This window comes from Pseudomonas sp. LARHCG127, assembly GCF_052871455.1.
This window is the reverse complement of the sequence record NZ_JBIXJT010000004.1, coordinates 302,067-343,168: the sequence shown is the minus strand read 5'-3', so window position 1 is coordinate 343,168 and position 41,102 is coordinate 302,067. Positions and strand designations below refer to the sequence as shown.

At 61.0% G+C, this 41,102-nt stretch carries 37 protein-coding genes and 1 pseudogene (1 of these 38 only partly in view); 22 read left to right on the top strand and 16 right to left on the bottom strand.

Features of this window, described 5'->3' with window-relative positions; genetic code table 11:
* Nucleotides 1-165: 165 nt before the first annotated feature.
* The 4 genes from ACIPQ1_RS09825 to plsB form a co-directional block, all read right to left on the bottom strand.
* Nucleotides 166-855 carry a DUF4197 domain-containing protein gene (locus tag ACIPQ1_RS09825; RefSeq protein WP_446534020.1) on the bottom strand — a complete coding sequence of 230 codons (690 nt, stop codon included), beginning with the start codon at nucleotides 853-855 and terminating at the stop codon, nucleotides 166-168.
* Between the two features lie 30 nt (nucleotides 856-885).
* Nucleotides 886-1,290 carry a YbaY family lipoprotein gene (locus tag ACIPQ1_RS09820; protein ID WP_411386597.1) on the bottom strand — a complete coding sequence of 135 codons (405 nt, stop codon included), beginning with the start codon at nucleotides 1,288-1,290 and terminating at the stop codon, nucleotides 886-888.
* A gap of 170 nt (nucleotides 1,291-1,460) precedes the next feature.
* Nucleotides 1,461-1,763, bottom strand: a complete 303-nt coding sequence (locus ACIPQ1_RS09815) for a hypothetical protein (RefSeq protein WP_446534019.1) — start codon at nucleotides 1,761-1,763, stop codon at nucleotides 1,461-1,463.
* A 188-nt stretch (nucleotides 1,764-1,951) separates the two neighbouring features.
* Nucleotides 1,952-4,450 carry a glycerol-3-phosphate 1-O-acyltransferase PlsB gene (plsB, locus tag ACIPQ1_RS09810; protein WP_446534018.1) on the bottom strand — a complete coding sequence of 833 codons (2,499 nt, stop codon included), beginning with the start codon at nucleotides 4,448-4,450 and terminating at the stop codon, nucleotides 1,952-1,954.
* A 250-nt stretch (nucleotides 4,451-4,700) separates the two neighbouring features.
* Between plsB and ACIPQ1_RS09805 the strand changes: the two genes are divergently transcribed.
* Nucleotides 4,701-4,910, top strand: coding sequence for a cold shock domain-containing protein (locus ACIPQ1_RS09805; RefSeq protein ID WP_207965472.1), 210 nt, complete (start codon nucleotides 4,701-4,703; stop codon nucleotides 4,908-4,910).
* A gap of 215 nt (nucleotides 4,911-5,125) precedes the next feature.
* Here the strand turns inward: ACIPQ1_RS09805 and ACIPQ1_RS09800 are convergent, their stop codons facing one another.
* From ACIPQ1_RS09800 to dapE, 3 genes are all read right to left on the bottom strand, one after another.
* Nucleotides 5,126-5,503, bottom strand: a complete 378-nt coding sequence (locus ACIPQ1_RS09800; protein WP_250963596.1) for a hypothetical protein — start codon at nucleotides 5,501-5,503, stop codon at nucleotides 5,126-5,128.
* A gap of 79 nt (nucleotides 5,504-5,582) precedes the next feature.
* Nucleotides 5,583-6,392: a putative RNA methyltransferase gene (locus ACIPQ1_RS09795; RefSeq protein WP_250963595.1), complete on the bottom strand. Its 810-nt coding sequence runs from the start codon at nucleotides 6,390-6,392 to the stop codon at nucleotides 5,583-5,585.
* On the bottom strand, nucleotides 6,392-7,543 hold the full coding sequence (gene dapE / locus ACIPQ1_RS09790) for a succinyl-diaminopimelate desuccinylase (RefSeq protein WP_411386600.1): 1,152 nt from the start codon (nucleotides 7,541-7,543) through the stop codon (nucleotides 6,392-6,394). The genes ACIPQ1_RS09795 and dapE overlap by 1 nt, the downstream gene beginning before the upstream one ends.
* A 394-nt stretch (nucleotides 7,544-7,937) precedes the next feature.
* Here dapE and tcdA point away from each other — a divergent pair, with 394 nt between their 5' ends.
* On the top strand, nucleotides 7,938-8,756 hold the full coding sequence (gene tcdA / locus ACIPQ1_RS09785) for a tRNA cyclic N6-threonylcarbamoyladenosine(37) synthase TcdA (protein WP_030139502.1): 819 nt from the start codon (nucleotides 7,938-7,940) through the stop codon (nucleotides 8,754-8,756).
* Nucleotides 8,757-8,882: 126 nt separating this feature from the next.
* Here the strand turns inward: tcdA and ACIPQ1_RS09780 are convergent, their stop codons facing one another.
* From ACIPQ1_RS09780 to ACIPQ1_RS09760, 5 genes are all read right to left on the bottom strand, one after another.
* Nucleotides 8,883-9,287: a SufE family protein gene (locus tag ACIPQ1_RS09780; protein ID WP_446534017.1), complete on the bottom strand. Its 405-nt coding sequence runs from the start codon at nucleotides 9,285-9,287 to the stop codon at nucleotides 8,883-8,885.
* The gene (locus ACIPQ1_RS09775; protein ID WP_446534016.1) at nucleotides 9,284-10,489 is read right to left on the bottom strand and encodes an aminotransferase class V-fold PLP-dependent enzyme; all 1,206 of its coding nucleotides are present in this window, start codon (nucleotides 10,487-10,489) and stop codon (nucleotides 9,284-9,286) included. The genes ACIPQ1_RS09780 and ACIPQ1_RS09775 overlap by 4 nt, the downstream gene beginning before the upstream one ends.
* Nucleotides 10,490-10,601: 112 nt before the next feature.
* Nucleotides 10,602-11,636, bottom strand: coding sequence for a 2,3,4,5-tetrahydropyridine-2,6-dicarboxylate N-succinyltransferase (gene dapD / locus ACIPQ1_RS09770; protein ID WP_186705492.1), 1,035 nt, complete (start codon nucleotides 11,634-11,636; stop codon nucleotides 10,602-10,604).
* Nucleotides 11,637-11,668: 32 nt separating this feature from the next.
* Nucleotides 11,669-12,031: an ArsC family reductase gene (locus ACIPQ1_RS09765; RefSeq protein WP_284739268.1), complete on the bottom strand. Its 363-nt coding sequence runs from the start codon at nucleotides 12,029-12,031 to the stop codon at nucleotides 11,669-11,671.
* A gap of 356 nt (nucleotides 12,032-12,387) precedes the next feature.
* Nucleotides 12,388-12,783, bottom strand: coding sequence for a type II toxin-antitoxin system PemK/MazF family toxin (locus ACIPQ1_RS09760; protein ID WP_250965968.1), 396 nt, complete (start codon nucleotides 12,781-12,783; stop codon nucleotides 12,388-12,390).
* A 483-nt stretch (nucleotides 12,784-13,266) separates the two neighbouring features.
* On the opposite strand from ACIPQ1_RS09760, the gene ACIPQ1_RS09755 reads away from it, so the two are divergent.
* Nucleotides 13,267-13,626, top strand: coding sequence for a DUF6124 family protein (locus tag ACIPQ1_RS09755; RefSeq protein WP_250965969.1), 360 nt, complete (start codon nucleotides 13,267-13,269; stop codon nucleotides 13,624-13,626).
* 375 nt (nucleotides 13,627-14,001) lie between these two features.
* On the opposite strand, the pseudogene ACIPQ1_RS09750 reads toward ACIPQ1_RS09755, so the two are convergent.
* From ACIPQ1_RS09750 to map, 4 genes and pseudogenes are all read right to left on the bottom strand, one after another.
* Nucleotides 14,002-14,305, bottom strand: a pseudogene (locus tag ACIPQ1_RS09750) (Fis family transcriptional regulator).
* A gap of 93 nt (nucleotides 14,306-14,398) precedes the next feature.
* Nucleotides 14,399-15,598 carry a succinyldiaminopimelate transaminase gene (gene dapC, locus ACIPQ1_RS09745; RefSeq protein ID WP_198796343.1) on the bottom strand — a complete coding sequence of 400 codons (1,200 nt, stop codon included), beginning with the start codon at nucleotides 15,596-15,598 and terminating at the stop codon, nucleotides 14,399-14,401.
* Nucleotides 15,599-15,734: 136 nt separating this feature from the next.
* On the bottom strand, nucleotides 15,735-18,437 hold the full coding sequence (locus tag ACIPQ1_RS09740) for a [protein-PII] uridylyltransferase (RefSeq protein ID WP_411386605.1): 2,703 nt from the start codon (nucleotides 18,435-18,437) through the stop codon (nucleotides 15,735-15,737).
* Nucleotides 18,438-18,489: 52 nt separating this feature from the next.
* Entirely contained in the window at nucleotides 18,490-19,272 is a 783-nt protein-coding gene (gene map, locus ACIPQ1_RS09735; protein ID WP_053118843.1) for a type I methionyl aminopeptidase, read from the bottom strand.
* 374 nt (nucleotides 19,273-19,646) lie between these two features.
* On the opposite strand from map, the gene rpsB reads away from it, so the two are divergent.
* The 19 genes from rpsB to ACIPQ1_RS09640 form a co-directional block, all read left to right on the top strand.
* Nucleotides 19,647-20,384: a 30S ribosomal protein S2 gene (gene rpsB, locus ACIPQ1_RS09730; RefSeq protein WP_003198231.1), complete on the top strand. Its 738-nt coding sequence runs from the start codon at nucleotides 19,647-19,649 to the stop codon at nucleotides 20,382-20,384.
* A 195-nt stretch (nucleotides 20,385-20,579) separates the two neighbouring features.
* Entirely contained in the window at nucleotides 20,580-21,443 is an 864-nt protein-coding gene (gene tsf / locus ACIPQ1_RS09725) for a translation elongation factor Ts (protein WP_024619613.1), read from the top strand.
* 212 nt (nucleotides 21,444-21,655) lie between these two features.
* Entirely contained in the window at nucleotides 21,656-22,399 is a 744-nt protein-coding gene (gene pyrH, locus ACIPQ1_RS09720) for a UMP kinase (protein WP_186705496.1), read from the top strand.
* Complete coding sequence (gene frr, locus ACIPQ1_RS09715) at nucleotides 22,396-22,953, top strand: ribosome recycling factor (RefSeq protein WP_060739001.1); 558 nt, start codon at nucleotides 22,396-22,398, stop codon at nucleotides 22,951-22,953. The genes pyrH and frr overlap by 4 nt, the downstream gene beginning before the upstream one ends.
* A gap of 13 nt (nucleotides 22,954-22,966) precedes the next feature.
* Nucleotides 22,967-23,722: a polyprenyl diphosphate synthase gene (gene uppS, locus ACIPQ1_RS09710; protein ID WP_186705497.1), complete on the top strand. Its 756-nt coding sequence runs from the start codon at nucleotides 22,967-22,969 to the stop codon at nucleotides 23,720-23,722.
* Nucleotides 23,722-24,528 carry a phosphatidate cytidylyltransferase gene (locus tag ACIPQ1_RS09705; protein WP_446534015.1) on the top strand — a complete coding sequence of 269 codons (807 nt, stop codon included), beginning with the start codon at nucleotides 23,722-23,724 and terminating at the stop codon, nucleotides 24,526-24,528. Before uppS ends, ACIPQ1_RS09705 begins: the two co-directional genes overlap by 1 nt.
* Nucleotides 24,525-25,715: a 1-deoxy-D-xylulose-5-phosphate reductoisomerase gene (gene ispC / locus ACIPQ1_RS09700; protein ID WP_411386606.1), complete on the top strand. Its 1,191-nt coding sequence runs from the start codon at nucleotides 24,525-24,527 to the stop codon at nucleotides 25,713-25,715. Before ACIPQ1_RS09705 ends, ispC begins: the two co-directional genes overlap by 4 nt.
* A gap of 52 nt (nucleotides 25,716-25,767) precedes the next feature.
* Entirely contained in the window at nucleotides 25,768-27,120 is a 1,353-nt protein-coding gene (rseP, locus tag ACIPQ1_RS09695) for a sigma E protease regulator RseP (RefSeq protein WP_446534014.1), read from the top strand.
* Nucleotides 27,121-27,194: 74 nt separating this feature from the next.
* On the top strand, nucleotides 27,195-29,582 hold the full coding sequence (gene bamA, locus ACIPQ1_RS09690; RefSeq protein WP_446534013.1) for an outer membrane protein assembly factor BamA: 2,388 nt from the start codon (nucleotides 27,195-27,197) through the stop codon (nucleotides 29,580-29,582).
* 45 nt (nucleotides 29,583-29,627) lie between these two features.
* Nucleotides 29,628-30,131 (top strand): OmpH family outer membrane protein, encoded by a 504-nt coding sequence (locus ACIPQ1_RS09685; RefSeq protein WP_003184901.1) that lies wholly within the window; start codon nucleotides 29,628-29,630, stop codon nucleotides 30,129-30,131.
* A gap of 3 nt (nucleotides 30,132-30,134) precedes the next feature.
* The gene (lpxD, locus tag ACIPQ1_RS09680; RefSeq protein ID WP_186705502.1) at nucleotides 30,135-31,190 is read left to right on the top strand and encodes a UDP-3-O-(3-hydroxymyristoyl)glucosamine N-acyltransferase; all 1,056 of its coding nucleotides are present in this window, start codon (nucleotides 30,135-30,137) and stop codon (nucleotides 31,188-31,190) included.
* Between the two features lie 105 nt (nucleotides 31,191-31,295).
* Nucleotides 31,296-31,736 carry a 3-hydroxyacyl-ACP dehydratase FabZ gene (gene fabZ, locus ACIPQ1_RS09675; protein ID WP_003184897.1) on the top strand — a complete coding sequence of 147 codons (441 nt, stop codon included), beginning with the start codon at nucleotides 31,296-31,298 and terminating at the stop codon, nucleotides 31,734-31,736.
* Entirely contained in the window at nucleotides 31,733-32,509 is a 777-nt protein-coding gene (gene lpxA, locus ACIPQ1_RS09670; RefSeq protein WP_186705503.1) for an acyl-ACP--UDP-N-acetylglucosamine O-acyltransferase, read from the top strand. Before fabZ ends, lpxA begins: the two co-directional genes overlap by 4 nt.
* Nucleotides 32,510-32,511: 2 nt before the next feature.
* Nucleotides 32,512-33,642, top strand: a complete 1,131-nt coding sequence (gene lpxB / locus ACIPQ1_RS09665; protein ID WP_411386609.1) for a lipid-A-disaccharide synthase — start codon at nucleotides 32,512-32,514, stop codon at nucleotides 33,640-33,642.
* On the top strand, nucleotides 33,639-34,292 hold the full coding sequence (gene rnhB / locus ACIPQ1_RS09660; RefSeq protein ID WP_250965423.1) for a ribonuclease HII: 654 nt from the start codon (nucleotides 33,639-33,641) through the stop codon (nucleotides 34,290-34,292). The genes lpxB and rnhB overlap by 4 nt, the downstream gene beginning before the upstream one ends.
* Nucleotides 34,293-34,484: 192 nt before the next feature.
* Nucleotides 34,485-38,006, top strand: coding sequence for a DNA polymerase III subunit alpha (dnaE, locus tag ACIPQ1_RS09655; protein WP_250965426.1), 3,522 nt, complete (start codon nucleotides 34,485-34,487; stop codon nucleotides 38,004-38,006).
* 149 nt (nucleotides 38,007-38,155) lie between these two features.
* Nucleotides 38,156-39,103: an acetyl-CoA carboxylase carboxyltransferase subunit alpha gene (locus ACIPQ1_RS09650; RefSeq protein ID WP_053182408.1), complete on the top strand. Its 948-nt coding sequence runs from the start codon at nucleotides 38,156-38,158 to the stop codon at nucleotides 39,101-39,103.
* Nucleotides 39,104-39,235: 132 nt separating this feature from the next.
* Entirely contained in the window at nucleotides 39,236-40,561 is a 1,326-nt protein-coding gene (gene tilS / locus ACIPQ1_RS09645) for a tRNA lysidine(34) synthetase TilS (protein WP_446534012.1), read from the top strand.
* Nucleotides 40,562-40,835: 274 nt separating this feature from the next.
* A protein-coding gene (locus ACIPQ1_RS09640) for a CTP synthase (protein WP_003184880.1) crosses the window boundary here: on the top strand, nucleotides 40,836-41,102 show its 5' portion. The gene runs 1,365 nt beyond the window's last position; 267 of the gene's 1,632 nt are visible here — the first part of the coding sequence; its start codon is at nucleotides 40,836-40,838; the stop codon falls past the right edge of the window.

Here is a 41,102-nt window from a genome sequence, read left to right as displayed (position 1 = left end):
GGGGGGGGGTGGTCGCCACGTCTGGTGGGGCCACCACCCCCCCCGCCGGGGGCCCCCCCCCCCCCCCCCGGGCCCCACCCCCCCCCGCCACAGGATCGTGGTTTGTCAGATAGACAGTGTATTCATCGCGAGCAGGCTCGCTCCCACAGGGTTTTTGCGCTTGGCTTAGAGCGTACCGAACACTTTCTTCGCCAAACTGGTCGCCGCAGCCGCCGGGTTCTGGCGAATGGTGGCTTCCTGCTTGCCGATCATTTCGAACAGCCCGTCCAGCGCCTGTTCGGTCACGTAGTTTTCGATGTTGGCGCTCTTGGCATCCAGCACGCCGAAAGTGGCGGCCTGGCCGGCGAAGGCATTGTATTGCTGGGCCAGGCCGACCTTGTCGGTGGCTTGCTTGACGATGGGCAGGAACTTGGCGCGGATCTGCTCGCGGCTGCTCTTGTTCAGGTATTGCGTGGCCGAGTCGTTGCCACCACTCAAGATGCCCTTGGCATCGTTCACGCTCATGTTCTTCACGGCATTGACCAGGATCGGCTGGGCCTGGACCACCGCGGCTTCGGCGGCCTGGTTCATGCTGGTTTCCAGTTGATCGACCTGCTCACCCATGCCGAAGGCCTTCATCTTGCTGGCAACTTTGCCCAGCTTGCCTGGCAGTTCGATCTTCACGTCCGGGTTGTTGCTGAAGCCGCCGGGAGTGCCGAGTTGCTTGACCGCCACCTGCGCGCCTTGGGTCAAGGCGTCCTTGAGGCCACCCGTGGCATCTTGTTGCGACAGGTCGCCCAAGGACAGGGCCATGGCATTGGCGCAGATCAACAGGCCGGCACACAGGCCGGTGAAACGAAGGGTAGGGCGGAGCATGGCAGCTTCCTTGATGGAATTTAAAAGGAATCAGCGTGCGGCGTTGACGCGAATCTTCAACGGCTGCGGATCTTTGCCATCGAGTTGGACCGTATGCTGTTCAGTGGTGATGAACAGCAACTGGCCGTCCACTTCGATGCGGGCGTTCACGGCATAACGATGGCCGGGCTTGACCTGGTTGGCATCATAACTGAGGTGGAACGGCAACGGGACCTGGCCTTTGACCGGGCCGCTCTGCTCATCGAGCACCACCGCGGGAGCGTCGGCCAGGGAAACGTCCTGCAGGCTCACGCTCAAGGTGGCGTTGGGCGGCAGGGCGATGCGTTGCAGATAGAAGACTTCGCCATCGAGGGACGCGACGGGGGCGGCGGGTGGCGTTGATGATTGGCACGCGGCCAGCAGTGAAGTGAATGCAAGCAGAAGACATTTTTTCATGTGGAAGTACCTTTCCTTTGACGCCAGCAACACGCTCGCGCCAAAGAGAATCTGGAGGATTCGGCACCAAAAATCCAGCCGAAACGTAACGACTCAGATGTTGGGCGCGATTGGATGACCGGTTTCAATGGCTAATCGGAAGAATGCAGCTGTCTTGCACTTCGCTACAGTCATTGCGCTGAAAGCTGGACATCAACTTCCTGATCGCCGCCATTCCAGGTGAAGGTATGCTCGGCAGACAGGGAAGTGGGAGCGTAGCCGTCGATTCGCGCGCTCACCGTAAACGCTTCCTCTGGGCCAGCAACGTCGCTGTCAACGGTGAAGGTGACGATCCATGGCGTTTTCGGCGCTTGGTTGGAGCCGATACCGGCGGATGTACGAGGCGTTGTGAGAGTCACGTAAGTGCTGCCATTTCCAGGAGGTTGATAGCCGTCTGGCAGGTGAATGGTTGCGGTGATGGTATGCAGGTTCATGTTGAATTCCTTTTCAATACGTCGAGATTGACGTAAGCCCATCCTAGAGAGCTGCTCCAAAGTTCTCTGTAGGTCCTTTCTTCGTTTGACGTCACTTTGGCCGCTGCGCAACGTCGGAGTACGCCTGGGGATTGACCCACTCACTCACCGGAACCGTTCCATGGTTCACGGTGAGTGATCGGCATCCCTCAAAGGTTGGGGCTGACGGCAACTTCCGCCGCGTCTTCACTGCGATGCAACGCCACCTGGCGGATCGACAGGCGAATTTCCGCCGGCAGCACGCGCTTGGCCGCACCTTCGGCCAGTTCCCCCAGCAGCTCGTGGTAGCTGAGTTTGCCTGCCTCGTCGCGGCGCAGCACGTCGAGGTCGAGCATCGTCTGGATAAAGTGGCGGAACAGGCTCTTGTCGAAGAACTCCGGCGCATTCAGGCCATGCAGGATCGACAGGCGCTGGGCCATGACGGTGCAGAGGTCTTCCAGTTCTTCGGCGCTGACGGTGTTCTGGCCGCTGTTGAGCAGCAGCGAGACGGTCATGTAGAAGCGCTGCAAGGTCTGGGCGATGCTTTTCGACAGCAACGTCAGCAGCACGAAGTGCCGCGAACTTGGCGCCGGACGCAGGTACAGGTCGTTTTCGAAACGCAGCAGGCCCTGTTCGACGAACGCGTCGAGCCACTGATCGACCACGCCGTCCAGTTCTTCCAGCGACCAGCGAATGAACAGCTCCGATTGCAGGTACGGGTACAACGCATGGGTGTAGCGCAGGATTTGTTCGCGGCTCATGCGCGAGCTGCTCTGGAAGAAGCTCGCCAGCAGCGCCGGCAGGGCGAAGATGTGCAGCACGTTGTTGCGGTAGTAGGTCATCAGCACCGCGTTCTGCTCGTCCAGGTACAGAATCTTGCCCAGGGCATCGCTCTGTTCCGACAGCAGGTCCATGCCTTTGACGTGCTTGATCAGCGCTTGGCCATCGCCTTCGGGCAGGGTGGTGTGGGGCGAGTACGGGACTTTGCGCAACAACGCCAGGTACAGGTCGAGCACCCGGGCCATGGCGCGGTCGTCCAGGGCCAGGCGGCTGGTGGACAGCAGCGCCAGGGCGACGAGGTTGACCGGGTTGATGGCCGCGGCTTCGTTCAGGTGCCGGGCCACGCGTTCGCCGAGGCGGTGGGTGGTCGCGTTGAGCCAGGCCGGTTTGAATTGCGGGCCCAATTCCTGTTGGCGCCAATCCGGTTGTTCGCTGTCGAGGAATTCCGCCAGCTTGATGGGTTCGCCGAAGTTCACCGCCACCTGGCCGAAGCGCTGCTTGAGGGCGCCGATGACCTTGAAGATGTCGAAGATCGATTCTTTTTTCTTGCTGGCCCCGCGCAGTTCGCCCAGGTAGGTACGGCCTTCCAGTACCCGTTCATAACCGATGTAGACCGGCACGAAGACAATGGGCATGCGTGACGAACGCAGGAAGCTGCGCAGGGTGATGGCGAGCATGCCGGTCTTGGGTTGCAGCATGCGCCCGGTGCGCGAACGACCGCCCTCGACGAAGTATTCCACCGGAAAGCCTTTGGTGAACAGCGTGTGCAGGTATTCGTTGAACACCGCGGTGTAAAGCGGGTTGCCCTTGAAGGTGCGGCGCATGAAAAACGCCCCGCCACGGCGCAGCAGGCCGCCGATCACTGGCATGTTGAGGTTGATGCCGGCAGCGATGTGCGGTGGCGTCAGGCCGTTGCGAAACAGCAGGTATGACAGCAGCAGGTAGTCGATGTGGCTGCGGTGGCACGGCACATAGATGACTTCGTGGCCCTGGGCGACGTTCTGCACGCCTTCGATGTGGTTGACCTTGATGCCGTCGTAGATCTTGTTCCAGAACCAGCTCAGCACCACTTCCAGGAAACGGATCGCGGTGTAGGTGTAGTCCGAGGCGATCTCGTTGCCGTAGCGCAGGGCCTGGGCCTTGGCTTTTTCCGGGGAGATCTTTTCCCGCTCGGCTTCCTCGGCAATCGCCTGCTTGACCAGCGGCTGGTTCAACAGGCCCTTGACCAGATGACGTCGGTGGGAAATGTCGGGGCCGATGACCGCCGCCTTCAGATTGCGGAAGTGCACCCGCAGGATCCGCTGGGCCATGCGCACGGTGCGTTCGTGGCCCTTGTCGTGTTCGATCAATTCGCGCAGGTGGATCGGCGCGGAGAATTGCACGCGGGTCTTGCGCCCCAGGATCATGATGCTCAGCAGGCGACGCAGGCGCCCGGTAACGGCCCAGCTGTCGGCGAACAACAGTTTCCAAGGGCTGGATTCGCTGTCCGGCGACTGCCCCCAGAACACGCTGACCGGGATGATCTGTGCATCCTCGGCGGCGTTGTGGGTCAGGGCGTCGACCAGCCGCGTCAGGGTGGGCGGCGCACCGCGCTTGTCCTGGCGCCCGATCCAGTCTGGCGCTGGCGTCAGGTAGAAAAACGCCGCCGGCTCCAGCAGGTTGCCCACCGAGACCGGCAGCACCGGACGGGGCAGGCCGGCCTTGGTGCATTCGGTGTCGAGCACCGCCAGGTCGGTGAGCGAGGGATCTTGCAGGACGTAGAACACCGGACGACTGCGGTCGAGGTTGAGGGTGAAGGACGACTGGTTGATCGTCTCGGAGCGAACCCAGAGGTACAACAGTCGGCGCAGGGTGCCAAACACAAGACGGCGGAACGGGGAGCGGGTCATACGGCTTCTGCATGAGTGGATAAAACCGAGCGGCTGCTCGAGCCCGCTAGTGTGCCGGATTCATCGAAAATCGGCAAAAAAGCGCCGAAGTAAAGTCAGTTGAGAGTTTTTCCGGGTGTCATATACTCGGCCGGTTACTGCCCCGGCCTTCTCCATGGACGGCCGGACGGTGGCTTAGGTTCGTACGGCTTTGCCTTTTGCGGTTGGGCGGGAAAAGCCGACTTAATAATAAGAGATGGGAGTGAGCATCATGGCAGCACGGGAAACCGGCAGTGTGAAGTGGTTCAACGACGCGAAGGGTTACGGCTTCATCCAGCGTGAAGGCAGCGCGGATGTATTCGTGCACTACCGCGCGATTCGCGGCGAAGGCCACCGTTCACTGACTGAAGGCCAGCAGGTCGAGTACGCGGTGGTGGAAGGGCAGAAGGGCTTGCAGGCTGAGGATGTGGTGGGGTTGTAACCCGCATTTGCTAGCTATACAAAACCCATTGTGGGAGCGAGCTTGCTCCCACAGTTTTGAATGGGGTGCCACATAGTTCGTGCCCACCACATATCCCCTGTGGGAGCGAGCTTGCTCGCGATGACGGCGTTACATTCAACATCACCGTCTCAGGCAGACCGCTATCGCGAGCAAGCTCGCTCCCACAGGGGGCTTCGGTGGGCTGGGAGTCAGCGTTACGCCGTCTTCCAGGTAATCTCTTCTTCCCCATCGGTGCTGATGCGAATCCAGCGGTCCGCCGATTCTTCTCCTTCTTCTTCCACCCAGGAGCCAGGCGCGCAGCGCACTTCGACGTTCAGCGCGGCGAAGGCGGCGCGGGCGCAGGCGATGTCGTCTTCCCACGGGGTCTGGTCGCTTTCCAGGTACAGGCTGTTCCATTTGCCCACGGCCTTGGGCAGCCAGGTCACCGGGATGTTGCCGGCCTTGCACTTGTAGGTCTGGCCTTTCTGTACCCAGTCGCTGCAAGGGCCCAGGGCCTGGCCGAGCCAGTTGGCAATGGCCTTGTGGTCGACGTCGGCGTCCTTCAGGTAAATCTCGATATCGGGTTGGCGCATGGATGTCCTCGCTGCGGTCTTGAAAAATCCATTCGCGGATTTAACTGGCCCCAGGCGATTGCCCGAGGCCTAAAGGTCATTATTGAAGAATGAAATAATCGTAGCGCATCGACACCGTGACTTCGAACGGCTCGGCCTGCTCGATCACGCTGGCACGGCGTTCGGCACTGGCGCGCCAGCCATGGGGCGTCATCGCCAGCAGGTTGGCGCGGTCCTGGCCATCGGTGAGCACCAGTTTGAATTCGAGGGTTTCGCTGTGATCCAGCGCCATGCCCGGTGGTACCAGAGCCAGGTGCTTATCGTCGGTGTATTCACGCACTTCGTCGTAGAGACGCTCGCGCAATTCCATCAGGTGACCGGCGGTGGGGCCGACTTTCATCAGTCCGCCGCCGGGGCTGAGCAAGCGCTTGGCCTCCTGCCAGTCCAGCGGGCTGAAAACGCTGGCCAGGAACTGGCAACAGCCGTCCGCCAGTGGCACCCGGGCCATGCTGGCGATCAACCAGGTCAGTTGCGGGTTACGCTTGCAGGCTCGTTTGACTGCTTCGCGAGAGATGTCCAAGGCATAGCCATCGGCATTGGGCAGCGCTTCGGCAATTTGCGCGGTGTAGTAGCCTTCACCGCAACCGATGTCGAGCCAGCGCCCAGGCGCGCGTTCGGCGGCCAACTCGGCCAGGCGCCGGGCGACCGGGGCGTAATGCCCGGCGTTGAGAAAGTCGCGGCGAGCCTCGACCATCGCCTGGTTGTCGCCAGGGTCGCGGCTGTTCTTGTGCTGCACCGGCAGCAGGTTCAGGTAACCCTGCCGCGCACGGTCGAACCGATGCCCGGCCGGGCACACCACGCCGTTGTCCACTGCGTTCAGCGGTTCACTGCAGATCGGGCAGGCGAGCATCAGGCGAGCAACTTGATCAGCGTCTTGTAGTAGATCTCGGTGAGCACGTCGAGATCGGCGGCCAGCACACGCTCGTTGACTTGGTGGATGGTCGCGTTGACCGGCCCCAGTTCTACCACTTGCGTGCCCATGGTGGCGATGAAACGACCGTCGGACGTGCCGCCGCTGGTGGAGGCTTTGGTCTCGCGGCCGGTCACGTCCCTGATGCTCGACGACACGGCGTCCAGCAAGGCACCCGGCTCAGTGAGGAATGGCAGGCCGGACAAGGCCCAGTCGATGTGCCAGTCCAGTTGATGCTTGTCGAGGATATCGGCGACGCGCTGTTGCAGGCCTTCGACGGTGGATTCGGTGGAGAAGCGGAAATTGAACACCGCCTCCAGGTCACCGGGGATCACGTTGGTCGCACCGGTGCCGGAGTTGAGGTTGGAGATCTGGAAACTGGTCGGCGGGAAGAAATCGTTGCCGTGGTCCCAGTGCTCGGCGGCCAATTCAGCCAGGGCCGGCGCGGCCAGATGGATCGGGTTCTTCGCCAGGTGTGGATAAGCCACGTGGCCTTGCTTGCCGCGTACGGTCAGCTTCGCGCCGAGGGAGCCGCGACGACCATTCTTGACCACGTCGCCCACCAACGTGGTACTCGACGGCTCGCCGACGATGCACCAGTCCAGTCGTTCCTGGCGGGCCTTGAGGCGTTCGACCACGGCTTTGGTGCCGTGGTGGGCCGGGCCTTCTTCATCGCTGGTGATCAGGAAAGTCAGCGAGCCCTTGTGATCCGGGTAATCGGCGACGAACCGCTCGGCCGCCACGACCATCGCCGCCAGGCTGCCTTTCATGTCCGCCGCGCCACGACCGCAGAGCATGCCCTGTTCGTCGATGACCGCATCGAACGGGTCGAGCTGCCAGGCCTGCACCGGACCGGTCGGCACCACGTCGGTGTGCCCGGCGAAGCACAGCACCGGGCCGTCATGCTTGCCATGGCTGGCCCAGAAGTTATCCACATCCTCGATGCGCATCGGCTCAAGCTTGAAACCGGCGTCGCCCAGGCGCTGCATCATGATGTTTTGGCAATCGGCATCCACCGGCGTCACGGACGGACGGCGGATCAGGTCGCAGGCGAGTTGCAGGGTCGGCGAGAGGTCGGCGTGGGCCGTCATGAAAAACTCCGGAAGCTGGAAAGGAGATCGCAGTCCCTGTGGGAGCGGGCTTGCTCGCGAAGCTCTTAGCGTCAGTGATGACGCCTTCGCGAGCAAGCCCGCTCCCACAGGTCCTGAGTTCGACCGTTGGATGGTATTCGGCCGACGCTTACAAAATGGCGGTTATCTTATAGCAAAACGACCCTCATGGGCCCCTGGCGGGGGACAGGTGGAACACAAAACCTGTGGGAGCGAGCTTTCTCGCGATGGCGGTGGATCAGTCGATACTCTATTGACTGGACTGACGCCATCGCGAGCAAGCTCGCTCCCACAAGGGGAAATTGGTGGGATTCGATTCGCGAACAGCTCGAATTGCCACGGCAAAGCCCTATAATGCGCGCCGGTTTTTGGGGTAATGGTCATGAGTACAGAAGATCCACGGTTTGCCGGCATCGCCCGTTTGTATGGCATCGAAGGCCTGGAGCGCCTGCGGGCGGCCCATGTGGCGATTGTCGGCGTCGGCGGCGTCGGTTCCTGGGCGGCGGAAGCCATTGCCCGTTGCGGCGTGGGCGAGATTTCGCTGTTCGACCTGGACGATGTCTGCGTGAGCAACGCCAACCGTCAGTTGCACGCCCTGGACAGCACCGTCGGCAAGCCCAAGGTCGAGGTCATGGCCGAGCGACTGCGCGGGATCAACCCCGACTGCACGGTGCACGCGGTGGCGGACTTCGTCACCCGCGACACCATGGCCGAGTACATCACGCCGAACATCGATTGCGTGATCGACTGCATCGACAGCGTCAACGCCAAGGCCGCGCTGATCGCCTGGTGCAAGCGCCGCAAGATCCAGATCATCACCACCGGAGGCGCGGGTGGGCAGATCGACCCGACGCTGATCCAGGTCTGCGACTTGAACCGTACGTTCAACGATCCGCTGGCCTCCAAGGTGCGCTCCACCTTGCGCCGCGACTACGGCTTTTCCCGCACCGTGACCCGCCACTACAGCGTGCCTTGCGTGTTCTCTACCGAACAACTGCGCTACCCGAAGCCGGACGGCAGCATTTGCCTGCAAAAGAGTTTTGTCGGTGACGGCGTCAAGCTCGACTGCGCGGGTGGGTTTGGCGCGGTGATGATGGTCACGGCGACGTTCGGCATGGTCGCGGCGACCAAGGCTGTGGATAAGATCGTGGCGGGTGTGCGACGGCCGGCGGACAGAGTCAAGCCCGGGCAGTAATGCAACGCTGCTCACTAAGGGAGTGGTGAACCTGTGGCGAGGGAGCTTGCTCCCGCTGGACTGCGCAGCAGTCCCCATTTTCATGAGCGCTTCGCACTCAAGCGGGAGCAGGCTCCCTCGCCACAGTTATTCCGTCAATTCGCGCATCCGCTTCAACACCGCATTCAACCCATTGCTGCGCGACGGCGACAGCTGCCGCGACAACCCCAACTGATTGAACCAGTCCGGCAAATCCACCTGCTGCAACTCGTCAGCGGACAAGCCATTGACCCGCGCCAGCAACAACGCCACCAGCCCTCGGATCAACCGCGCATCGCTGCTGGCGGAAAACTGCCAGTGCCCGTCGTGCAAGCGACCCACCAACCACACCTGGCTCTCACAGCCGTGGACGAGGTTGGCCTCGCACTGGTCGGCGTCGCTCAGGGGCGGCAGGCGTTCGCCCCATTGCATCAGCAGACGGGCCCGTTGTTCCCAGCTGGAGGCTTCCCGAAAAATCTGCAATGCGGTGAGGGCGTCGGCGGGCAGGCTCATCGCAGCATCTCCAAGGCCTGGTCCAGGGCTTCGAAGAAACGTTCGAGATCGGCGGAGTCGTTGTACAGCGCCAGCGACACCCGAATCGCCCCGGACAGCTTCAAATGCTTGAACAGCGGCATTGCGCAGTGATGCCCGGCGCGCACGGCGATGCCTTGCTCGGTCAGCAGGTGCGCCAGGTCGGCGTTGTGGATACCTTCGACCACGAAGCTGACCAGGGCCAGGCGTGGGTTGCCGACCAGGCGCACGCCGTTGCGCGCCAGCAGGCCGCTAAACAAATAGTCGTGCAACGCTGTTTCATGGTCGATGACCGCTTGCCCGTCGAGACCGGACAGGTAGTCGAGTGTCGCCCCCAGGCCAATCACGCTGGCGATGGGCGGTGTGCCGGCCTCGAAACCCAGCGGCGCCGGGCGGAAGGTGGCGCTGTGGTAATCGGCTTGCTGGACCATTTCGCCGCCAAATTGCCAGTGACGCAGTTTGCTGAGCGCTTCGGTGCGACCGAACAACGCCCCCAGGCCTTCGGGGCCGTACAGCTTGTGACTGGAAAATACATAGAAATCGCAGCCCAGTGCCTCCACATCGTGGCGGCCATGGACGACACCCTGAGCGCCATCGATCACCGTCAGCGCATCTTGCGCCTTGGCCATCGCCAGCAATGCCGGCAATGGCTGCCAGGTGCCGAGGACGTTGGATAACTGGCTCACGGCCAGCAAGCGCGTGCGCGGCCCGATCAGCTCGGCGGCGGCATTGGTATCGATCACCCCATCGGCATCCAGCGGCAGCACAACGAGCTTCAACGCGCGACGCTCGGCCAGTTGCTGCCAAGGCAACAGGTTGGCGTGATGCTCCAGGGCGCTGACAACAATTTCATCGTCAGGGTTGAACAGATGTTCCAGTCCGTAGGCGAGCAGGTTCAACGCCGAAGTGGCGCCATGGGTGAAAACGATCTGTCCGCAGTCCCTCGCGTTGAGCCATTGCGAAACCTTGAGGCGACTGTCTTCGAATGCCTGGGTGGCCAGCGCTCCGGGCAAATGTTGCGCACGGTGCACGTTGGCCGCGCCGTTGGCGTAATAGTGCGTCAGGGCGTCCAGCAGGGCTTGGGGTTTTTGCGTGGTGGCGGCGCTGTCCAGGTAGGTCTGGCCTTGCCGTTGCAGGGCGGCGATGGCCGGGAAGTCGGCGCGCCAAGGGGATTGGATCAACATGCTTTCGGGCCCTGCTGGAGTTACGCCGGACCCTGTGGGAGCTGGCTTTTTTTGTGGGAGCAAGCTTTGCTCCCACAAAAAAAGCTCGCCCCCACAGGTGAGGGAGTGAAGCTTAGTTGTGAGCGTGCAGTGCTTCGTTCAGCTCGATGGCCGACTTATGCGTCTTGCATTCCACTGCACCGGTTTCGGAGTTGCGGCGGAACAACAGGTCGGGCTGGCCGGCCAGGTCGCGGGCCTTGACCACTTTCACCAGTTGGTTGTTTTCGTCCAGCAGCTTCACTTTGGTGCCGGCGGTCACGTACAGGCCCGACTCCACGGTGTTGCGGTCGCCCAGCGGGATACCGATGCCGGCGTTGGCGCCGATCAGGCAGCCTTCGCCCACCTTGATCACAATGTTGCCGCCGCCCGACAGGGTGCCCATGGTCGAGCAACCGCCGCCCAGGTCCGAGCCTTTGCCGACGAACACGCCCGCCGAGACACGGCCTTCGATCATGCCCGGGCCTTCGGTGCCGGCGTTGAAGTTGACGAAACCTTCGTGCATGACCGTGGTGCCTTCGCCCACATAGGCGCCCAGGCGCAGGCGCGCGGCATCGGCGATACGCACGCCGGCCGGGACCACGTAGTCGGTCATTTTCGGGAATTTATCCACCGAGAACACTTCCAGCAGCTCGCCGCGCAGGCGGGCTTCGAGCTGGTGCTCGGCCAGTTCGGCCAGGTCGATCGCGCCCTGGCTGGTCCAGGCCACGTTCGGCAGCAGCGGGAAAATGCCGGCCAGGTTCAGGCCGTGGGGCTTGACCAGGCGATGGGACAACAGGTGCAGCTTGAGGTAGGCCTCAGGCGTGGAGCTCAGTTGGGCATCTTCGGCCAGCAGGGTGGCGACCAGTGGCTTGTGGCTTTCGGCCAGGCGGGTCAGCAGCTTGGCCTGCGCGGCATCGACGTTCCGGAGTGCCTCAGCCAATTGCGAGGCCTGGGCGGTGGTGAAGGTGATGGCCTGGTTGCCTTCGCTGTAGCCCAGGATCGGCGCGATAGCGGCAACGATCTCAGCCGACGGCTTGAGCATCGGCTGTGCGTAGAACACCTCCAGCCAGGCGCCTTCACGGTTTTGGGTGCCGACGCCGAAGGCCAGGCTGAACAGGGTAGTGGACATGAAATTACCTCTACAAAATGGACTGGGCAGGCTTACTTGATCTCTGCCGCATAAATATCTGGCTTGAAGCCAATCAGGGTTCGGTCACCGAGATCGAGCACCGGGCGCTTGATCATCGAGGGTTGGGCGAGCATCAGTTCGATGGCTTTCGTCTGGTCGAGATCGGCTTTGCGTTCGTCGTCGAGTTTGCGAAAGGTCGTACCGGCACGGTTCAACACCACTTGCCAGCCATGCTCGTCGCACCATTGGGTCAGGTGCTCACGGTCGATGCCGGCGCTCTTGTAGTCATGAAAATCGTAGTGCACAGCGTGATCATCGAGCCAGGTGCGCGCCTTTTTCATCGTGTCACAGGCTTTGATGCCGAAAAGGTGCAACGTTTTGCTTGAATCGGTCAAGGAACTGCCCCCTTTGCAGGTGCTGGAAATAAAAGGTGAAGGATTATGCCATGACCGGACGGTTTCGCGGCGGCCCAGGTTGATGCGCTGCAAAACCTGTGGGAGCGAGCTTGTGGGAGCAAAGCTTGCTCGCGATACCGGCGACACGGTTCAACTGCAACACTGTGCCATCGTTCATCGCGAGCAAGCTTTGCTCCCACAGGCTCATTCCACAGGGCAAGCTGCGACATTGGTACAACGGCCAGGCCCATGCTAGGCGGTTAATATGGCACTTCAACGGCGAGCTGTTGCCGGATGTGTAACGCTTATTGCGTTCGGAGCGAGGTGAAATCTGGAGTTGATCATTAGAGGCTGGGTCAGAGCGGAAGGTAAGCCTTCACACCGGTGATCACGCCTTGCATGTCTTCAGAGCCCAGGCGAGGAACAAAGTACTCTCGACCCTTGGATCGAGTCTTTCTGTGTAGCTTATCCAGACGTTCAAAACTCACGGTATAGATCATGTCGCACTTTACCCACAGTTCTTTGTAGCCATCGGACTGGAGGGGATTGGTGCGGAGCAGGTGATGCCAGTCCTGCTGAGTCTGTGGCGTTGTGGAGGAAATCGGTACCACGGTACAGAGCTTGCGACTATGTGTGACAGTGGGGGAGATCATCACCACCTTGCGGATCTTCAACATTTCAGGCGCAACAAAGCCCCGCGTGAAGTCGCAAAGAAGAACATCACCTTGCTTGGGATGGTAATAAAGAGGCATTCCTTATCCTCATGAAAAAGCAAAGCCGCCCGAAGGCGGCTTCAATCGACACGCAGTTGAGCTTGCTTCGCCCTTTCTGCGCCGCTGGGTCAACCCCGAGAGGGACCCAGACTCCTGCCAGCTCTCGCTGGTGACGGGGTCGATTATGGCTACCGGCGATAGCGAATTCAAGCCAGCTTGAACCCTCGTAACAGGGTTAAATGAGGTCTGTCGGTGTACAACGTTAGCGAAATCAAAGGCTTGGCGTTCGCGGTACGTTTTATGTCATTTCTTGTCTGAGCAGACAGATTGTCGTCTGTCAGACGCACCGAAGTTTCCGACAAGTTTTTAAGGTTTTCCGTCGGAAGCGAGGGCTCTAGCCTCTGGGTGTCGCTGCCAATTCAGCGACCGGACGTGAGAATCCGAACTCCTCTAGGGGCACGGGCTTGTGCACAATCCAAGTGCAGGTCTTTACATCTTCAGCTCTAGGGAGCAAGCAATTCGATGAACAAAGAACCCCAAAATCCACCAAAACCTGCCTCCACCTTCCCTTACGGCGATTACGCCCCCGAAAAGCTGCAAGAAGCCGCTGACCGTGTGCTGGATCAATATCTCAAACCTGAGGACAGCAAGTCAGAACCCAAGCCCTCAGTGCAGTTATTCACTGTGGCTGACGGTATCGACACCGAAGTGTTGCTGGCCAACCTCAGCGAAACCCTGGCTTCGGCCAATGCGATGCTCAATGACCTTGCCTTCGATCAGGACGGCTCGCGACGGCATGTAGCGTTGGGGGTGGCGCAGATGATTGAGTTGGGGATGTTGCTGGCGAACAAGTGCCTGGATCGGGTAGAACTTCGGACTTGATGCAATAAGTGCCGGCCTCATCGCGAGCAAGCTTTGCTCCCACAGGATCTGGTGTCGATCACCTGTTTTGTGAACAACACCCATCCCCTGTGGGAGCGAGCTTGCTCGCGAAGACGTAGGCCCATCCAACATGAATGCAAGCTGAACCACCGCTTTCGCGAGCAAGCTCGCTCCCACAGGGTATTTGTGGTGCTCACAGATATGGGGGCGACACCAGCCCCCTGTGGCGAGGGAGCTTGCTCCCGCTGGGCTGCGAAGCGGCCCTGAAACCGGGCAGCGCGATATGTCAGGCAGATTGAGTTGATTGCTTTGGGGCCGCTACGCGGCCCAGCGGGAGCAAGCTCCCTCGCCACAACAGCGCTGAGGCAACAGCGCTTATGCGTGAGCCTCTTCCTGCTCAGGAACCAGACACACTTCCACTCTCTGACCCAACGCACGTGCCGCGCTAGCAGGCGTTGCCAGCGTCATTCCCGCATCGTTCTGATTCAGTGTTCGGCCAACAGCGGTGCGACTACTGAGCATCCGCTGTGTCAGGACCTTTTTGATCACTTTCTGACGCGTCATCTGCCTCGGTCATCTGCCAAGAAATGACGCGATTGAAGGCCGTTACGCAAACCTCTTCGGCGATGCCTTGCTCGGCGAGGAAATCGTCAAGGTCAGATCCGATGTGCTTGTTCATTCTCAATGACTCGGTTGGTACGGAGGTTGTTGGGGCCGCTTCGCAGCCCAGCGGGGATAAATCCCCTCGCCACAACAGCCCTCGATATAGCCATCAACCCCGACGTTGGATGAACGCGCGGATTCGCTCCGCCGCTTCCACGCATTCGGCCAATGGCGCGACCAGGGCCATGCGCACGCGGCCGGCGCCTGGGTTGACGCCGTCCACGTCGCGGGAGAGGTACGAACCTGGCACCACAGTCACGTGCTCCTGTTCGAACAGGTCACGGCAGAACGCTGCGTCGTCGCCCGCCACGTTCGGCCACAGATAGAAGCTGCCATCGGGACGTTGCACGTCCAGCACCGGGCTGAGGATTTCCAGCACCGCGTCGAATTTTTCCCGGTACAGCGCGCGGTTGGCGCGGACGTGCACTTCGTCGTTCCACGCGGCAATGCTTGCCAGTTGGGTTTGGACCGGCATCGCGCAGCCGTGGTAGGTGCGATACAGCAGGAAGCCCTTGAGGATGTCCGCGTCACCCGCCACGAAACCGGAGCGCAGGCCGGGCAGGTTGGAGCGCTTGGAGAGGCTGTGGAAGACCACGCAGCGCTTGAAGTCCTTGCGACCGAGTTCGACGCAAGCGGTGAGCAGGCCTGGCGGCGGGGTTTGTTCGTCGAAGTAGAGTTCGCTGTAGCACTCGTCCGAGGCGATGACGAAGTCATATTCATCCGCCAGGGCGATGAGTTTCTTCAGCACATCCACCGGGATCAGCGCACCGGTCGGGTTGCCCGGGGAGCACAGGAACAGGATCTGGCAGCGTTTCCAGATGTCCGGCGAGACGGCATCGAAATCCGGGTTGAAGCCGTTCGCGTCCAGGCACGGCAGGTAGTGCGGCTTGGCCCCGGCCAGGAACGCCGCGCCTTCGTAGATCTGGTAGAACGGGTTCGGGCTGACCACCAAGGCATCGTCGCCCCGGTTGACCACGGTCTGGGTGAAGGCGAACAGGGCTTCACGGGTGCCATTGACCGGCAGCACGTGGCGCGCCGGGTCGAGCCAGCCGCTTGGCACATTGAAGCGGCGCTCGCACCAGCCGGTGATGGCTTCACGCAGCTCCGGGATGCCGAGGGTAGTCGGGTACACGGCCATCTTTTCCAGATTGCTGGCCAGGGCCTCGGCCACGAAGCTTGGCGAGCGATGCTTGGGCTCGCCGATGGACAGAGCGATTGGGCGCTTGTCCGGGTTGGGGGTGACGCTGCCGAGCAGGGCGCGGAGTTTTTCGAACGGGTAGGGCTGGAGCTGGTTCAGAGCGTTGTTCATTGAGGGCCTCGTCAATGTGGGCGCGGTCCTTGTGGGAGCGAGCTTGCTCGCGATAGCGGTGGCTCAGGCAACATCAATCTGGATGTTCCGACGCCATCGCGAGCAAGCTCGCTCCCACAGGGGGAAATTTGTTGATTCAGATGCTGATGCGTGTCAGGTGGGCATCAGGTTCCTGGTTGACGCTCAGGTGCTGCACGATCGCTTCCTGCAAGCGGCTGCACAGTTGCGGATCGGACAACGGCTGGTTGTGAGCGTCGGTAATGAAAAATACGTCTTCCACCCGTTCGCCGAGGGTGGCGATCTTGGCGTTTTGCAGCGACAGGTCGAACTCCAGGAAGATATGGCCGACCCGCGCCAGCAGGCCCGGGCGATCCGGCGCGCTGAGTTCCAGCACCGTGACCTGGCGCTGGGCGTCGTTGTGGATCGTCACCTGGGGGGCAAAGGCGAAATGCTTGAGCTGGCGCGGCACCCGGCGCTGGATGATGGTCGGGTAGTCCGCCGGGTTGCGCAGGGCCTCGGTGAGGCCGTCGCGAATCTGCTTGACCCGCGCCGGGTTGTCGCCAATCGAGTCGCCGTCGGTGTCGAGCACGATGTAGGTGTCGAGGGTGAACTGGCTGGTGGACGTAATGACCCGGGCGTCATGAATGTTGAGGTTGAGCTGGTCCATCGCCGCCACCGTCACCGCGAAGAAGTCGTGCTGGTCCGGGGCGTAGATGAAGATCTGCGTACCGCCCTCGAACTCACGCTGGGTGGTTTCCTTGATCAGCACCAGCGGCCCGCCATCGGCCGGTTGCTGGAGGATCGCGTCGCTGTGCCAGGCCACGTCGCCGGCGGTGTGGCGCAGGAAGTAATCATCGCCCAATTGCGACCAGAGCTGCTCGACATCGTCCGGGTCGGTGCCGCCGCGGACCAGGATGTCCAGGGCTGCGCTTTGGGTGCGACGGATCTGTTCTTCGCGGTCCACCGGGTTTTCCAGGCCGCGGCGCAAGGCCCGCTTGGTCTCGGTGTAGAGCTGGCGCAACAGGCTGGCGCGCCAGGAGTTCCACAGGGTCGGGTTGGTGGCGTTGATATCGGCGACGGTCAGCACATAGAGATAATCCAGGCGGATTTCGTCGCCAACGGTCTGGGCGAAGTCATGGATGACCTGTGGATCGGACAAGTCCTTGCGCTGGGCGGTGGTCGACATGACCAAATGGTTCTGCACCAGCCAGACGATCAGCCGGCTGTCCCACAGGGGCAGTTGATGGCGTTGGCAGAACGCCTCGGCGTCCACCGCGCCGATCTCGGAGTGATCGCCCTGGCGGCCCTTGCCGATGTCGTGGTACAGCCCAGCCATGTAGATCAGCTCGGGCTTGGGCAGCTTGCCCATGAGCTTGCTGGCCAGTGGGAATTTCTCCGACACCTGGGTGTACTGCAACTTACGCAGGTGCTTGATCAGGTTCAACGTGTGGGCATCGACCGTATAAATGTGGAACAGGTCGTGCTGCATCTGCCCGACGATGAAGCCGAACTCCGGCAGGTAGCGCCCGAGGATCCCGTAGCGGTTCATCCGGCGCAGGTTGCGGTGCACGCCGATCTTGCATTTGAACAGCTCGATGAACAGGCTGGTGTTGCGGATGTCGTGACGGAAATCCTCGTCGATCAGATGACGGTTTTCCCGCAGCAGGCGGATGGTATCGGCGCGTACACCCTTGATTTCCGGCTGCTGGGCCATGAGCACGAAAATCTCGAGCATGGCGAAGGGCGTGCGGCGAAACACGTTGGCGTTACGCGCTTCGATGTAGCCGTCGTGCAACTGAAAACGTGAGTTGATCGGCAGCGGCGGTTCTTCGTCCTCGGGGGCGAGGATGACTTCCTCGAAGTGCTGGATGATCAGTTCGCTGAGCTGGGCGATGCTCATCACCACGCGGTAGTACTGCTGCATGAAGTTTTCGATGGACTGCTTGGCATCCTGCCCCTCGAAACCCAGCAGTCCGGCGATGGAGCGCTGGTGATCGAACAGCAGGCGGTCCTCGGAGCGCCCGGCGAGCATGTGCAGGGCGTAGCGGACCTTCCACAGGAATTCCTGGGACGAGGCCAGCAAGGCGTTTTCGCTTTCCACCAGGAAACCTTCCCCGGCCAGGGCGCGCAGGTTCAGCGTGCCGTACTGGCGGCGGGCGACCCACAGGATCGTCTGGATGTCCCGCAGCCCGCCGGGCGAGCCCTTGACGTTGGGTTCCAGGTTGTATTCGGTGTCGTTGTATTTGTGGTGACGGGCCTTCTGCTCGGCGTGCTTGGCCAGGAAAAAGTCCTTGCTGGGCCACATGTGCGCCGTGCTGGTGACATCGAGCATGCGCTGGCGCAGGTGCTCGGGGCCGGCAACGGTGCGGCTTTCCATCAGGTTGGTGATCACTGTCAGGTCGGCGCGGGCCTCGTCGGCGCATTCCTGCACCGAACGCACGCTCTGGCCGACTTCCAGGCCGATGTCCCACAACAGCGTCAGGAAGCGTTCGATGGAGTCGCGGAAAATTTCATGATCGGCGCTGTCCAGCAGGATCAGCAGGTCGATGTCGGAGTAGGGGTGCAGCTCGCCGCGCCCATAGCCGCCCACCGCCACCAGGGCGATGTCGGCATCCTCGCTCCAATCGAACTGCTCCCAGGCCTTTTGCAGGATGTTATCGACGAACCAGGCGCGGTCCTCGATCAGCCGACGAATGTCCCGGCCATTGCGAAAGCGCTGGTCGAGCACTTCGTGGGCCTGGCGGATGGCCTTCTTGAATGCCGAGATGGGGCTTGCCTTCAGGGCCAGTTCAGCCTGGAACTGGCCGCGGTCGAAGAGTTCGGGATCCACCTGCGGCATTGAATGGCTTTCCTTTCTATCTATATCTGTTGGATCTATAGCTGGGTACGGATCAGGCGGAAACGCGCGCAATGGTGTCATCGCTGCGCAGGGTGAAGATTTCGTAGCCGGTCTCGGTGACCAGCAGGGTGTGTTCCCACTGGGCCGACAACTTGCGGTCCTTGGTGATGGCGGTCCAGCCGTCGCCCAGCACCTTGGTGTCGGCGCGGCCCTGGTTGATCATCGGCTCGATGGTGAAGGTCATGCCCGCCTGCAGCTCCATGCCGGTGCCGGCGCGGCCGTAGTGCAGGATCTGCGGTTCTTCGTGGAACACCTTGCCGATGCCATGGCCGCAGAACTCGCGCACCACCGAGAAACCGTTCTTCTGCGCATGCTTCTGGATCACTTCGCCGATGTCGCCCAGGCGGCAGCCCGGTTTCACCAGTTCGATGGCCATGTACATGCATTCCTGGGTGACCTTGGACAGGCGCTGGGCCCACTCCGGTACGTTGCCGACATGGAACATGCGGCTGGTGTCGCCGTGATAGCCGTCCTTGATGACGGTGACGTCGATGTTCAGGGTGTCGCCATCCTTCAACGGTTTTTCGTTGGGGATGCCGTGGCAGACCACGTGGTTGATCGACGTGCAGATCGACTTCGGGAAGCCTTTGTAGTTGAGCGGGGCGGGGATGGCTTTCTGCTCGTTGACGATGTAGTCGTGGCAGATGCGGTCCAGCTCTTCGGTGGTCACGCCCGGCTTGACGTAGTCGGCGATCATCTCCAGCACTTCGGCGGCGAGTTTGCCGGCGACACGCATTTTGGCGATGTCCTCGGGCGTCTTGAGGGTAACGGTCATACAGGCTCTCTCTGCGCCCGACGGCGCTGTTCAAAACGAAATGGGCGGCGGATGATGACTCGCGTGGCCCTGAAAGAGGCGATTCTAACAGACGATCAGCGCAAATCCGCGCCCACATGCATCGCTTCTCTCTATAAGGGTGTGCATCCATGGCCCATGAAAGGGCTTTGGCAGGGCGCTTCACCGGGATTTCAGAATCCGTGTTCCGTTTTCGCCCTTGCTGTGGTATAAAATGCGCCGCTTTCCGGGGATGACCCCGTAAGCTTAAATCCACACACGTGTCGACACGATGACCTGGGTGCCTTCGGCTTATATAGCCGCTGGTTGGTCATTGGGATACGTGGAGGCCAAACCCGACTTATCAAGGAACTATCATGTCCCAAGTCAACATGCGCGATATGCTGAAGGCCGGTGTGCACTTCGGTCACCAGACCCGTTACTGGAACCCGAAAATGGGCAAGTACATTTTCGGCGCGCGTAACAAGATCCACATCATCAACCTTGAAAAAACCCTGCCGATGTTCAACGAAGCACTGACCTTCGTAGAGCGCCTGGCCCAGGGCAAAAACAAGATTCTGTTCGTCGGCACCAAGCGTTCCGCTGGCAAGATCGTTGCTGAAGAAGCAGCACGTTGCGGTTCGCCGTACGTCGATCACCGCTGGTTGGGCGGCATGCTGACCAACTTCAAGACCATTCGCGCTTCCATCAAGCGTCTGCGTGACCTTGAAGTCCAGTCCGAAGACGGTACTTTCGCCAAGCTGACCAAGAAAGAAGCGCTGATGCGCACTCGCGATCTTGAGAAGCTGGACCGCTCCCTGGGCGGTATCAAGGACATGGGCGGTCTGCCTGACGCACTGTTCGTGATCGACGTTGACCACGAGCGCATCGCGATCACCGAAGCCAACAAGCTCGGTATCCCGGTCATCGGCGTTGTCGACACCAACAGCAGCCCGGAAGGCGTTGACTACATCATCCCAGGCAACGATGACGCCATCCGCGCCATCCAGCTGTACATGGGTTCGATGGCTGACGCTGTAATCCGTGGTCGCAACAATGTTAACGGCGGCACCGAAGTCTTCGCTGAAGAAGCTCCGGCAGCAGCCGCTGAGTAATCGACGCCCCTGGCGTTGACTCAGTAAGCAAAAAGGGGGCTTGGCCCCCTTTTTGCCACCTCGAAAACCATTTGCCGCCAGCGCAGTGACTTGTTTGTAACCTGCCGTGGCCTATAAGCAGTGGTTTCCCAGGAAGAATTGATCGCCCGTTCGATCGGGTGGAATGGTTGAAAACCTATCCAAGAGGATTTTGAAATGGCAGAGATTACTGCAGCGTTGGTCAAAGAACTGCGCGAGCGTACCGGCGAAGGCATGATGGATTGCAAGAAAGCCTTGACCAAGGCTGGCGGCGACATCGAAAAAGCCATTGATGACATGCGTGCTTCGGGCGCCATCAAGGCTGCCAAGAAAGCTGGCAACATTGCCGCTGAAGGCGCTATCGGTATCAAGGATGACGGTAAAGCTGCCGTTATCATCGAAGTCAACTCGCAGACTGACTTCCTGGCCCTGCAAGACGACTTCAAGGCATTCGTTGCCGCCAGCGTCGAAAAAGCATTCGCCGACAAACTGACCGACGCAGCTCCGCTGATCGCCGCTCAGGAATCGGCTCGTGAGGCCCTGGTTGCTAAAGTAGGCGAAAACGTCAACATCCGTCGCCTGGTTCGTGTCGAAGGTGATGTAGTCGGTTCTTACCTGCACGGCAACAAGATCGGTGTTGTTGTGGCCCTCAAAGGCGGCAACGTCGAGCTGGCCAAGGACATCGCGATGCACGTCGCTGCCAGCAACCCTGAGTTCCTGCTGCCGTCGGAAGTTTCCGCTGATGCCATCGAGCGCGAAAAAGCCGTGTTCATGCAGCTCAACGAAGACAAGATCAAAGGCAAGCCTGCCGAAATCGTTGAAAAAATGGTTGCCGGTCGTATCACCAAGTTCCTGGCTGAAGCCAGCCTGGTTGAGCAGGCGTTCGTCAAGAACCCTGAAATCAAGGTCGGTGAACTGGCCAAGAAGGGCGGCGCTGAAATCGTTTCCTTCACTTACTTCAAAGTGGGCGAAGGCATCGAGAAGCCAGTAGACAACTTCGCTGAAGAAGTGGCTGCTCAGCTGGCTGCCAGCAAGCAATAAGACAGTTTGTATAACTGTCGCCCAGAAGAGGCTGCCCGCTTAACGCGCGCAGCCTCTTTTTGGATGAGGATGCCGATTTATATTGGTTTCCTGTCGGAACTGGCTTACAAAGCCGTGTTCCGATGGCGCTGTGTCAGCGTCAGGCTAGAGTGAACGCAGGCTGAAAACAGTCTGCAAAGAATTTTGAAAATACGCCGCAGGAGAGATTCGCAATGGCTCAGCAGGGCAGTGGTTATCAGGCTCGCTATAAACGCATTCTACTCAAGCTTAGCGGCGAGGCCCTGATGGGCTCGGAAGAGTTCGGGATCGATCCGAAAGTGCTGGATCGCATGGCCCTGGAAGTGGGCCAGCTGGTCGGGATCGGCGTTCAGGTCGGCCTGGTCATCGGCGGCGGTAACCTGTTCCGCGGTGCAGCGCTGAGCGCGGCCGGCATGGATCGGGTCACGGGCGACCACATGGGCATGCTGGCCACTGTGATGAACGCCCTGGCTATGCGCGACGCGCTGGAGCGTGCCAATATCTCGGCCATCGTGATGTCGGCCATTTCCATGGTTGGCGTGACCGATCACTACGACCGCCGCAAAGCCATGCGCCACCTCAATTCCAAGGAAGTGGTGATTTTTGCCGCCGGTACCGGTAATCCGTTCTTCACCACGGATTCGGCCGCCTGCCTGCGAGCGATCGAGATCGATGCCGATGTCGTGCTCAAGGCAACCAAGGTCGATGGCGTGTATACCGCTGACCCGTTCAAGGACCCGCATGCCGAGAAGTTCGATCATCTGACCTACGATGAAGTGCTGGATCGCAAGCTGGGTGTCATGGACCTGACGGCTATCTGCCTGTGCCGCGACCACAAGATGCCGCTGCGCGTCTTTAACATGAACAAGCCGGGCGCCCTGCTGAATATCGTCCATGGCGGCGCCGAAGGAACACTGATCGAGGAAGCTCAACAATGATCAATGAAATCAAAAAAGACGCTCAAGAGCGCATGCAGAAATCCCTGGACTCTCTGAACCACGCATTCGGCCAGATTCGTACCGGCAAGGCTCACCCCAGCATCCTCGGCAGCGTCATGGTGCCTTACTACGGCACTGACACACCGCTGAGCAGCGTTGCCAACGTCACCGTGAAAGACTCGCGCACCCTGCAGGTCGTGGCTTTCGAGCGCAACATGCTCGCTGCTGTAGACAAGGCGATCCAGAGCGCCGGCCTGAACCTCAACCCAACTAACCTGGGGGAGCTGCTGCTGATCCCGATGCCGGCCCTCACCGAGGAGACGCGCAAAGGCTTCACCAAACAAGCTCGTAGCGCAGCGGAAGATGCGCGTGTCGCTGTGCGCAATATCCGTCGTGACGCGTTGGGTGAGCTGAAGAAGTTGGTCAAGGATAAGGAAATCAGTGAAGACGAAGAGCGTCGTGCCATCGCTGATATCGATAAGCTGACCAAGGAATCCGAGGCCCAGATCACCAAGGCCACGGACGAGAAAGAAAAAGACCTGATGGCCGTATAAGGGTCTCGTTTTCATGGAAAAGACCAAGCAGGCCGTGCCGTTCGCGGTGCCGCGCCACGTGGCGATCATCATGGACGGCAACAACCGCTGGGCCAAGAAACGCTTTATGCCTGGCGTCGCCGGGCACAAGGCGGGGGTCGACGCTGTTCGTGCGGTCATCGAGGTGTGCGCCGAGGCAGGGGTCGAGGTGCTGACCCTGTTTGCCTTCTCCAGCGAGAACTGGCAGCGTCCGGCCGATGAAGTCAGCGCCTTGATGGACCTGTTCCTCAAGGCCCTGCGTCGCGAGGCCAAGCGCCTCAGCGATAACAAGATCAGCTTGCGCATCATCGGTGACCGCTCGCGCTTCCATCCTGAATTGCAGGCTGCGATGCGTGAAGCCGAAGCCGCGACGGCGGGTGCCAATCGGTTCGTCCTGCAAATTGCCGCCAACTATGGTGGCCAATGGGACATTGCCCAGGCTGCGCAGCGGCTGGCGCGGGAAGTCCAGGCCGGGCACTTGCGTCCAGAAGACATCACCCCTGAGCTGTTACAGACTTGCCTGGCGACCGGTGACCTGCCGTTGCCGGACCTGTGCATCCGGACCGGTGGCGATCATCGCATCAGCAACTTCCTGCTCTGGCAATTGGCTTATGCCGAGCTGTACTTCTCCGACCTGTTCTGGCCGGACTTCAAACACGAAGCCATGCGCACCGCATTGGCCGATTTCGCTTCCCGTCAGCGTCGTTTCGGTAAAACGAGCGAGCAGATCGAAGCTGGAGCCCGGATTTAATGCTTAAACAACGAATCATCACTGCCTTGATCCTGTTGCCCATCGCCCTGGGTGGTTTCTTCCTGCTCGAAGGCGCCGGTTTTGCGCTGTTCATCGGGCTGGTCGTGACCCTGGGCGCCTGGGAGTGGGCGCGGCTGGCGGGTTTTGCTGCACAGTCGGCGCGGGTGGCCTACGCAGCGGCCGTGGCGGCCATGCTGTTCATCATGTACGTGGTGCCCGGCCTCGCGCCTTGGGTGCTGGGTGCTGCGGTGCTGTGGTGGGCGACGGCGACCTTCCTGGTCCTGACCTACCCAGGGACCACGCATCACTGGGCCAACGCGGCGACCAAGCTGGTCATCGGCCTGTTGATCCTGCTGCCGGCCTGGCAGGGGCTGATCTGGATCAAGCAAGGTCCGCTGGGCAACTGGCAGATCATGGCCGTGATGGTGTTGGTCTGGGGCGCCGATGTCGGGGCCTACTTCTCCGGCAAGGCCTTTGGCAAGCGCAAGCTGGCGCCGAAAGTCAGTCCTGGCAAGAGCTGGGAAGGGGTCTATGGTGGCCTGGTCCTGAGCCTGGTGATCACCACGGTGGTCGGTTTCGTACGGGATTGGACGGTCGCGCAACTGTTCATGGGCCTTATTGGCGCGGCCCTGATCGTATTTGTGTCGGTGGTCGGCGACCTGACCGAAAGCATGTTCAAGCGTCAATCCGGGATCAAGGACAGCAGTAACCTGTTGCCCGGTCACGGTGGCGTGCTGGATCGCATCGACAGCCTGACGGCTGCGATCCCGATCTTTGCGGTGCTGTTGTGGATGGCGGCCTCGTGAGTCGCCCCCAGCAGATCACTGTTCTTGGCGCGACCGGTTCGATTGGCCTGAGTACGCTTGACGTCATCGGTCGGCATCCGGAGCGCTACCAGGTGTTTGCCCTCAGTGGCTTCACGCGCTTGAGCGAATTGCTGGCGTTGTGCATTCGCCACACACCGCGGTTTGCCGTGGTGCCTGAGGCTGGCGTGGCGCGGGCGCTGCAGGACGATCTGCGCGCAGCCGGCCTGCAAACCCGCGTGTTGGTAGGGGAGGAGGGCCTCTGCCAAGTGGCTTCCGACCCCGAAGTCGACGCCGTGATGGCGGCGATCGTCGGTGCGGCGGGCTTGCGTCCGACGCTGGCGGCGGTGGAGGCCGGCAAGAAGATCCTGCTGGCCAATAAAGAAGCGCTGGTGATGTCCGGCGCGCTGTTCATGCAGGCTGTACGCAAAAGCGGCTCGGTGTTGCTGCCCATCGACAGCGAACACAATGCGATTTTTCAATGCATGCCGCAGGATTTTTCCCGCGGTCTCGGCGCGGTAGGGGTTCGGCGGATTTTGCTGACGGCCTCCGGTGGTCCGTTCCGGCAGACGCCGCTGGAAGAATTGGTGCATGTTTCACCCGAGCAGGCCTGTGCGCACCCGAACTGGTCCATGGGGCGCAAGATCTCGGTGGATTCGGCCAGCATGATGAACAAGGGGCTGGAGCTGATCGAGGCCTGCTGGCTGTTCGATGCCAAGCCGGCGCAGGTCGAGGTGGTGATTCACCCCCAGAGCGTGATTCACTCCCTGGTGGACTACGTCGACGGTTCGGTGCTGGCCCAGTTGGGCAACCCGGACATGCGCACGCCGATCGCCAACGCCCTGGCCTGGCCGGAGCGCATCGACTCGGGCGTTGCGCCGCTGGATTTGTTCGCCATCGCGCGCCTGGATTTCCAGGCGCCCGATGAGCAGCGCTTCCCCTGCCTGCGCCTGGCGCGCCAGGCGGCCGAGGCGGGCAACAGTGCTCCGGCCATGCTTAACGCTGCCAATGAGGTGGCCGTTGCCGCGTTTCTCGATGGACGTGTCCGTTATCTCGAGATCGCGAGTATCATCGAGGAAGTCTTGAACCTCGAAGCCGTGGTTTCGGTCGAGGACCTCGATACGGTATTCACGGCGGATGCCAGGGCTCGTGAGTTGGCGGGCCAATGGCTGCAGCGCCACGGGCGTTGAAGCTGCGATACGTTAGCCAGGGTTGCCCTGGACAGGATTGCGGAGAAAACAGATGAGCGCGCTCTATATGATTGTCGGCACCCTGGTTGCGCTGGGGGTGTTGGTCACCTTTCACGAATTCGGTCATTTCTGGGTCGCGCGTCGCTGTGGCGTCAAGGTCCTGCGTTTTTCCGTGGGCTTTGGCATGCCATTGCTGCGTTGGCACGACAAGCAAGGCACCGAGTTCGTCGTGGCGGCCATTCCGTTGGGCGGCTACGTCAAGATGCTCGACGAGCGCGAAGGCGAAGTCCCGGCCGATCAGCTCGACCAATCCTTCAATCGCAAGACCGTCCGCCAGCGTATCGCCATCGTCGCGGCGGGACCGATTGCCAACTTCCTGCTGGCCCTGGTGTTTTTCTGGGGTCTTGCGATGCTGGGTAGCGAGCAGGTGCGTCCGGTCATCGGTGGCGTAGAGGCTGGCAGCGTTGCCGCTCGTGCCGGGCTGGGTGCCGGGCAGGAAATCGTCGCGATCGATGGCGAGCAGACATCGGGCTGGGCAGCGGTCAACCTGCAGCTGGTACGTCGCCTGGGTGAGAGCGGTTCGTTGCAGTTAATGGTGCGCGAGCAGGGTTCCACGGTGGATTCGCCGCGCGAACTGATCCTGGACAACTGGCTCAAGGGCGCCGACGAGCCGGATCCGATCCGTTCACTGGGAATCAAGCCTTGGCGTCCGGCGTTGCCGCCGGTTCTCGCCGAGCTCGACCCGAAAGGCCCGGCCCAGGCTGCAGGCCTGAAGACCGGCGATCGGTTGCTGGCCCTCGATGGCCAGCCGGTCAGCGACTGGCAGCAGGTGGTCGATTCGGTTCGTGTACGTCCTGATACCAAGATTTTGCTGCGCATCGAGCGCGACGGTGCTCCAATCGACGTCCCGGTGACCCTGGCCGCCCGTGGCGAAAGCAAGGCGCCGACCGGTTACCTGGGGGCGGGCGTCAAGGCGGTCGACTGGCCGCCGGAAATGATCCGCGAGGTCAGTTTCGGCCCTGTGGCGGCGATTGGCGAGGGTGCGCGTCGTACTTGGACCATGAGCATCCTGACGCTGGACTCGCTCAAGAAAATGTTGTTCGGCGAGCTCTCGGTAAAAAACTTGAGTGGACCGATAACCATTGCTAAAGTGGCGGGCGCTTCTGCCCAGTCGGGCGTCGCTGATTTCCTGAATTTCCTTGCTTATCTGAGCATTAGCCTGGGGGTTCTGAATTTGCTGCCCATCCCGGTACTGGATGGGGGGCATCTGCTGTTTTATCTGATCGAGTGGGCGCGTGGTCGTCCCTTGTCGGATCGGGTGCAAGGTTGGGGGATACAGATCGGTATCAGCTTGGTGGTCGGGGTCATGTTGCTTGCCCTCGTCAACGATCTGGGTCGTCTGTAACGCTTCGCTGAATTGCGAATCTGCCGCATTTTGCGGCAGTTTGTTTATTGCCAGTTGGAATAAGAAAGGACTTCATGAAACGTCTGCTGCTAACTGCGGTTCTCACCGTATTGATGATCGCCGAAGTTCACGCCGAGTCCTTCACTATCTCTGATATTCGCGTCAACGGCCTCCAGCGGGTTTCCGCGGGTAGCGTCTTTGGTGCCTTGCCGTTGAACGTCGGCGAGCAGGCGGATGATCGGCGCCTGGTGGAATCCACGCGTGCGCTGTTCAAGACCGGCTTCTTTCAAGATATCCAGCTGGGCCGTGACGGCAATGTCCTGGTCATCACGGTAGTCGAGCGCCCGTCGGTCGCCAGTATCGAGATCGAAGGCAACAAGGCGATCTCCACTGAAGACCTGATGAAAGGCCTCAAGCAGTCCGGCCTGGCCGAAGGCGAGATCTTCCAGCGCGCCACCCTCGAAGGCGTGCGTAACGAGCTGCAACGCCAGTACGTCGCCCAGGGCCGCTACTCGGCCACCGTCGACACCGAAGTGGTGCCGCAGCCGCGCAACCGCGTCGGCCTGAAGGTCAACATCAACGAAGGCACCGTGGCGGCCATCCAGCACATCAACGTGGTGGGCAACACGGTTTTCCCGGATGAAGACCTGATCGACCTGTTCGAACTCAAGACCACCAACTGGCTGTCGTTCTTCAAGAACGACGACAAGTACGCCCGTGAAAAACTCTCCGGTGACCTGGAGCGCCTGCGTTCCTACTACCTGGACCGTGGCTACATCAACATGGACATCGCTTCGACCCAGGTGTCCATCACCCCGGACAAGAAGCACGTCTACATCACCGTCAACGTCAACGAAGGCGAGAAGTACACCGTTCGTGACGTCAAGCTCAGCGGTGACCTGAAGGTTCCCGAGGACCAGGTCAAGTCGCTGTTGCTGGTGCAGAAGGGCCAGGTGTTCTCGCGCAAGCTGATGACCACCACGTCCGAGCTGATCACCCGCCGCCTGGGTAACGAGGGCTACACCTTCGCCAACGTCAGCGGCGTGCCGCAGCCGCACGATGAAGACCATACCGTCGACATCACCTTCGCCGTGGACCCGGGCAAGCGTGCCTACGTCAACCGCATCAACTTCCGTGGCAACACCAAGTCCGAGGACGAAGTGCTGCGCCGTGAAATGCGCCAGATGGAAGGTGGCTGGGCGTCGACCTACCTGATCGACCAGTCCAAGACCCGTCTCGAGCGCCTGGGCTTCTTCAAGGAAGTCAACGTCGAGACCCCGGCCGTGCCGGGCGTCGATGACCAGGTCGATGTGAACTACAGCGTCGAAGAGCAGGCTTCCGGCTCGATCACCGCCAGCGTTGGTTTCGCCCAGAGCGCCGGCCTGATCCTCGGTGGCTCGATCACCCAGAACAACTTCCTGGGTACCGGTAACAAGGTCAGCATCGGCTTGACCCGCAGCGAATACCAGACCCGCTACAACTTCGGTTTCGTGGACCCCTACTGGACTGCTGACGGCGTGAGCCTGGGCTACAACGCCTTCTACCGCACCACCGACTATGACGAACTCGATTCCGATGTCTCCAGCTATGCAGTAGACAGCTTGGGTGCCGGCGTCAACGTGGGTTATCCAATCAGCGAGACTTCGCGTCTTACGTTCGGCCTCACCGCCCAGCAGGACGAGATCAGCACCGGCCGCTATACCGTTGACGAGATCTTCGATTTCGTCGAGAAGGAAGGCGACAAGTACCTGAACTTCAAAGCGTCTGTTGGTTGGTCCGAGTCGACCTTGAACAAGGGTGTGCTGGCAACCCGTGGTCGTTCCCAGAGCCTGGTATTGGAAACCACCACGCCTGGCAGCGACTTGTCGTTCTTCAAGCTCGACTACCGCGGCCAATTGTTCCAGCCGCTGTCTGACAACTACACCATGCGCCTGCACACCGAGCTTGGTTATGGCGATGGCTACGGTTCGACCGACGGCCTGCCGTTCTACGAGAACTACTACGCCGGTGGTTTCAACTCGGTACGTGGCTTCAAGGACAGTACCTTGGGCCCGCGCAGTACGCCGAGTCGCGGTGCAGCTGAGACTGGCAACCAGGGGACCATCCGGGACCCGGATCAGGATCCGCTGCCATTCGGTGGTAACGTCCTGATTCAGGGCGGGGTTGAATTGCTGTTCCCCATGCCGTTCGTCAAGGATCAGCGCTCTCTGCGTACCTCGGTATTCTGGGACGTGGGTAACGTATTCGACTCCAGTTGCGATAAACCTACCAACAACAATGGCACGTCATCCAACGCAGAGTGCAACGACATCAGTCTGAGCAACCTGGCCAGCTCCGTCGGTGTGGGCGTGACCTGGGTCACCGCACTGGGTCCCTTGAGCTTCGCGTTGGCGATGCCGATCAAGAAACCGGATGACGCTGAAACCCAAGTGTTCCAATTCTCCCTCGGCCAGACGTTCTAAGCGTCCGGCCCAAGATAACGACAATGGATTTTGTAGGAGTGCATCGTGCGTAAGTTGACTCAATTGGTTCTCCTGGCGACCGTACTGGTTGCCGGTCCGGCTTTTGCCGACATGAAGATTGCCGTGCTGAATTATCAGATGGCCCTGCTGGAATCCGACGCGGCGAAGAAATACGCCGTGGATGCCGAGAAAAAGTTCGGTCCGCAACTGACCAAGCTCAAGGGCCTGGAAAGCAGCGCCAAGGGTATCCAGGACCGTCTGGTCGCCGGTGGCGACAAGATGGCCCAGGGTGAGCGCGAACGTCTGGAGCTTGAGTTCAAGCAAAAGGCCCGTGACTTCCAGTTCCAATCCAAGGAGCTGAACGAAGCGAAAGCTGTTGCCGACCGCGAAATGCTCAAGCAACTCAAGCCGAAACTCGACAGCGCTGTGGAAGAAGTCATCAAGAAAGGTGGTTTTGACCTGGTCTTCGAGCGTGGCGCAGTGATCGATGTCAAGCCTCAATACGACATCACGCGCCAAGTGATCGAGCGCATGAATCAGCTGAAGTAATCCATGACAGCGACTATCAAGCTCGGCCAGTTGGCCGAGTTCCTCGGCGCCACCCTGCGTGGCGACCCGGAGAAGGCAATTACTGGGCTAGCCACTTTGCAAGAGGCTGGCCCAGCTCAGTTGAGCTTTCTGGCAAATCCCCAGTACCGCAAGTATCTGGCTGACTGCCGGGCGGCTGCGTTGTTGCTCAAGGCTGCCGATGCCGATGGTTTTGCCGGCGATGCCTTGATCGTGCCCGACCCGTACCTGGCGTATGCCCGCATTTCCCATCTGTTCGATCCCAAGCCGACATCGGCCGCCGGTATTCATCCCAGCGCAGTGATCGCCGCAGATGCCGTGGTTGACCCCACGGCCAGCGTCGGCCCGTTCGTGGTCATCGAAAGCGCGGCTAGAATCGGCGCTGGCGTCACGCTGGGCGCCCATTGTGTCATTGGTGCGCGCAGCGAGATCGGCGAAGGCGGCTGGCTGGCGCCACGGGTCACCCTGTATCACGACGTTCGCATCGGCAAACGGGTGGTGATCCAGTCCGGTGCCGTGCTGGGCGGTGAAGGGTTCGGTTTTGCCAACGAGAAGGGCATCTGGCAGAAGATCGCCCAGATCGGCGGTGTCACCATTGGCGATGACGTGGAGATCGGCGTCAACACTGCGATCGACCGCGGTGCCTTGGCCGACACGGTCATCGGCAATGGCGTCAAGCTCGACAACCAGATCCAGATTGCCCACAACGTCCAGGTCGGTGACCACACCGCCATGGCCGCCTGCGTGGGCATCTCCGGCAGCACCAAGATCGGCAAGCATTGCATGCTCGCCGGTGGCGTAGGCCTGGTGGGCCATATCGATATCTGTGACAACGTGTTCCTGACCGGGATGACCATGGTGACCCACTCGATTACCGAGCCGGGTGCCTATTCTTCCGGCACAGCCATGCAGCCGGCAGCCGAATGGCGCAAGAGCGCGGCGCGTATCCGCCAGCTCGACGACATCGCGCGGCGCCTCAAGCAGGTGGAAAAGCGTGTAGGGGACGTGACCCCTGGCGGTAATGCTTCATCAGATGGCTGATACCATTTCCATATCAAGTGTGCACAGCCGTTAGGGCATCTTGATTTGCTAGCGGAGTGCGCGTCACTCGTGCGCTCCCAATCTTTACATAGGCTTCCCCCCGAAATGATGGACATCAACGAGATTCGCGAATACCTGCCTCACCGTTACCCGTTCCTGCTGGTGGATCGGGTGGTGGACCTGGACGTTGAAGGCAAGCGCATTCGCGCCTATAAGAATGTCAGCATCAACGAGCCGTTCTTCAATGGTCACTTCCCCGCGCACCCAATCATGCCGGGCGTATTGATCATCGAGGCGATGGCCCAGGCTGCCGGGATCCTTGGTTTCAAAATGCTCGACGTAAAGCCTGCCGACGGCACGCTCTACTACTTCGTCGGTTCCGACAAGCTGCGCTTCCGCCAGCCGGTCACTCCGGGCGATCAATTGATCCTCGAAGCCAAGTTCATCAGCTGCAAGCGCCAGATCTGGAAATTCGAATGCCAGGCTTCGGTCGACGGCAAGCCAGTCTGCTCCGCTGAAATCATCTGTGCGGAACGCAAACTATGAGTTTGATTGACCCTCGCGCAATCATCGATCCGACGGCCGTCCTGGCCGCCGATGTCGAGGTCGGCCCGTGGTCGATTATCGGCGCAGGTGTGGAAATCGGCGAGGGTACGGTGATCGGTCCCCACGTAATTCTCAAGGGACCGACCCGGATTGGTCGTCACAATCGCATCTACCAGTTTTCCTCGGTAGGCGAGGACACGCCCGATCTCAAGTACAAAGGTGAAGAAACCCGCCTGGTCATTGGCGATCACAACGTGATCCGCGAAGGCGTGACGATTCACCGTGGCACTGTCCAGGACCGTTCCGAAACGACCCTGGGCGACCACAACCTGATCATGGCTTACGCACATATCGGCCACGACAGCGTGATTGGCAACCATTGCATCCTGGTCAACAACACCGCGTTGGCCGGTCATGTGCACGTGGACGATTGGGCAATCCTGTCCGGGTTCACCCTGGTGCACCAGTATTGCCATATCGGCGCCCACAGCTTTTCTGGCATGGGCACCGCCATCGGCAAGGATGTCCCGGCCTATGTCACGGTGTTCGGCAATCCGGCCGAAGCCCGCAGCATGAACTTCGAAGGCATGCGCCGTCGGGGTTTCAGCGAAGAGGCGATTACCGCGCTGCGCCGTGCCTACAAAGTGGTGTACCGCCAGGGCCTGACCGTCGAGCAGGCGCTCGCCGAACTGGCCGAGGCTTCGGCACAGCACCCGGAAGTCGCGATTTTCCGCGATTCCATCCAGTCTTCGACCCGCGGCATCACTCGCTGACCATGGCTAACGTGCGCGTTGCACTGGTGGCGGGAGAGGCTTCCGGTGACATTCTGGGCGCGGGTCTGATGCGAGCGCTCAAGGCGCAGCACCCCGCGGTGGAGTTCATCGGCGTCGGCGGGCCGTTGATGCAGGCCGAGGGCCTGACCTCCTATTTCCCGATGGAGCGCCTGTCGGTGATGGGCCTGGTGGAAGTGCTCGGTCGCCTGCGTGAGCTGCTGGCTCGACGCAAGAAGCTGATCCAGACCTTGATCGACGAAAAACCGGATGTGTTCATCGGCATCGATGCGCCGGATTTCACCCTCAACATCGAGCTCAAGTTGCGTCAGGCCGGGATCAAGACCGTGCACTACGTCAGCCCGTCGGTCTGGGCCTGGCGGCAGAAGCGCGTGCTGAAGATCCGCGAAGGCTGCGACCTGATGCTGACGCTGCTGCCGTTCGAAGCTCGGTTCTACGAAGAAAAGGGCGTGCCGGTGCGGTTTGTCGGGCACACCTTGGCCGACACCATTCCCCTGGAAGCCGACCGCGAGGCCGCTCGCCAGGCGTTGGGCCTGCTCGAAGGACCGCTGGTGGCCTTGATGCCCGGCAGTCGGGGCGGCGAAGTGAGTCGCCTGGGTGGCTTGTTCTTCGACGCCGCTGAACGCCTCTTGGCGCTGCGCCCCGGTGTGCGGTTTGTCCTGCCGTGTGCCAGTGCGCAGCGTCGCGTCCAACTGGAAGCCCTGTTGGACGGTCGCGATTTGCCGGTGACGTTGCTCGACGGTCGCTCCCATGACGCACTGGCGGCCTGTGACGCCGTGTTGATTGCCTCCGGTACGGCTACCCTTGAGGCGTTGCTGTTCAAACGCCCGATGGTGGTTGCCTATCGCTTGGCACCGCTGACATTCTGGATTCTCAAGCGCATGGTCAAGAGCCCCTACGTCTCCTTGCCGAACCTGCTGGCCCAGCGTCTGTTGGTGCCGGAACTGCTGCAAGACGATGCGACCGCCGAGGCGCTGGCCACTACGCTGTTGCCCTTGATCGATGGCGGCGAGGAACAGACCCGGGGCTTTGACGAAATCCATCGTACCCTGCGTCGCGATGCCTCCAACCAGGCGGCTGACGCGGTACTGACCCTGATTGGCGCAAAACCATGAGCAACGTAAAGCTACAGATGGGCCTGGACTTCAACCTGGTCGCCGAAGTGGAAGAGCTGGTGGCCGGTGTCGATGAGGTGGGGCGCGGCCCTTTGTGTGGCGCGGTGGTGACGGCGGCGGTGATTCTCGACCCGAAGCGGCCAATCCTCGGCCTGAACGATTCGAAGAAACTCACGGAGGCTCGTCGCGAAAAGCTCTATGACGAAATCTGCGAGAAGGCCCTGAGCTGGTGCATCGCCCGGGCCGAAGTCGAAGAAATCGATGAACTCAATATCCTGCACGCCACCATGCTCGCCATGCAGCGTGCCGTGCAAGGGCTGCATATCACGCCGAAGCTGGCGATGATCGATGGCAATCGCTGCCCGAAACTGTCGATGCGCGCCGAAGCGGTGATCCAGGGCGACGGCAAAGTACCGGCCATCGCCGCGGCCTCGATCCTGGCCAAGGTCAGCCGTGACCGGGAAATGAGCGCCTTCGAGTTGATCTACCCGGGCTACGGCATCGGCAGCCACAAGGGCTACCCGACCCCCGTGCACCTCGAAGCCCTGGCGCGCCTTGGGCCAACGCCTATTCATCGGCGATCGTTTGCCCCGGTTAGGCTGGCTTATGAGGCCCGTGATGGGTTGATCGAAAGCGAGGGGTTCACCTGATCGTGGCGCGGGCGCTTGCCCCCGGTGGGCGGCGCCGCCGCCCCCCTTCTTATGGGCGCTTCGCACCCAAGCGGGAGCAAGCTCCCTCGCCACGGGTTCAATCCTCAAGAGAATGGGTTGCTGGCTGATGTTTTACCCAAGGCCCGGTACAATCCGGGCCTTGTTGTTTTCATGACTTAACGCAGGATCACTATGCCGGCTTCATTCGTTCATCTACGCCTGCACACTGAATACTCCCTGGTCGACGGTCTGGTGCGGATCAAGCCCCTGGTCAAGACCCTGGTGGGCATGAACATGCCTGCCGTGGCGGTCACCGACCAGAACAACATGTGTTCGCTGGTCAAGTTCTACAAGGCTGCCATGGGCGCCGGGATCAAGCCGATCTGTGGCGCGGACCTGTGGCTGTCAAACAAGGACCCGGACGCGCCGCTGAGCCGGATCAGCCTGTTGGTGATGAACGCCCTTGGTTATCGCAACCTCACCGAGTTGATCTCCCGCGGCTTTATCGACGGCCAGCGCAACGGCTCGATCATCATCGAGCGCGAGTGGGTGGCCGAGGCCAGCGAAGGGCTGATTATGCTGTCCGCGGCCAAGGAAGGTGAAATCGGCCTGGCCCTGCTCAGCGGCAACCCCGAGGAAGCCGAGACCCTGGCCCGCGACTGGATGGCGGTGTTCCCGGATCGCTTCTACATCGAAGTGCAGCGCACCAACCGCCCCAATGACGAAGAACACCTGCACGCCGCCGTGGCCCTGGCCGACAAGATCGGCGCGCCGCTGGTGGCGACCAACGATGTGCGGTTCATCAAGCAGGAAGATTTCGAAGCCCACGAAACACGGGTTTGCATCGGAGAGGGCCGCGCCCTCGACGACCCGCGTCGGTCAAAGAACTACAGCAATCAGCAATACCTCAAGAGCGCCGAGGAAATGGCCGAGTTGTTCAGCGACCTGCCCGAGGCGCTGGAAAACACCGTCGAGATCGCCAAGCGCTGCAACATCGAAGTGAAGCTGGGCAAGCACTTCCTGCCCAACTTCCCGATTCCCGATGGCATGACCATCGATGAATATTTCCGCAAGGTGTCCTTCGACGGTCTCGAAGAGCGCCTTAGCGTCCTGTTGCCCAAGGACACCACCGAAGACTACGAAGCCAAGCGCCAGGTCTATGTCGATCGGTTGAATTTCGAACTGGATATCATCATCCAGATGGGCTTCCCCGGTTACTTCCTGATCGTGATGGACTTCATCCAGTGGGCCAAGAACAACGGCGTGCCGGTGGGTCCTGGCCGTGGATCGGGTGCCGGGTCCCTGGTGGCCTACGTGCAAAAGATCACCGACCTCGACCCGCTGGAATATGACCTGCTGTTCGAACGTTTCCTCAACCCGGAACGGGTCTCCATGCCCGACTTCGACGTCGACTTCTGCATGGACGGTCGCGACCGCGTGATCGACTACGTGGCCGAGAAGTACGGCCGCAACGCGGTGAGCCAGATCATCACCTTCGGTTCCATGGCCGCCAAGGCGGTGGTGCGTGACGTGGCGCGGGTGCAGGGCAAGTCCTACGGCCTGGCGGATCGCCTGTCGAAGATGATCCCGTTCGAAGTCGGCATGACCCTGGAGAAAGCCTACGAGCAGGAAGAAATCCTGCGGGACTTCATCAAGGTCGACGAAGAGGCCGCGGAAATCTGGGAGATGGCCCGCAAGCTCGAAGGCGTGGTGCGTAACGTCGGTAAGCACGCCGGTGGCGTGGTGATCGCGCCGACGAAGCTGACGGACTTCTCGCCGATCTATTGCGACGAAGAAGGCGACGGCCTGGTGACCCAGTTCGACAAGGACGACGTCGAGGCGGCAGGCCTGGTGAAGTTCGACTTCCTCGGCCTGCGGACCTTGACGATCATTGACTGGGCGCTGAAGACCATCAACCGCGACCGGGCCAAGGTCGGCGAAGAACCGTTGGACATTGCCTTCATCCCGCTGGATGACAAACCGACCTACAGCCTGCTGCAAAAAGCCGAAACCACGGCGGTGTTCCAGCTTGAATCCCGGGGCATGAAGGAGCTGATCAAAAAGCTCAAGCCCGACTGCCTGGAAGACCTGATCGCACTGGTGGCCCTGTTCCGTCCGGGCCCGTTGCAATCGGGCATGGTGGATGACTTCATCAACCGTAAGCACGGTCGCGCCGAGCTGGCCTACCCGCACTCGGATTATCAGTACGAAGGCTTGAAACCGGTATTGGCACCGACCTACGGCATCATCCTGTATCAGGAACAGGTGATGCAGATTGCCCAGGTCATGGCCGGTTACACCCTCGGCGGCGCGGACATGCTGCGCCGGGCCATGGGTAAGAAAAAGCCCGAGGAAATGGCCAAGCAGCGCGGCGGTTTCATTGAAGGTTGCGCGACCAACGGCATCGACCCTGACCTGGCCGGTAACATTTTCGACCTGGTGGAAAAATTCGCCGGCTACGGCTTCAACAAATCCCACTCCGCCGCCTATGGCCTGGTGTCGTACCAGACCGCGTGGCTGAAAGCGCATTACCCGGCGCCGTTCATGGCGGCGGTACTGTCGGCGGATATGCACAACACCGACAAGGTCGTGACCTTGATCGAAGAAGTGCGGACCATGAAGCTGCGCCTCGACGCGCCGGACGTGAACGCTTCGGAGTTCAAGTTCACGGTGAACGACGAGGGCCGGATCATCTATGGCCTCGGCGCGATCAAGGGCGTGGGCGAGGGGCCGGTGGAAGCCATCACCGAAGCGCGCCAGGATGGGCCGTTCAAGGATCTGTTCGATTTCTGCGCGCGGGTTGACCTCAAACGCATCAACAAACGCACCCTCGACGGTTTGATCCGCAGTGGCGCCCTGGACCGGCTGGGCCCTTACTTTCACGATGAGCCGAAGGCCTACCAGGCCAACATCGACCGCAACCGCGCGGTGCTGCTGGCGGCGATGGAAGAAGCGATCAAGGCCGCCGAACAGACCGCCCGCACCCACGACAGCGGCCACGCCGACCTGTTTGGCGGGCTGTTCGTCGAGGAGGACGCCGATGTCTACGGCAACCATCGCAAGGCCAAGGAGCTGACGCTCAAGGAACGTCTCAAGGGTGAAAAAGACACCTTGGGCCTGTACCTGACCGGTCACCCGATCGACGAATACGAAGGCGAGATCCGCCGTTTCGCCCGCCAGCGCATCATTGACCTCAAGCCGGCGCGCGACACCCAGACCGTCGCCGGCATGATCATCGCCCTGCGGGTAATGAAGAACAAAAAGGGCGACAAGATGGGCTTCATTACCCTCGACGACCGCTCCGGGCGTATCGAGGCGTCACTGTTCGCCGATGCGTTCCATTCGGCGCAGTCGTTGTTGCAGACCGACGCGATGGTGGTGGTGGAAGGCGAGGTCAGTAACGATGACTTCTCCGGTGGCCTGCGGCTGCGGGTCAAGCGGGTGATGAGCATGGAGGATGCCCGCACCAACCTGGCCGAGAGCCTGCGCCTGAAGTTGCAGACCCAGGATCTGAAGGGTGATCAGCTTCGCTGGTTGGGCGAGTTGTTCAAGCGCCATCGCGGTGCTTGCCCGATTACCATGGAGTACGTACGCCCCGATGCCAAGGCCGTGCTGCAGTTCGGCGAAGGCTGGCGGATCGATCCGGCGGATGCGTTGATTCAAGCCTTGCGTGACCAGTTCGGCAAAGACAACGTCTTCCTCCAATACCGTTGACGGCCAGGGGCGACTGTTGAAAGCGGAAAGCCCCTGATCTCGACCCGAATTTTTAATCTCGACCTGAACGCGCCTCTCCCTTAAGGTAGGCGCGAATAGACAACCGGCCGGCCCAAGCTCTCTTGGACGTCGACCCTAGACGGACGCCTATGAACCCGAATTTTCTAGATTTCGAACAGCCGATCGCCGACCTGCAAGCCAAGATCGAAGAGTTGCGCTTGGTCGGTAATGACAATTCGCTGAATATCGGCGATGAAATCTCTCGTCTGCAGGACAAAAGCCGCACGCTGACCGAAGACATCTTCGGCAAGCTGACCAGTTGGCAGATTGCCCGCCTGGCGCGGCACCCACGTCGTCCCTACACCCTGGACTACATCGACCACATCTTCACCGAGTTCGATGAGCTGCACGGCGACCGTCACTTCTCCGACGACGCCGCGATCGTCGGCGGCGTTGCTCGCCTGGACGACCAGCCGGTGATGGTCATCGGTCATCAGAAAGGTCGCGAAGTGCGTGAGAAGGTACGCCGCAACTTCGGCATGCCGCGTCCGGAAGGCTACCGCAAGGCGTGCCGCCTGATGGAAATGGCCGAGCGCTTCAAGATGCCGATCCTGACTTTCATCGACACCCCGGGTGCCTACCCAGGCATCGATGCCGAAGAGCGCAACCAGAGCGAAGCGATTGCCTGGAACCTGCGCGTCATGGCGCGGCTGAAAACCCCGATCATTGCCACCGTGATTGGCGAGGGCGGTTCCGGCGGTGCGTTGGCCATCGGTGTCTGCGACCAGCTGAACATGCTGCAATACTCCACTTACGCGGTGATCTCGCCGGAAGGCTGCGCCTCGATCCTGTGGAAAACCGCCGAGAAGGCGCCGGATGCCGCCGAAGCCATGGGCATTACCGCCGAGCGTCTCAAGGGGCTGGGCATCGTTGATAAAGTGATCAACGAGCCAGTGGGCGGCGCCCATCGCGACCCAGCCGCAGCCGCCGCACTGATCCGTGCGGAGCTGAGTTCGCAGCTGTCGATGCTCAAGAAGTTCGACAACGACGCGTTGCTGACCCGTCGCTATGAGCGGTTGATGAGCTACGGTCTCTGATCGAACTGCAACACCCATGTGGGAGCGAGCCTGCTCGCGAAAGCGGATTAACATTCAACGGATGAGTTGACTGATACACCGCTTTCGCGAGCAGGCCCGCTCCCACAGTTGTTTGTGACAAGGCTGAAACCCATGAATGCAAGCAACGATCTGCCAAGCCGCCTGCTGACCCAGCTCATTCCCTGGCGCAACGCCGCCGCCTGGCGCATCGCCTTCTCCGGTGGCCTCGACTCCACCGTCCTGTTGCACCTGCTCGCGACCCTTTCGCAACACCACGCCTTGCCCGCGCTGAGCGCCATCCATGTGCATCACGGCCTTCAGGCTGTGGCCGATGCGTGGCCGGAGCATTGCCGTTCGGTCTGTGCGGCCCTGGGCGTGCCATTGGACGTGGTGCATGTGCACGTGCGTCCCGGCGCCAGTGTCGAGCGCGCTGCTCGCGAGGCGCGCTACGCCGCCTTCGTCGCGGCGATCGGCAGCCATGAAGTGCTGCTCACCGCCCAACATCGTGATGATCAGGCAGAGACTCTATTGTTTCGCCTGCTGCGGGGGGCGGGGGTGAGGGGGCTGGCGGCGATGCCACGGCAACGTCCATTGGGCCAGGGGCATCTGCTGCGGCCGTTGCTCGATGTGTCCCGCGTGGAGCTGGAAGCCTATGCGGCGCAGCAAGGCTTGAGCTGGATCGACGACCCGTCCAATGACGATCACCGGTACGCGCGCAATTACTTGCGCCAGCGGGTTTTTCCGATGCTGGCCGAGCACTGGCCGCAAGCCTCGTCAACCCTGGCTCGCGGCGCAGCGCACATGGGCGAGGCCCAAGGCTTGCTGGACGACTTGGCGCGGATCGACCTGGCCCAGGCCGCCATCCCGTGTGCGTTCGACTGGCTTGGGTTGCAATCCCTGGCGCTGGCGCCTTTGCGGGCGTTGTCGCCGGCCCGTCAGCGCAATGCCTTGAGCCACTGGCTGGCGCCGCTGACCCTGCTGCCCGACAGCGATCACTGGGCGAGCTGGGATTCGTTGCGCGATGCCGCGGACGATGCCCGGCCAGTCTGGCGCCTGGCCGGCGGCGAGTTGCACCGGGCCGGCGGGCGGGTCTGGTGGTTATCCGACCACTGGCTGTCTTCGCCGCCAGGCGCCGTCGATTGGGCGGATCCGGCGGTTGCGCTGCGCTTGCCGGGCAATGGTCAGCTGGTGCTCAACGGCAAGCCGCCTGCGGGAGCGCTTAGCGTGCGCTATCGTCAAGGCGGCGAGGTGATGGTGCTACCTGGCCGTGGTCATCGTGATCTCAAGCGTTTGCTCAACGAAAAGGGCGTGCCGGCGTTCGTTCGCGACCGATTGCCGCTGCTCTATCAGGGCGAGCAATTGCTGGCGGTGGCCAACCTGGCCGGCCTCGATGCACAGGCTGATGGCAGTTGGCAATTGATCTGGACGCCAGGAAACCAAGATCTGGGTTTGAGCTGAAAGGGGCTTTCCGGTAGACTACGCTCCCTTCTTGATACAACTTCTGTGGATTCGCCTGAATTGCAGGAGTTGCCGATTACCAAGCAGTCTTTGCTGGGCGATTCCAAAAAATGTGTAGCGAGCAACGTACCGGTGATTTCACTTCCGGTCTGTCCCAACGCGGCGGTTTTTTTGAAAGGTGCACTGTGATTAATGCAGGTGATCGGGGGCTTCGGCCTTCCTTCGCTTTCCCCGGCGGCTCGGACCGCTTTAACGCAGACTTCTAGGGTTTTTCATGACGCGCTACATATTCGTCACGGGCGGTGTTGTTTCTTCATTGGGGAAAGGCATTGCCTCGGCTTCATTGGCGGCCATCCTGGAGGCGCGGGGACTTAAGGTCACCATGCTCAAGCTGGACCCGTACATCAACGTCGACCCGGGCACCATGAGCCCGTTCCAGCACGGTGAAGTGTTCGTCACCCACGACGGCGCCGAGACCGACCTGGACCTGGGCCACTACGAGCGGTTCATCCGCACGACCATGACCCAGAACAACAACTTC

Coding starts and splice junctions, on each gene's coding strand:
- ACIPQ1_RS09805 (WP_207965472.1), top strand. CDS start 4,701: ATGGCAGCACGGGAAACCGGCAGTGTGAAGTGGTTCAACGACGCGAAG.
- ACIPQ1_RS09755 (WP_250965969.1), top strand. CDS start 13,267: ATGAACAAAGAACCCCAAAATCCACCAAAACCTGCCTCCACCTTCCCT.
- bamA (WP_446534013.1), top strand. CDS start 27,195: ATGAAACGTCTGCTGCTAACTGCGGTTCTCACCGTATTGATGATCGCC.
- ACIPQ1_RS09780 (WP_446534017.1), bottom strand. CDS start 9,287: ATGAGCCTGCCCGCCGACGCCCTCACCGCATTGCAGATTTTTCGGGAA.
- ACIPQ1_RS09795 (WP_250963595.1), bottom strand. CDS start 6,392: ATGCTCGCCTGCCCGATCTGCAGTGAACCGCTGAACGCAGTGGACAAC.
- ACIPQ1_RS09775 (WP_446534016.1), bottom strand. CDS start 10,489: ATGTTGATCCAATCCCCTTGGCGCGCCGACTTCCCGGCCATCGCCGCC.
- dapD (WP_186705492.1), bottom strand. CDS start 11,636: ATGTCCACTACCCTGTTCAGCCTGGCCTTCGGCGTCGGCACCCAAAAC.
- lpxD (WP_186705502.1), top strand. CDS start 30,135: ATGACAGCGACTATCAAGCTCGGCCAGTTGGCCGAGTTCCTCGGCGCC.
- tcdA (WP_030139502.1), top strand. CDS start 7,938: ATGGTCATGAGTACAGAAGATCCACGGTTTGCCGGCATCGCCCGTTTG.
- fabZ (WP_003184897.1), top strand. CDS start 31,296: ATGATGGACATCAACGAGATTCGCGAATACCTGCCTCACCGTTACCCG.
- tilS (WP_446534012.1), top strand. CDS start 39,236: ATGAATGCAAGCAACGATCTGCCAAGCCGCCTGCTGACCCAGCTCATT.
- uppS (WP_186705497.1), top strand. CDS start 22,967: ATGGAAAAGACCAAGCAGGCCGTGCCGTTCGCGGTGCCGCGCCACGTG.
- rpsB (WP_003198231.1), top strand. CDS start 19,647: ATGTCCCAAGTCAACATGCGCGATATGCTGAAGGCCGGTGTGCACTTC.
- rseP (WP_446534014.1), top strand. CDS start 25,768: ATGAGCGCGCTCTATATGATTGTCGGCACCCTGGTTGCGCTGGGGGTG.
- dapE (WP_411386600.1), bottom strand. CDS start 7,543: ATGACGGCCCACGCCGACCTCTCGCCGACCCTGCAACTCGCCTGCGAC.
- dapC (WP_198796343.1), bottom strand. CDS start 15,598: ATGAACAACGCTCTGAACCAGCTCCAGCCCTACCCGTTCGAAAAACTC.
- ACIPQ1_RS09650 (WP_053182408.1), top strand. CDS start 38,156: ATGAACCCGAATTTTCTAGATTTCGAACAGCCGATCGCCGACCTGCAA.
- plsB (WP_446534018.1), bottom strand. CDS start 4,450: ATGACCCGCTCCCCGTTCCGCCGTCTTGTGTTTGGCACCCTGCGCCGA.
- ACIPQ1_RS09815 (WP_446534019.1), bottom strand. CDS start 1,763: ATGAACCTGCATACCATCACCGCAACCATTCACCTGCCAGACGGCTAT.
- map (WP_053118843.1), bottom strand. CDS start 19,272: ATGACCGTTACCCTCAAGACGCCCGAGGACATCGCCAAAATGCGTGTC.
- ACIPQ1_RS09800 (WP_250963596.1), bottom strand. CDS start 5,503: ATGCGCCAACCCGATATCGAGATTTACCTGAAGGACGCCGACGTCGAC.
- rnhB (WP_250965423.1), top strand. CDS start 33,639: ATGAGCAACGTAAAGCTACAGATGGGCCTGGACTTCAACCTGGTCGCC.
- pyrH (WP_186705496.1), top strand. CDS start 21,656: ATGGCTCAGCAGGGCAGTGGTTATCAGGCTCGCTATAAACGCATTCTA.
- frr (WP_060739001.1), top strand. CDS start 22,396: ATGATCAATGAAATCAAAAAAGACGCTCAAGAGCGCATGCAGAAATCC.
- tsf (WP_024619613.1), top strand. CDS start 20,580: ATGGCAGAGATTACTGCAGCGTTGGTCAAAGAACTGCGCGAGCGTACC.
- lpxA (WP_186705503.1), top strand. CDS start 31,733: ATGAGTTTGATTGACCCTCGCGCAATCATCGATCCGACGGCCGTCCTG.
- ACIPQ1_RS09760 (WP_250965968.1), bottom strand. CDS start 12,783: ATGCCTCTTTATTACCATCCCAAGCAAGGTGATGTTCTTCTTTGCGAC.
- ACIPQ1_RS09705 (WP_446534015.1), top strand. CDS start 23,722: ATGCTTAAACAACGAATCATCACTGCCTTGATCCTGTTGCCCATCGCC.
- lpxB (WP_411386609.1), top strand. CDS start 32,512: ATGGCTAACGTGCGCGTTGCACTGGTGGCGGGAGAGGCTTCCGGTGAC.
- ACIPQ1_RS09820 (WP_411386597.1), bottom strand. CDS start 1,290: ATGAAAAAATGTCTTCTGCTTGCATTCACTTCACTGCTGGCCGCGTGC.
- ACIPQ1_RS09825 (WP_446534020.1), bottom strand. CDS start 855: ATGCTCCGCCCTACCCTTCGTTTCACCGGCCTGTGTGCCGGCCTGTTG.
- ACIPQ1_RS09740 (WP_411386605.1), bottom strand. CDS start 18,437: ATGCCGCAGGTGGATCCCGAACTCTTCGACCGCGGCCAGTTCCAGGCT.
- dnaE (WP_250965426.1), top strand. CDS start 34,485: ATGCCGGCTTCATTCGTTCATCTACGCCTGCACACTGAATACTCCCTG.